This is a genomic window from Streptomyces sp. B5E4 (assembly GCF_039871555.1).
Taxonomy (GTDB): Bacteria; Actinomycetota; Actinomycetes; order Streptomycetales; family Streptomycetaceae; genus Streptomyces.
On sequence record NZ_JBDPMI010000020.1, the window covers coordinates 1 to 57,671 of the forward strand.

40 protein-coding genes, 3 tRNA genes and 1 pseudogene (1 of these 44 running past the window's edge) are annotated in these 57,671 nt (G+C 72.4%); 19 read left to right on the forward strand and 25 right to left on the reverse strand.

Going from position 1 to position 57,671, the window contains the following annotated elements:
• Positions 1–231 precede the first annotated feature (231 nt).
• Positions 232–582 (reverse strand): metallopeptidase family protein, encoded by a 351-nt coding sequence (locus ABGA99_RS23500; RefSeq protein WP_347575009.1) that lies wholly within the window; start codon positions 580–582, stop codon positions 232–234.
• A 60-nt stretch (positions 583–642) separates the two neighbouring features.
• Here ABGA99_RS23500 and ABGA99_RS23505 point away from each other — a divergent pair, with 60 nt between their 5' ends.
• A complete protein-coding gene (locus tag ABGA99_RS23505) occupies positions 643–2,292 on the forward strand; it encodes a metallophosphoesterase (RefSeq protein ID WP_347583379.1) in 1,650 nt (549 codons plus the stop codon).
• Positions 2,293–2,395: 103 nt separating this feature from the next.
• Positions 2,396–5,149 (forward strand): glycoside hydrolase family 97 catalytic domain-containing protein, encoded by a 2,754-nt coding sequence (locus tag ABGA99_RS23510; protein WP_347583380.1) that lies wholly within the window; start codon positions 2,396–2,398, stop codon positions 5,147–5,149.
• A 181-nt stretch (positions 5,150–5,330) separates the two neighbouring features.
• Here the strand turns inward: ABGA99_RS23510 and ABGA99_RS23515 are convergent, their stop codons facing one another.
• Positions 5,331–5,666 (reverse strand): AzlD domain-containing protein, encoded by a 336-nt coding sequence (locus ABGA99_RS23515; RefSeq protein WP_347575006.1) that lies wholly within the window; start codon positions 5,664–5,666, stop codon positions 5,331–5,333.
• Complete coding sequence (locus ABGA99_RS23520) at positions 5,659–6,357, reverse strand: AzlC family ABC transporter permease (protein ID WP_347583381.1); 699 nt, start codon at positions 6,355–6,357, stop codon at positions 5,659–5,661. The genes ABGA99_RS23515 and ABGA99_RS23520 overlap by 8 nt, the downstream gene beginning before the upstream one ends.
• Positions 6,358–6,419: 62 nt before the next feature.
• Between ABGA99_RS23520 and ABGA99_RS23525 the strand changes: the two genes are divergently transcribed.
• The 5 genes and pseudogenes from ABGA99_RS23525 to ABGA99_RS23545 all read left to right on the forward strand — a co-directional run bounded on the left by ABGA99_RS23525 (position 6,420) and on the right by ABGA99_RS23545 (position 14,847).
• Positions 6,420–6,878: an Lrp/AsnC family transcriptional regulator gene (locus tag ABGA99_RS23525; protein WP_347583382.1), complete on the forward strand. Its 459-nt coding sequence runs from the start codon at positions 6,420–6,422 to the stop codon at positions 6,876–6,878.
• A 193-nt stretch (positions 6,879–7,071) separates the two neighbouring features.
• The gene (locus ABGA99_RS23530; protein WP_347575003.1) at positions 7,072–8,355 is read left to right on the forward strand and encodes a glycoside hydrolase family 71/99-like protein; all 1,284 of its coding nucleotides are present in this window, start codon (positions 7,072–7,074) and stop codon (positions 8,353–8,355) included.
• Between the two features lie 181 nt (positions 8,356–8,536).
• Positions 8,537–9,671: pseudogene (locus tag ABGA99_RS23535) on the forward strand (glycoside hydrolase N-terminal domain-containing protein).
• A 230-nt stretch (positions 9,672–9,901) separates the two neighbouring features.
• Positions 9,902–12,307, forward strand: a complete 2,406-nt coding sequence (locus ABGA99_RS23540; protein WP_347583383.1) for an ROK family protein — start codon at positions 9,902–9,904, stop codon at positions 12,305–12,307.
• 107 nt (positions 12,308–12,414) lie between these two features.
• The gene (locus ABGA99_RS23545; protein WP_347583407.1) at positions 12,415–14,847 is read left to right on the forward strand and encodes a PQQ-dependent sugar dehydrogenase; all 2,433 of its coding nucleotides are present in this window, start codon (positions 12,415–12,417) and stop codon (positions 14,845–14,847) included.
• Between the two features lie 257 nt (positions 14,848–15,104).
• Here ABGA99_RS23545 and ABGA99_RS23550 read toward each other — a convergent pair whose 3' ends face one another.
• Complete coding sequence (locus tag ABGA99_RS23550; protein ID WP_347583384.1) at positions 15,105–16,115, reverse strand: NAD-dependent epimerase/dehydratase family protein; 1,011 nt, start codon at positions 16,113–16,115, stop codon at positions 15,105–15,107.
• Between the two features lie 176 nt (positions 16,116–16,291).
• On the opposite strand from ABGA99_RS23550, the gene ABGA99_RS23555 reads away from it, so the two are divergent.
• Positions 16,292–16,591 carry a hypothetical protein gene (locus ABGA99_RS23555; RefSeq protein WP_347575000.1) on the forward strand — a complete coding sequence of 100 codons (300 nt, stop codon included), beginning with the start codon at positions 16,292–16,294 and terminating at the stop codon, positions 16,589–16,591.
• Here the strand turns inward: ABGA99_RS23555 and ABGA99_RS23560 are convergent.
• Both ABGA99_RS23560 and ABGA99_RS23565 read right to left on the reverse strand, forming a co-directional pair.
• The gene (locus tag ABGA99_RS23560; RefSeq protein WP_347583385.1) at positions 16,570–17,403 is read right to left on the reverse strand and encodes an endo alpha-1,4 polygalactosaminidase; all 834 of its coding nucleotides are present in this window, start codon (positions 17,401–17,403) and stop codon (positions 16,570–16,572) included. The genes ABGA99_RS23555 and ABGA99_RS23560 overlap by 22 nt on opposite strands.
• Before the next feature lie 7 nt (positions 17,404–17,410).
• Positions 17,411–17,824, reverse strand: a complete 414-nt coding sequence (locus ABGA99_RS23565; protein WP_347583386.1) for a class I SAM-dependent methyltransferase — start codon at positions 17,822–17,824, stop codon at positions 17,411–17,413.
• Positions 17,825–17,952: 128 nt separating this feature from the next.
• Between ABGA99_RS23565 and ABGA99_RS23570 the strand changes: the two genes are divergently transcribed.
• On the forward strand, positions 17,953–18,987 hold the full coding sequence (locus ABGA99_RS23570; RefSeq protein WP_347574997.1) for a LacI family DNA-binding transcriptional regulator: 1,035 nt from the start codon (positions 17,953–17,955) through the stop codon (positions 18,985–18,987).
• Positions 18,988–19,051: 64 nt separating this feature from the next.
• Here the strand turns inward: ABGA99_RS23570 and ABGA99_RS23575 are convergent, their stop codons facing one another.
• Positions 19,052–19,438, reverse strand: a complete 387-nt coding sequence (locus ABGA99_RS23575; RefSeq protein WP_347574996.1) for a peptidase inhibitor family I36 protein — start codon at positions 19,436–19,438, stop codon at positions 19,052–19,054.
• A 115-nt stretch (positions 19,439–19,553) separates the two neighbouring features.
• Positions 19,554–20,468, reverse strand: coding sequence for an aromatic prenyltransferase (locus tag ABGA99_RS23580; protein WP_347574995.1), 915 nt, complete (start codon positions 20,466–20,468; stop codon positions 19,554–19,556).
• Positions 20,469–20,867: 399 nt separating this feature from the next.
• Between ABGA99_RS23580 and ABGA99_RS23585 the strand changes: the two genes are divergently transcribed.
• A complete protein-coding gene (locus tag ABGA99_RS23585) occupies positions 20,868–22,877 on the forward strand; it encodes a 4-hydroxy-3-methylbut-2-enyl diphosphate reductase (protein ID WP_347574994.1) in 2,010 nt (669 codons plus the stop codon).
• 83 nt (positions 22,878–22,960) lie between these two features.
• Here ABGA99_RS23585 and ABGA99_RS23590 read toward each other — a convergent pair whose 3' ends face one another.
• The 9 genes from ABGA99_RS23590 to ABGA99_RS23630 all read right to left on the reverse strand — a co-directional run bounded on the left by ABGA99_RS23590 (position 22,961) and on the right by ABGA99_RS23630 (position 29,993).
• Positions 22,961–23,542 (reverse strand): hypothetical protein, encoded by a 582-nt coding sequence (locus ABGA99_RS23590; RefSeq protein ID WP_347583387.1) that lies wholly within the window; start codon positions 23,540–23,542, stop codon positions 22,961–22,963.
• A gap of 126 nt (positions 23,543–23,668) precedes the next feature.
• A complete protein-coding gene (locus tag ABGA99_RS23595; RefSeq protein ID WP_347583388.1) occupies positions 23,669–24,394 on the reverse strand; it encodes a hypothetical protein in 726 nt (241 codons plus the stop codon).
• 27 nt (positions 24,395–24,421) lie between these two features.
• Positions 24,422–25,147, reverse strand: coding sequence for a hypothetical protein (locus ABGA99_RS23600; protein ID WP_347583389.1), 726 nt, complete (start codon positions 25,145–25,147; stop codon positions 24,422–24,424).
• A 118-nt stretch (positions 25,148–25,265) separates the two neighbouring features.
• Complete coding sequence (locus ABGA99_RS23605) at positions 25,266–25,784, reverse strand: DinB family protein (RefSeq protein WP_347574990.1); 519 nt, start codon at positions 25,782–25,784, stop codon at positions 25,266–25,268.
• A gap of 99 nt (positions 25,785–25,883) precedes the next feature.
• Positions 25,884–26,561, reverse strand: a complete 678-nt coding sequence (locus ABGA99_RS23610) for a class I SAM-dependent methyltransferase (RefSeq protein WP_347574989.1) — start codon at positions 26,559–26,561, stop codon at positions 25,884–25,886.
• 45 nt (positions 26,562–26,606) lie between these two features.
• Positions 26,607–27,401, reverse strand: a complete 795-nt coding sequence (locus ABGA99_RS23615) for an SAM-dependent methyltransferase (RefSeq protein WP_347583390.1) — start codon at positions 27,399–27,401, stop codon at positions 26,607–26,609.
• A 278-nt stretch (positions 27,402–27,679) separates the two neighbouring features.
• Positions 27,680–27,752, reverse strand: a tRNA-Glu gene (locus ABGA99_RS23620).
• 157 nt (positions 27,753–27,909) lie between these two features.
• Positions 27,910–29,316 carry a GntP family permease gene (locus ABGA99_RS23625; protein WP_347574987.1) on the reverse strand — a complete coding sequence of 469 codons (1,407 nt, stop codon included), beginning with the start codon at positions 29,314–29,316 and terminating at the stop codon, positions 27,910–27,912.
• A gap of 116 nt (positions 29,317–29,432) precedes the next feature.
• A complete protein-coding gene (locus ABGA99_RS23630; protein WP_347574986.1) occupies positions 29,433–29,993 on the reverse strand; it encodes a gluconokinase in 561 nt (186 codons plus the stop codon).
• 94 nt (positions 29,994–30,087) lie between these two features.
• Here ABGA99_RS23630 and ABGA99_RS23635 point away from each other — a divergent pair, with 94 nt between their 5' ends.
• A complete protein-coding gene (locus ABGA99_RS23635) occupies positions 30,088–30,867 on the forward strand; it encodes an FCD domain-containing protein (protein ID WP_347574985.1) in 780 nt (259 codons plus the stop codon).
• A gap of 162 nt (positions 30,868–31,029) precedes the next feature.
• Here the strand turns inward: ABGA99_RS23635 and ABGA99_RS23640 are convergent, their stop codons facing one another.
• Positions 31,030–33,204 (reverse strand): MMPL family transporter, encoded by a 2,175-nt coding sequence (locus ABGA99_RS23640; RefSeq protein ID WP_347574984.1) that lies wholly within the window; start codon positions 33,202–33,204, stop codon positions 31,030–31,032.
• 155 nt (positions 33,205–33,359) lie between these two features.
• On the opposite strand from ABGA99_RS23640, the gene sigJ reads away from it, so the two are divergent.
• Positions 33,360–34,295 carry an RNA polymerase sigma factor SigJ gene (gene sigJ, locus ABGA99_RS23645; protein WP_347574983.1) on the forward strand — a complete coding sequence of 312 codons (936 nt, stop codon included), beginning with the start codon at positions 33,360–33,362 and terminating at the stop codon, positions 34,293–34,295.
• A 43-nt stretch (positions 34,296–34,338) separates the two neighbouring features.
• On the opposite strand, the gene ABGA99_RS23650 is transcribed toward sigJ, so the two are convergent.
• A complete protein-coding gene (locus tag ABGA99_RS23650; RefSeq protein ID WP_347583391.1) occupies positions 34,339–35,769 on the reverse strand; it encodes a M20/M25/M40 family metallo-hydrolase in 1,431 nt (476 codons plus the stop codon).
• 196 nt (positions 35,770–35,965) lie between these two features.
• A complete protein-coding gene (locus tag ABGA99_RS23655; RefSeq protein ID WP_347575316.1) occupies positions 35,966–38,005 on the reverse strand; it encodes a glycoside hydrolase family 6 protein in 2,040 nt (679 codons plus the stop codon).
• A 555-nt stretch (positions 38,006–38,560) separates the two neighbouring features.
• On the opposite strand from ABGA99_RS23655, the gene ABGA99_RS23660 reads away from it, so the two are divergent.
• Positions 38,561–39,892 carry a sulfotransferase gene (locus tag ABGA99_RS23660; RefSeq protein WP_347574981.1) on the forward strand — a complete coding sequence of 444 codons (1,332 nt, stop codon included), beginning with the start codon at positions 38,561–38,563 and terminating at the stop codon, positions 39,890–39,892.
• The gene (locus ABGA99_RS23665) at positions 39,889–41,085 is read left to right on the forward strand and encodes a glycosyltransferase family 4 protein (protein WP_347574980.1); all 1,197 of its coding nucleotides are present in this window, start codon (positions 39,889–39,891) and stop codon (positions 41,083–41,085) included. Before ABGA99_RS23660 ends, ABGA99_RS23665 begins: the two co-directional genes overlap by 4 nt.
• Before the next feature lie 117 nt (positions 41,086–41,202).
• Here ABGA99_RS23665 and ABGA99_RS23670 read toward each other — a convergent pair whose 3' ends face one another.
• Entirely contained in the window at positions 41,203–44,556 is a 3,354-nt protein-coding gene (locus tag ABGA99_RS23670; RefSeq protein ID WP_347583392.1) for a S8 family serine peptidase, read from the reverse strand.
• Between the two features lie 226 nt (positions 44,557–44,782).
• Positions 44,783–46,864, reverse strand: a complete 2,082-nt coding sequence (locus ABGA99_RS23675) for a SpoIIE family protein phosphatase (protein WP_347574978.1) — start codon at positions 46,862–46,864, stop codon at positions 44,783–44,785.
• Between the two features lie 290 nt (positions 46,865–47,154).
• Here ABGA99_RS23675 and ABGA99_RS23680 point away from each other — a divergent pair, with 290 nt between their 5' ends.
• The 3 genes from ABGA99_RS23680 (at position 47,155) to ABGA99_RS23690 (ending at position 48,385) form a co-directional block, all read left to right on the forward strand.
• The gene (locus tag ABGA99_RS23680) at positions 47,155–48,060 is read left to right on the forward strand and encodes an amidohydrolase family protein (protein WP_347574977.1); all 906 of its coding nucleotides are present in this window, start codon (positions 47,155–47,157) and stop codon (positions 48,058–48,060) included.
• A 119-nt stretch (positions 48,061–48,179) separates the two neighbouring features.
• A tRNA-Asp gene (locus tag ABGA99_RS23685) sits at positions 48,180–48,257 on the forward strand.
• A gap of 54 nt (positions 48,258–48,311) precedes the next feature.
• A tRNA-Phe gene (locus ABGA99_RS23690) sits at positions 48,312–48,385 on the forward strand.
• 61 nt (positions 48,386–48,446) lie between these two features.
• On the opposite strand, the gene ABGA99_RS23695 is transcribed toward ABGA99_RS23690, so the two are convergent.
• Positions 48,447–49,703 (reverse strand): amidohydrolase, encoded by a 1,257-nt coding sequence (locus ABGA99_RS23695; RefSeq protein WP_347574976.1) that lies wholly within the window; start codon positions 49,701–49,703, stop codon positions 48,447–48,449.
• A 1,065-nt stretch (positions 49,704–50,768) separates the two neighbouring features.
• Here ABGA99_RS23695 and ABGA99_RS23700 point away from each other — a divergent pair.
• Positions 50,769–52,130 carry a serine/threonine-protein kinase gene (locus tag ABGA99_RS23700; RefSeq protein WP_347583393.1) on the forward strand — a complete coding sequence of 454 codons (1,362 nt, stop codon included), beginning with the start codon at positions 50,769–50,771 and terminating at the stop codon, positions 52,128–52,130.
• Positions 52,131–52,141: 11 nt separating this feature from the next.
• Here ABGA99_RS23700 and ABGA99_RS23705 read toward each other — a convergent pair whose 3' ends face one another.
• Complete coding sequence (locus ABGA99_RS23705) at positions 52,142–52,411, reverse strand: GNAT family N-acetyltransferase (protein ID WP_347574974.1); 270 nt, start codon at positions 52,409–52,411, stop codon at positions 52,142–52,144.
• An 85-nt stretch (positions 52,412–52,496) separates the two neighbouring features.
• Positions 52,497–53,504 (reverse strand): ABC transporter permease, encoded by a 1,008-nt coding sequence (locus ABGA99_RS23710; RefSeq protein ID WP_347575315.1) that lies wholly within the window; start codon positions 53,502–53,504, stop codon positions 52,497–52,499.
• A gap of 289 nt (positions 53,505–53,793) precedes the next feature.
• Here ABGA99_RS23710 and hrpA point away from each other — a divergent pair, with 289 nt between their 5' ends.
• Positions 53,794–57,671, forward strand: partial view of an ATP-dependent RNA helicase HrpA gene (gene hrpA / locus ABGA99_RS23715; RefSeq protein WP_347583394.1) — the 5' portion only. The gene runs 151 nt beyond the window's last position; 3,878 of the gene's 4,029 nt are visible here — the first part of the coding sequence; it begins with the start codon at positions 53,794–53,796; its stop codon lies off the right edge, out of view.

Genomic DNA, 57,671 nt, shown 5'->3' on the forward strand with positions numbered 1-57,671 from the left:
CGACCCCGGCCCCGACCACCCCGGCGCCCACCCCGACACCGACCCCCACGCCGACCCCGACCCCGACGCCCACGGACGACGACACGGGCGGCGGCACCACGGCCGGCGCAGGCGGCTCCTTCCCCCAACTCCCCTCCGCCTGACCCCGGATCAGCCCCGCACGCCCTCAGGGCCCGGCGGGAGGCCCGGCGGGAACCGGGCGGGTCCCCGGCCTGCGGAGGGGCGGGCGGCTCAGCCGTAGCCCATCGCGTGCAGCCGGTCGTCGTCGATCCCGAAGTGGTGCGCGATCTCGTGCACCACCGTGATCTCCGTCTCCGCCACCACGTCCTCCCGCGACTCGCACATCCGCAGCGTCGGCCCGCGGTAGATCGTGATGCGGTCCGGCAGCACGCCCGCGTACCACTCGCCGCGTTCCGTCAACGGCGTGCCCTCGTAGAGGCCGAGCAGGCCGGGGTCGTCCGGCGGCGGCTCGGGTTCGACGAAGACCGCGACGTTGTCCATCAGGCGGGTCAGTTCCGCCGGGATCCGGTCGAGCGCCTGCGCGACCAGTTCCTCGAACTCCTCGTTCGACATGTCCAGCACATGGCCCATTCTGCGTCAGGCCGCGGAATACCGACGGGTCACACCGGGCATACGTTGCGAATGGCCCGCGAAGTGCCTTTTGCGGTCTCGCCCGTCCGCGCCCTGTTCGAGCGGCTCCGCCGCGCGCCCGCCCGTGTCCGCCGCCTCTCCGCCGCCGTCCGCCGACTGGCCGACCGGGCGTGGCGGGCGGGGCGTGCGCGGCAGGCACGCCCCCCGCGCGCGCCCCGGCGCCGCCGGGTCGAGCCGTCTCTCGTCCACCGCCCCCACCCCTCCGCGCGCGCCCTCGGCCTCGCCTCCGTCACGGTCGTCGGGGCCGGGCTCGGACTGCTCGTCGTCGGCGGGGTCGAGACGTCGGTCGGGCCCATGGACACCCGGATGGCGCTCACGCCGTCCGTCACCGGCGACACCCGCATCAGCGTCTCGCCGCTCGGCGCCATCGACATGGACAGCCACGACGCCCTCCTCCGCCTCGACGTCGAGGTCGAGCGGCTCGACCCGGACCGCTCCCGCGCGCTCGTCGCGCACCCCGAGGAGTTCTCCGGGCTGGAGGACGAGGTGGCCGCCGACATCCGCAACAGCACGTTCGATCTGGGCGTACGTTCCGGCGGTGCGGCCCTCGTCGGGGCGACCGCGCTCGGGCTCACCGTCTACCGCACGCCCCGCCGCGCGCTGGCCGCCGGCGGGCTGGCGCTCGCGCTGCTGGCCGCCTCCGGCGCCGCCGCGTTCGCGACGTGGAACCCCAAGTCCGTGCTGGAGCCGAAGTACTCCGGGCTGCTGACCAGCGCGCCCAGCGTCATCGGCGACGCGCGCAGCATCGTCACCGAGTTCGACGTGTACCAGCAGGAGCTGGCCCGCCTGGTCACCAACGTCAGCAAGCTGTACGACGCCGCCTCCACCCTCCCCGCGTACCGGCCCGACCCCTCCACGGTCCGCTTCCTGCACGTCTCCGACATGCACCTCAACCCCGCCGCCTGGGGCATCATCCGCTCCCTGGTGGACCAGTACGAGCTGGACGCCGTCATCGACACCGGCGACACGATGGACCACGGCTCGGCCGCCGAGAACGTCTACCTCGACCCGATCGCCACGCTCGGCGTCCCGTACGTGTGGGTGCGCGGCAACCACGACTCGCTCACCACCCAGGCCGCCGTCGAGCGCCAGAAGAACGCGCGGGTCGTGGACGACGGCGAGTCGGTGGTGGTGGCGGGGGTGCGGATCGCGGGCATCGGCGATCCGCAGTTCACCCCGGACCGCTCCGTCGCCGCGGCCGGCGACCCCGCGGAGACGGCGGTCGGCGAGCGGCTGGCCGCGGCGCTCGCCGACCTGCGGGACCGGGGGCGGCCCGCGGACCTGGCCGTCGCGCACAACCCGGTGGCGCTGGAGCAGGTCGACGGCCTCGTGCCGCTGGCGCTGGCCGGCCACCGCCACCACCGCAAGCAGCACGACCTGCCCGACGGCACGCGGCTGATGGTCGAGGGCTCGGCGGGCGGCGGCGGGCTGCGTGCGGTGGAGGACGACGTACCGGAGAAGGTGAGCGCGTCCGTGCTCTATCTCGACCGGAGTACGCGCAGGCTGCAGGCGTGGGACGAGATCACGCTGGGCGGGCTGGGGCTGACGTCGGCGGAGGTCAGCCGCCATCTCGTCGAGGAGAACCGGCCCGGTGGCGCCGAAGGGGCGGACCCGTCGGGCGCCCCCGGCGAGGACTCTTGACAGCCCTCCCTCACAAGAATTAACTCAACCAGACGCGAACCAACAGAGTGCAACACGTCAGTTCATCGGTTCCTCCTGCTCATCCGATGTGTAAGGAGCACCCGTGCCCATCCTCGGCCCGCTGGGACGGCGGCCGGCCGGCACCATGCTGACCGCGTTCACTGTCCTGGCCACTGCCTGGCTGTCGCCCGCCGCGGCGACACCCCTATCCGACTCCCCGACCCGTACGGCAACGACCTCCGATGTCTGGAGCGTGGCCGCACCACAGACCAACAAAGATCAACTCACCGCCGACGTCGTACGCGACGACTCCACCGGCGCCCTCTCCCTGACCGTGCGGCGCGGCGAGGACGACGTCCTCCCCGACTCCCCACTCGGCCTGCGCACCGAGGACGCCGACCTGACCCGCGGGCTCGAACTCCTCGGCCGCGACGACCGCAACGTCCGCGAGCGGTACGAGATGACCTCCGGCAAGCAGCGCCGCGTGGACTCCCCGATGACGGAGTCCCGCTTCGCGCTGCGCGGCGACGGCGGCGTCCGCATGGACCTCGTCGTCCGCGTCGCCCGCGACGGCGTCGCGTTCCGCTACGAACTGCCCGACTCGAAGGGCACCGTCGTCACCGGCGAGGCGAGCGGCTACCGGCTGCCCGCCGACGCGCCCGCCTGGCTGCTGCCGCACACCTCCTGGTACGAGGAGGTACGCGGCGAGACCACCGCGGGCGGCGCCCCCGCCGACGACTACGGCTACCCCGCGCTCTTCGAGGTCGCCGCCGACTCCGCCGACGAGTACGTGCTGCTCACCGAGTCCGGCATGGACTCCACGTACCCCGGCAGCAAGCTCGCGCACGCCGCCGGCGGCGGCGCGTACGACGTCGCGCTCGCCGAGGCGGAGGTCGTCTCGCCCGGCGATCTGGTGACCCCGTGGCGTACGGCGATCATCGGGGACCTGGCGACCGTCACCGAGTCGACGCTCGTCAGCGACCTCGCACCGGACGCCGAGTTCTCCGACACCTCCTGGATCCGCCCCGGCACCGTCTCCTGGTCCTGGCTCGTCGAGCACGACAGCCCGCGGGACTTCGAGCGGCAGAAGGACTACGTCGACTACGCGGCCGCGCACGGCTGGGAGTACACGCTCGTCGACGAGGGCTGGAGCCGCGAGTGGGTGCCGGAGCTGGTGCGGTACGCGCGCACCAAGGGCGTCGACGTCCTGCTCTGGTTCCGCTGGTGGGAGGTCGACACTCCCGAGGAGATGGACACCGTCTTCGGCGAGCTGAACGACTGGGGCGTCAAGGGCGTCAAGGTCGACTTCATGAACTCCGGCGGGGGCGAGCCCGAGGGCGTCGGCAGGCACGCCTGGTACGAGGACGTGCTCGCCGCCACCGCCGAGCACAAGCTGATGGTCAACTTCCACGGCGCGACGCTGCCGAAGGGCCTCCAGCGCACCTGGCCGCACCTGATGACGTACGAGGCGGTGCGCGGGCACGAGTACTACTCCTTCAACCAGCCGCTGACGCCCACGTACAACACGATGCTGCCGTTCACCCGGAACGTCGTCGGCTCCGCCGACGTCACGCCTGCCACCTTCTCCATGACCAACAGGACGCACAGCGACGCGCACGAGCTGGCGCTGCCCGTCGTGTACGAGTCCGGGCTCCAGCACCCCGCGGACAGCCCGGAGACGTACGCCACGCTGCCCGAGGCCGAGCGGGTGCTCGACCAACTGCCCACGGTGTGGGACGAGACCCGCTACCTCGGCGGGCGGCCGGGCGACGACGCGGTGCTGGCGCGGCGCGCCGGCGACCGGTGGTTCGTCGGCGGCATCCACGCGGGCGCGGCCGGCACCGCCGAGGTGGACCTCGGCCGGCTCGGCGCCGACGACGGCGAGCGGCTGCTCGTGGAGCTGGTGACGGACGGCGCGGACGGGCTGGCCCGCGAGACCCGCAGGGTCGACGCCGACGCGCGGCTGACGGTGCCGGTGGCGGAGAACGGCGGGTTCGTGGCGCAGGTCTGCGCCGCCGAACGCGGCCGGACGACGTGCGACGAGCCGGTACGGACGACGCCGGCGACCGGGCTCGCGATCACCCCGGACACCTCGACCGTCGCGCCCGGCGACGAGATCGAGGTCACCGGCCGCTTCGCCGCCGCCGACGGGGAGTCCGCGACGCTGTGGAACGTCACCCTCGGCGCCCGGCCGCGGGCCGGCTGGACGGCGGCGGGCGAGGACGTGACGCGCCCGGCGCTGCGGCCGGGGCAGGCGCTGTCGGGGACCTGGACGGTGCGGGTGCCGGAGTCGGCGGAGCCGGGGTACGTGGACGTGCCCGTCGTCGCGCAGTACCGCGCGCCGGGGGCGGGTCCCGCGGAGCCCCGGGTGCACGTCGAGCAGGCCGTACGGGTGCTGGTCGCCCCGCCGGTGCCGCAGGGCGACGCGCACGTCGGCGACCTGCACCTGCTCACGGCGACGAACGGCTGGGGCCCGGTCGAGATCGACACCAGCGTCGGCGACGACGGCGCCGGCGACGGCGCGCCGCTGACCGTCGGCGGCACGACGTACGCCAAGGGACTCGGCGCGCACGCACCGTCCCGCGTGACGGTCTACCTCGGCGGCGCGTGCACCTCCTTCGCCGCGCAGGCCGGCGTGGACGACGAGGTCGGCGACCGCGGCTCGGTGAGCTTCCGGGTCCTCGGCGACGACACGGAGCTGACGGCGACCGGCACCCTGCGCGGCACGGACGCCGCACAGCCGGTGACGGCGGACGTGACCGGCGTGGACCTCCTCACCCTGGAGGTGGCGGACGGCGGCGACGGCATCAGCTACGACCACGCGGACTGGGCGGACGCGAAGGTCGCCTGCGGCTGAGTGGCACGACCCCCTCGCGGCCCGGCGGACCTGTCCGCCGGGCCGCTTCACGTGCCGGGAGGCGCCGGGAGGTGGACGGGCCCGCAAAGCCCGTTCCTTACCGGGGAGTCGAGAGCAATGCACTTTTCTCCTGGCGATTCCCCTTCCACCGGGGCAAGCCGGGCACAGACGTCGGAGGGCTTCAGAACACCGCACTGGCGAGCACCACATGGACCGCCGTGCCGCCGAGTATCGACAGCAGCACATTCCGCCGCCACAGATGGACGGCCACGGTGGCGGCCAGCGCGAGCACCGTCGGCCACGCCGCACCGGGGTCGCGCGGCGTGAGAGGGCGCAGGGTGTAGGCGGCGAGGATCACCATGACGCCCACGGGCATCGCCGCGTCGAGGTACGCCACGAGCGGGCTGGACCGCAGCGGCGCGAGCGCGGCGAACGGCAGGGCGCGCAGCGCCCAGGTGACGGCGACGGCGACCGCGACGGCCGCGAGCAGGTACCCGGCGGCGGGAGTGTCAGGCACGTGCGTCCTCCCGGCGCCGTTCGACGGCGTAGCGGGCGAGGAGCGCGGCGGCGAACAGCACGAACGCGGCGAAGAGTTGCCCGCCCGGCACGGCGAACCGCGCCGCCAGCGCGCAGCTCAGCGCCAGCGCCGGTACGGCGAGCCCGGGCCGGTCGCGCAGCGCGTCGAGGGCCAGCACGGTGAAGAGCGCGGTGACGGCGAAGTCCAGTCCCTCGACGCTGGCGGGGACGGCGGCGCCGAGCAGCGCGCCGGTCGTGGCGCCGCCGGCCCAGTAGAGGTGGATGAAGACCTGGAGCCACAGCACGCGGCGCCCCGGATAGGACTGCGCGGCGGGGTGCGCGGTGACGGCGTACGCCTCGTCGGAGAGCGCGAAGGTGCCGTACGCCCTGGCCGCGCGGCCGCGGAGGCGGTGCAGGGGGAAGGACAGGGCGTAGAAGACGTGCCGGAAGTTGACCGTGAACGCCGTCAGCGCGATCTGCCCGAGCGGCGCCGCGGCCAGCACGAGGCCGAGGAAGAGGAACTCCAGCGAACCGGCGTAGATCAGGCCCGAGAAGACGCTCGCCCACCACCAGTCCAGGCCCGAGTGGACGACGAGGACGCCGAACGCGACGCCCATGGGAAAGGCGCCGAGCCCGACGGACCCGGAGTCGGCGAGCGCCCGGGAGAGGTCGGCGCGTAGCTGGTGCGGCATGCGTCGATCCTAGAAACATATGCGGCTCATATGGTTGCGGATTGTGGCGCTAAAGTGAGGTTATGGGCAATGAAAGAAAACTTGACGAGCTTGACCGCGAAATTTTGCGCCAGCTCCAGCAGGACGGCCGGCTGACGAACGTCGAGCTGGCCCGCCGCGTCGGCCTCACGCCGCCGCCCTGCCTGCGGCGGGTGAAGCGGCTGGAAGAGGCCGGGATCATCACCGGCTACCGGGCACGGGTGAACGAGGAGGCGGCCGGGCGGGGGCTCGAAGTGATCGTCTCCATCGAGGTGTCGGTGAGCGACCTCGACACCCTCGCCGGGCTGGAGGCGACGATCCGCGCGTACGACGAGGTGGTGGAGTTCCGGCGGGTCTTCGGTACGCCGGACTACTTCCTGCGGGTGCTGGTCGCGGACTACGCGGCGTACGAGCAGTTCCAGACCGGGAAGATCATCGGGATCCCGGGCGTCGCCCGGGTCATCTCGCAGCCCACGATGAAGAAGATCAAGGTCGTGGATTGATTTCCCGGCGCGCCCGCTTTCGTCAAATAAATGGCCTGACAGGGAAATGAGCCGGGAAATCGAATTCCATTCGTCGGATCTCTTGCTCCCCGACTGACGCCCGACTACGTTACGGCTCGCGTCCCTTGGCGCGGCACCTTTCGCCGCCGCCGGGAATTCCCCCACCGCAGACCCGAACGTGAGGTAAGCCCTCGTGACGATCTCCAGACGCAAGCTCGTTCTCTCCGGCACCGCCGCCTCCGCCGCGGCCGCCGGCGGCGTGTTCTCCACCCGGCTCGCCGGCGCCGCCGAGGAGCCCGCGGCGGCCGCGAAGACGGGCGCGCGGCCCGCGGCGAGCCCCGTCGGCGACGTGGTCGGCAAGGTGACCGTCGGCTACCAGGGCTGGTTCGCCTGCCCCGGCGACGGCGCGCCGATCAACGGCTGGTGGCACTGGAGCCGCGACATGAGCCGGCCGCCGTCCCCGGACAACACGACCATCGCGTCCTGGCCGGACATGCGGGAGTACACGCGCACGTACCCCACCGCCTACGCGAACCTCAACGGCGGCGGCCCGGCCACCCTGTTCTCCTCCTGGGACGACCAGACGGTCGACACCCACTTCCGCTGGATGGCCGAGAACGGCTGCGACACCGCCGCCCTGCAGCGCTTCAACCCCTTCGGCGGCGAGGGCGCCACGCGCGACGGCATGGCCGCGAAGGTGCGTGCGGCGGCGGAGAAGCACGGCCGGAAGTTCTACATCATGTACGACGTCACCTCCTGGACGCAGATGCAGTCCCAGATCAAGGAGGACTGGACGACGAAGATGCGCGCGTACACCTCGTCGGGCGCGTACGCGAGGCAGAACGGCAAGCCGGTCGTGTGCATCTGGGGCTTCGGCTTCAACGACGACGGCCGCCCCTTCACGCCGGGACCCTGCCTGGACGTCGTCAACTGGTTCAAGAACCAGGGCTGTTACGTCATCGGCGGCGTACCCACGCACTGGCGCACCGGCCAGTCCGACTCGCGCCCCGGCTTCCTCGACGTCTACCACGCCTTCCACATGATCTCGCCGTGGATGGTCGGCCGGATCTCCGACGTCGGCGGGGCCGACCACTTCTCCCACAACGTCAACGGCCCCGACAAGGCCGACTGCGACGCCCACGGCATCGACTACCAGCCGTGCATCATCCCCGGCGACCTGCAGAGCGGGCATCGCGCCCACGGCGACCTGATGTGGCGGCAGTTCTACCACCAGTGCCGACTGGAGGTCGCCGGCTTCTACATCTCGATGTTCGACGAGTACAACGAGGCCAACCAGATCGCCAAGACCGCGGAGAACGCGGCCCAGGTGCCGTCCGGCTCCGGTATCCGGGCGCTCGACGAGGACGGCACGTCGTGCTCCTCGGACTACTACCTGCGGCTGACCGCGGACGGCGGCCGGATGCTCAAGGGCGAACTCGCCCTCACCCCGGACCGGCCCACGCCGCCCCGGCTCTGAGCGCGCCCCGCCGGACCCGCCGGTACCGCCCCCGCGGGCGGGTCCGGCGGGCGCCCCTGTCCGCGCGCCCGCGCCCGTGCGTCCTGGTGCCGGGCTCCGGCGCCGTGCCCCGGTGCCGCGGCCCGGCGCCCGCACCACCCGAGTCCCTTCGTCGCACGAACGACCTTCGAGGTGAGTGGACATGTCCGGAGGCGTCACCCGCAGGACCACCGTGAAATCCGCGCTCGCCGCCGCGGGCGCGCTGACCCTGGGCACCCCCGCCCTGGCGTACGCCGCCCGCCGCGCGGCGGCCGACCCCGGCGCCGCCTGGCGCCTCTGGTACGACAAGCCCGCCGCCGACTGGGAGCGCGAGTCACTGCCGCTGGGCAACGGGGCCTTGGGCGTCGGGGTGTTCGGCACGCTCGCCGGCGAACGGCTGACGCTCAACGAGAAGACGCTGTGGACGGGCGGCCCCGGCTCCGGCGGCGGCTACGACTTCGGCAACTGGCGCGATCCGCGGCCCGGCGCGTTGAAGGCCGTGCAGGACCGGCTCGACGCCGAGGGGCAGCTCAGCCCCGAGACCGTCGCGCAGCAGCTCGGCCAGTCCAAGCACGGCTTCGGCGCGTACCAGATCCTCGGCGAGCTGCTGCTCGACCACCCGTCGGCGCCCGGCGGTCCCGACGGCTCGTACTGGCGCGACCTCGACATCGCCGAGGGCGTGGCCGCCGTCGCGTACGCGCACCAGGGGGCGGACCACCGCCGGGAGTACTTCGTCTCCCAGCCGGACTCGGTGGCGGTGGGCCGGCTGACGGCGAGCCAGCCGGGGCGGGTCACCGCGGGCTGCTCCATGTCGCAGCAGATCGTGTACGACCTGCTGACCAACACCCTGGAGGCGGCGCAGACCCTCGGCGACAGCCCCGACTTCCGTACCCGCTTGGAGCAGTCCCTCGCCGCCCTCGACCCGGGGCTGCGGATCGGGTCGTGGGGCCAGTTGCAGGAGTGGAAGGCGGACCTGGACGACCAGAACAACGACCACCGCCACGTCTCCCACCTCTTCGCCCTGCACCCGGGGCGGCATCGCGGAAATGCTGCTGCAAAGCCAGCACGGCCCCATCGAGGTCCTGCCCGCCCTCCCCGGCGCCTGGCCCTCGGGTTCGGTACGCGGCCTGCGCGCCCGCGGCGGCGCCACGCTCGACATCACCTGGGCCGAAGGGCGGGCCACCCGCATCGCCCTGCACGCAAGCCGCACGCGCCCACTCACCCTGCGCAGCGACCTGCTCCCCGGCGGAGAACAGGTCATCGACGCGGTGGCGGGCCAGACGTACACCTTCGGCTGAACCGGCCGCGTGCCGCCCGGGCCCGCGATGTGCGCCGCGGGTCCGGGCCCCGGGGGGGGGCGGTTGTCAGGCCGTTTCTTTCCAGCATTGCGCCCGGCGTCTTTTCATTCCCCTGACAATTCACCAGGGCCTTTTACAGGCACGCAACCAAGAGAAGGAAACGGGGCGTTGACTTAATAACACACCTGGTTTTACATGTGCGGCACCGAGCTGGACAGGAAGGCCACGCCATGCACCCCCACAAGCAGGCGACCGTCACCGCTGCCCCCTTGCCTTCCGCCGCGCTACCCGCCACCCGGCCCTCCGCCGAGGAGACCGGGCTGCTGCGGCAGTGGGCGGCCGAGGGCGGGGCGCTCGAACTGCGGGCCAGGATCGTGCTGCTGGCCGGGCAGGGCATGCGGGACACCGACATCGCCCGGCGGCTCGGCGTCTCCCGCCAGACCGTCGGCGCCTGGCGACACAAGTGGGCGGACGAGGGCATCGCCGGGCTGCGGCACCGCGCCCGCCCCGGGCGGCCGGCCACCGTCGACGAGGCGGAGGTCATCGCCCGTACGCTCCTCGCCAGCGACGGCGCCGCCGCCTCCCGGGCCGTGGGCCGCGAACTGGGCCTGTCCCACGCCACCGTCGCCGCCATCCGGCGCCGCTGGTCGGACCACCCGCCCGCAGAACCGCCGCTGCCCGGCTCCGATGTCTGGGTCGTCGGCCTGTACGCGGACGCCCACGGCGCCGTGCTCCTCGCCGGCGCCCGCCCCGGCTCCGCGGCGCAGCCGCGGCCCGCTGCCAGCGCCGTCGGCGCCGACGTGCTCGCCCGGCTCGACCGCGCCTGCGACGCGCTGCCCGGCACCGTCGCCTCCAGCCGCCCGCCGGCGCCGCACCGCGCGCTCGCCGCGTTCCTCACGAAGGCCCGCAGTCGGCATCCGCGTATCGAGCTGCACGCGCTGACGCTCTGGACCGCGGGCCCCGCGGACGACCACCCGCACCCCTTCCCGCCCGCCGCACCCGCGCACGCCGCCTCCCGTGCATCCGGCCCGGCGACCGCCCCACCGGCCGCCCCGCCCGCGGCCCTTCGCCCAGCCGGCCCGGCGACCGCCCGCGCGGCCTCCCCCGAACCCCCGCAGCCGCCCCCCGTCATCCGCCCCGAAGCCTCGCCCCCCGCCACCCTCCACCGCATCCCCGCCACCTGCACCTGGCGCAGCTACCTCCGCGCCCTCGTCGCCCTCGACAGCTCCCGCCACCCCGAGTCCTCCCGCCGCGTCTACCTCGATCTCGCCGGCGCCGTCGAGGCGTACGCCCGGCGCCCCGCCGGCGAGCCACTGCAGTGGCTGCGCGAGTCCATCGCCAGCCACGCCGCCCGGCCCCGCCCCCGAAGCCGCTCCGGGGGCGGGGCGGGGGCGGGGCGGCGGGAGGCCGCCGGGGGCGCGAACCACATCGACCTCGGCTCGTTCAACGAGTGCGTCGTCATCGAGGCCGTCCGCCTCGCCGGCACCGTGACCCGCGGCGAGATCGCCCACCGCACCGGGCTGACCCAGCAGTCCGTGTCCCGGATCGCCCGCTCGCTGCTGGCCCGCGGCATCCTCGTCGAGGAGAACCGCCGCCAGGCGACCTCCGGCAAGCCGCGCACGCCCGTGCGGCTGCGCGGCGAGGCGGCGCACGCCGTGGGCATCCACATCGACCCGGAGGTCTTCACCGCCGTCGTCATCGACCTGGACGGCGCCATCGTCGCCGAGCGCACCCGGCCCGTACAGCCGACCGCCGACCCGGACGTGCTGGTCAGGCAGGTGGCCCAACTCGGCCGCGGCGTACTGGCCGACGCCCGCGGCGCGGTACGGCCCGGGGGCTTCCTCGGCATCGGCGTGGCCGTCCCCGGCCCCGTGGACACCGACTCCGGCACCGTGCTCGACCCGCCGCTGATGTCGGTGTGGACGGACCTGCCGCTGCTCTACCTCCTCAAGGACCACTTCCAGTGCCCGCTGATCATGGAGAAGGACGCGGCCGCCGCGGCGGCGGGCGAGCGGTGGATCGGCCGCGACCGGCGCGCCCGCGACTTCGCGTACGTCTACCTCGGTACGGGCGTGGGCTCCGGCCTCTACCTCAACGGCGACCTGCACCGCGGCACCAGCGCCAACGCCGGCGAGTTCGGCCAGTTGTGCGCCGTCGCGCTCGGCCGCACCGAGCCCGGCGGCCGGCCCGAGGTGCTGCCCGAGTGCAACCCCCCGCTGGGGCTCTCCCGGCTCGCCGCCCGGCACGGCTTCCCCCTCGACGCCGCGCTGGCCGGCACCACCGCCGGCTACCGCGCCGTCACCGAGGCCGCCGCGGCCGGCGACCCGGCCGCCACCGCCGCCGTACGGGACCTGGCGCGGGCCGTCGGGCAGGGCACCACGAGCCTGGTGGACCTGCTCGACATCGACCTCGTCGTCCTCGGCGGGCCGTTCTTCACCGACCCGGCCGCCCCGCTGTACCTGTCCCACATCGGCGAGATGGTCAACGACTTCCCCACCGCCCGCCGGCTGCGCCACGTCGACGTCGAGCGGTCGGTGCTCGGTCCCGAGGCCGCCGCGGTGGGTGCCGCCTCCACGATCTTCCACGCCGCGTTCACGCCGAGGCTGCGCGGCGGGACGGCCCTCAGGGCCCTGTGAACCGTACGACCGGGGGCCCCTGTGCCCTCGTACGAACCGTCACCGCTCACGTACCGGGAAGGAACCCGATGAGACGCACCCCCCACCGCCGGTCCCGGCCGAGACGGGTGGACAGACCCGGCCGTGCCCCGCGGCTGCTGGCCGTCCTCGCGCTCGTGCTCGGCGGCGGCGCGGTCGCCGCCGGCAGCCCGGCCGCGGGCGACGCGGCCGCCATACCCCCCGGCGACTACCAGCACGTCCAACTCGCCTCAGGACCGGCCGAGATGGGCGAGCCGATGTCGCTGGCCGTGCTGCCGGACCGCTCGGTCGTGCACACCGCCCGCGACGGCACGGTCCGGGTCACCGACGCGGCCGGCAACACCAAGGTCGCCGGGAAACTCGACGTCTACAGCCACGACGAAGAGGGCCTTCAGGGCGTCGCCGCGGATCCCGGTTTCGCCACCAACCGGCAGATCTACCTGTACTACTCGCCCACGCTCGACACCCCGCCCGGCGACGCGCCCGTCACCGGCACCCCCGCCGACTTCGAGCGCTGGAAGGGTCACCTGAACCTCTCCCGGTTCACGCTCAGGGCGGACAACACCCTGGACCCGGGCAGCGAGAAGGTCATCCTCGAAGTGCCCAACGACCGCGGCCAGTGCTGCCACGTCGGCGGCGACATCGACTTCGACGCCCAGGGCAACCTGTACCTGACCACGGGCGACGACACCAACCCCTTCGCCTCCAGCGGCTACTCCCCCATCGACGAGCGGGCCGGCACCAACCCGCAGTTCGACGCCCAGCGCTCCTCCGGCAGCACCGACGACCTGCGCGGCAAGGTGTTGCGGATCAAGCCCACGGCCGACGGCTACACGGTCCCGTCCGGGAACCTCTTCGCACCCGGCACGCCCGGGACCCGTCCCGAGATCTACGCGATGGGCTTCCGCAACCCGTTCCGGATGTCCGTCGACCGCGAGACCGGCGTCGTCTACCTCGGCGACTACGGCCCGGACGCCGGCGGCAGCGACCCGAACCGCGGGCCGAGCGGCCAGGTCGAGTTCAACCGCATCACGGGCCCCGGCAACTTCGGCTGGCCGTACTGCACCGGCACGAACACCGCGGCGGAGACGTACAACGAGTTCACGTTCCCCAACGGCCCCTCGGGCGCGAAGTACGACTGCGCCGGCGGCCCGGTGAACAACTCCCCGCACAACACCGGGCAGGACAGGCTCCCCGCGGCCAAGCCCGCCTGGATCCGCTACGGCGGCGACGCCGGCAGCCCGCCGGAGTTCGGCGGCGGCTCGGAGTCCCCGATGGGCGGCGAGGTCTACCGCTACGACCCGGCCCTGGACTCGGACGTGAAGTTCCCCGAGTCCCTGGACGGCCGGTACTTCGCGGGCGAGCTGGGCCGGCAGTGGATCAAGGCCATCGAGGTCGGCCAGGACGGGTCCCCCGGGCTGATCGAGGACTTCCCCTGGGACGGCACGCAGGTCATGGACACCGATTTCGGCCCGGACGGTGCGCTCTACGTCCTCGACTACGGCTCCGGCAGCGGCAACCAGGCGCTGTACCGCATCGAGTACCTCGCGGGGTCCCACCGCAACCCGGTCGCCCGGGCGGCCGCCGACCGCACCTCGGGCGGCACGCCGCTGACCGTGCAGTTCAGCTCCGCGGGCAGCGCGGATCCGGAGGGCGGGGCGCTCACCTACCGCTGGGACTTCGGCGACGGCGCCACCTCGGACCAGGCGAACCCCTCGCACACGTACACCTCCGCCGGCACCTTCACCCCGACGCTCACCGTCACCGACCCCGAGGGCCTGACGGGCACGGCGAGCCTGGTGGTGACCGCGGGCAACACGGCGCCGACGGTGACGCTGCAGACGCCGGGTGACGGGCGGCTGTTCTCCTTCGGCGACGACGTGCCGTTCACCGTGGCGGCGAGCGACCCGGAGGACGGGGCGGTCGACTGCGCCAAGGTGCGGGTCGCGTACGCGCTCGGGCACGACAGCCACACCCACGAGATCACCGCGTCGAACGGCTGCAGCGGCACCATCGGCGTCCCGGAGGACGGCGAGCACGACACCGCGGCGAACCTGTACGGCGTCTTCAAGGCCGAGTACACCGACTCCGGCGGGCTGACGGGCACCAGCACCCGCACCCTCCAGCCGCGGCACCGGCAGGCCGAGCACTTCGGCGCGATGTCCGGCATCCAGATCGCCGGGCACGGCGGCGCGGAGGGCGGCGCGACGGTCGGGTTCACGGACAACGGCGACTGGGTGTCGTTCGAGCCGTACGCGCTGAACGACGTGACCGGCATCAGCGCGCGGGTCGCCTCCGGCGGTCCGGGCGGCACGATCGAGGTCCGCACGGGCTCGCCGACCGGCGGTCTGCTCGGGACCCTGACGGTCCCGCCGACCGGCGGCTGGGAGAACTACCAGGACGTCAGCGCCCCGCTGAGCGCGGCGCCGCCGGGGGCGACGACGCTCTACCTGCGGTTCGCGGGACCGACCGGGCAGGGGAACCTGCTCGACATCGACGCCTTCACCTTCAGGACGGGGTAGGCGGAGAGGACGGGCCGATGACCGGCCGGCACGGTGCGCCCGGCTGGGCGGAGCGCACCGTGCCGGTCTCCCCGGCCGGACGCCCCCCGGGCCGGCCCGCAAGGGCAGCCCGCTTGCCGAGCCGACGCGGTCCGTTGATCCCGTTCAGCTACGTCTCCCGCGCATACGTCCCCCGCGCACCCGCCCCAGGGTAGGCCGCCCCACCGACAACGGACTCTCCGTACGACAGGGGACGCACCCCGCCGCTCGCGCAGCCCCTACGCTTCCGCCGCCGCCAGCGCCGCCAATAGCTCGCGCTCCCGCTCCGGGCTCAACCCCGCCCGGCGCGGCCGGTGAAGACCCTGCTCCCGCTCCCACGCCAGCGTGTCCGCCAGCAGCTCCGCCCGCGGCCTGTGCGTCAGCCCCGCCGCCACCGCCGCCGCGCCGCTGCGGGCCGTGAAGCCCTCCCAGCCCGGCTCGTCCAGCCACATCGCCAGCGACTCGGCGCCCATGAACTGCTCCACGCCCTGCCCCCGCAGCCACGCCGAACCGGCCGCAGCCACCGGACCGGTGTGCCCGCCGACCTCCCGGGAGAGCCGGATCCAGTCGGCGAGCGGGACGACCGGGCCGACCGTGTCGTACGTGCCGGTGGCGCCGGACTCCGCGTTGTCGAGCAGCCAGGCGACCAGGTCGCGGACGTCCACGACCTGCGTCGACAGGTGGGGCCCCGTAGGGACGAGCAGGGGGGCCTCGGGGTCGCGGGCGGCGCGGGCGACCCAGTAGCCCGTACGGCCCGTGTGGTCGCCGGGGCCGCCGATGAGGCCGGCGCGGGCGATGACGAGCCGGTCGCCGACCGCCGCCCGGGTGGCCCGCTCGCAGGCCGACTTGGCCTCGCCGTACAGCTCGCGGTCGACCTCGTCGAGGTCGGTGGGCTCCATCAGCGGCTCGGACTCGTCGGCGCCCGTCCGGTGGTGGGTGGCGTAGACGTTGCCGGAGGAGACATAGGTCCAGTGCCGGGCGACGCCCGCGAGCGCGTCGAGGGCGCCGCGGACGAAGCCGGGCTGCCACGAGACCTCGACCACGGCGTCCCAGGGGCGGTCCGCGGTACGGGCCGGCAGGGCGTCGTACGCGTCGGGCTCCCGCCGGTCGGCGGCCACCAGCTCCGCACCGTCCGCCACCCCGCCGCTCTCGCCGCGCGCGAGGCACGTCACCCGGTGCCCCCGCGCGAGCGCCAGCCGCGCCACCTCCCGGCCCACCCAGGCCGTACCGCCCAGCACGAGAATGTCCATCCCCGCACCCAAGCACCGATCCCGCCCCGGCACAGCATCGCTACGCCGAGAGCAGAGCCCGGTCACCGCGGACGCGCTTCCCCCGGCGCTACCCTCCGCGCCGCACCGACGTCCGCGCGAGCCGCGCCTCCAGGCCGTCGAGGATGAAGCCCGGCCCGGCCGCGAAGGTGCCGTTCATGAGCTACTACACGCAGACGGTCCTCGGCTACTCGCCCGTGGAGTCGGGGCTCACGCTCATCGTCAACGCCGCCGCCGCACACCTCACGTCGGCGGCCGGCACCACGGCGACGGCGGCCACGGTGCACGGGTACACGACGGCACTGACGGTGGGGGCGGCGGTGCTGCTGGGCGCGGCGTGCCTGACGTCGCTGCTCGCCACGCCGCGCCCGGAGCGCGAGCCGGAGCCCGAGCAGGAGCCCGAACACGCCGCGGCGGAGCCGAAGTCGGTCGTCGCTCAGCAGGTCTCGCGGACGTAGTCCGCGGCGCCCTCCGGGGAGACCGCGCGGTCGCGGCGGACGATGCTCAGGCGGTCGGCCCACTGCCCGCAGGCCGTCGCGAGGCCGCCGGGCGTGTACTCCACGACCAGCACCCGGTCGTCGAACGCCGCGGCATAGACGGCGCACTCGTCGTACTCGCCGCACTCCTCCGCGACCGCGAAGTCCAGCCCGGTACGCGCCCGGTCGGGGGCCAGCTCCGCGGTGTTCTTCTGTGCGACGGCCAGCCCGCGGCCGTGCGCGCGGTCGGCGAGGAGCGCGGCGTACGAGCGCGCGTGATCGGCGGTCAGCAGGCGCGGGAAGCGGGTGTACGTGTCCAGGTTGTCGGGCTCGACGGCCTGGTAGCCCCGCGCGGCGCAGCCGTCGATCCAGCGGCCGACCTTCGCGGCGATGCGCTCGCGCTTGCCGGCGGTGCGCAGGTCGAGCACGGCCTCGCCCCAGTCCTCGTCGTAGACGACCTCGCCGGCCGCGTCGCGCAGCAGCAGGTCGGGGTCCCACTCGTCCTCGGCGCCCGACTGGGCCTGGAAGGCGTTGACGTAGCAGACGTTGTACGCACCGGGGGCGGGGGCGTCGCCGCGGTCGCGGACGACGACCTCCACACCGGGAGGGGGGTCGTACGCGCCGCCGATCTGGTAGTCGAGCCCGGCGCCCGGCGGGGGCAGCGCGGGCTCCCGCGCCGCGCCGCCGTCCCCGCCCCCGTCCCCGTCCCGCCACGGGGCGAGAAACAGGACCGCGGCCACGGCGGCTGCGCCGGCGAGGAACGCGAGGGCCCGGCGTGCTCGTGCGCGATTCACCCCCTCACTATCGCCTCCGCAGGAAGGCGCTCGTCGAGGCGACCCCCATCAGCTCGAACGCGGTGCCGCCGGCGAGGTACTCGTCCGCCGCCTCCTTCACCCCCGGCCACGTGCGGTCCCCGTAGTCGTCCACGACCACCAGACCGCCCGGCGCGACGATCTCCTCGACCCACTCCAGGTCCGCGCGCACCCCCTCCGCAAAATGGTCGCCGTCCACGATCACCGTCCCGTAGGGGCGGTCGGACACGGCGCGGCGGATGTCCGGGTCGCCGGAGAACCCGCGGTACAGCCGGATCCGTTCGGACGGCACACCGGCCAGCTCCAGGTTCGTCCGCACCACGGCCTCGCTGACCGGCGCCCCCGAGGGGTCCGCGGTGTTGGCCGTGCCCGGCTGGAGCTGCACGTCGGCCGGCGGGTCCACGATCGGCCGACGGCGTGTCCCGGCAGACCGCGTGGTGTCCGTGCACACCCGGGACGAACCTAGAATTGGCGCGTCTGCGGCCCCGAACGCCCGCGGACACCGGGGTGGAGCGGGCGGAGGGAACGGGCATGTCCCAGCAGCGACCGGGCGACGCCGGGGCGCCGACGATGCGTGACGTCGCCCACCGCGCCGGGGTCAGCACCATGACGGTCTCGCGCGTGCTGAAGCGCGACGCGCGGGTCAGCGAGGACACCCGCAGCCGCGTCCTGGCCGCCGTCGACGCCCTCGGCTACCGGCTCAACGCGACCGCGCGCAGCCTGCGCCTGGGCGGCAGCGGCATGATCGGGCTGATCGTCACCAACCTCGCCAACCCCTTCTACTCGCGGCTCGCGCTCGGCGTCCAGGAAGTCGCCTCGCAGCACGGGCTGAGCATGCTGCTCAGCAACACCGGCGAGGAACTGGACCGCGAGCGCGGGCTGGTGGAGGATCTGGCGTCGCGGCAGGTCGCAGGCATGATCGTGGTCCCGGCGGGCGGCAGCCACAGCCATCTGACGCCCGCGGCGCTGCGGGACATGCCGGTGGTGCTGGCCTCCCGGCCGCCGTCCGGCATGGAGGCGGACTGCGTCCTCGTCGACGACTTCGGCGGCGCCCGGGACGCCACCGCCCGGCTCCTCGCCGCGGGCCACCGCCGGATCGGCTTCCTCGGCAACCCGCCGGCCATCCACACCGGCGCCGAGCGCTACCGCGGCTACCGCGCCGCCCACGAGGCGGCCGGCCTCGATCCGGACGACGGGCTCGTACGGCGCGGGCTGACGGACGTGGCGACGGCGGAGAGGGCGGCACGCGGGCTGCTGGCCCCGGGCGGCGCACCGGGATCCGGCGCCGCGCCCACGGCGCTCTTCTGCACCAACAACCGCCTCACCCAGGGCGCCATCCGCGCGGTCCGCGCCCTCGAACTGCCGGTCGCGCTCGCCGGGTTCGACGACTTCGACCTCGCCGACGTCCTCGGGATGCCGCTGACCATCGTGTCGTACGACGCGGACGAGATGGGCCGGCAGGCCGCGCGGCTCCTCGTCGACCGCATCAACGGCGGGCCCGCCGCCTCCTGGCCGCCGCGGCGCACCGTCCTGCCCACACATGTCATCCGCTACGGGCCCGAGTGAGCCGGCCGCGTCACCGCGCCGGGACGGTTCCCGGCGCGGGGCGTGCGGGCGCGTACGGGCGTCGTCAGCAGGACATGCCGTTGGGCTCGTCGATCTCGACCGAGCTGAAGAAGTCCTGGAACGAGGAGAAGAAGTTGCCCTTGCCGCCGGGGCTGGTGACCGCCATGCAACCGGTGTAGTCGGCGTCGGACCACAGGTTGATCCAGTGACCCGTCCGGTTCCAGTCCGACTTGGCGCGGTCGTCCATGCCGACCGCGGCCAGGTTCGGGGTGTCGTCCTGGAGGGCGACCATGTCGCCGGTGCCGTCCAGGCCGGAGAAGAGACAGTAGTGGTCGGCCGGGCAGCGGTCGTAGCCGTCGGCCACCGCCTGGGCGGACGCGCCCGGGGCGGCCAGCAGGGCGGCGGCGGCCGCGGCGGCGGTGACGAGGGCGGCGTGGAGCTTCTTGGTCATCTCTCTCCTCGGTGGGGGGCAGAACCCGAACACCCCGCCGTCCACGGGCGACCCGGGGCGGCGGGGGAGCAAGCGGGAGCGGCGGCATGCGCCGCCGCTCGGTTCTCTCAGTGTGTCAGTCCAGGGCCTCGAAGGCCTTGACCAACTTCCGCTGGTAGTCCGTGATCTGGTAGTACGACCCGAGCTTGTAGTACTCCTCCTTGGACGTCAGCGTGAGCCCGTAGACGAGGGTGCGGTTCTCACCGGCGTACGCGTACGGGGCGTTGTTCGCGTACGCCGAGAACTGCGTGACCTCCGGCTCCGACTTCGTCGGGGCCAGGGTCGGGTCGGAGCTGATGACGGCATAGCAGAGGCGGTCGCTGACGTCGGAGTCGTACCCCAGCGTCGGGTACACCGCAAACGATCCCTTGGCGAACTCCAGCCCCATCTCGGACGGCTCGACCAGGCCCATCTCGGCGGCCAGCGCCTTCACCTCGGCCGGCTGCAGGTATTCGGCGTTCAACTCGCTGAAGTACAGGTTCACCTGCTTCTTCGGGTAGTCCACCGAAATCATCTGAACCTTGTCGAGACCGTATTGGGCGAAGAGCTTGGCGTTCGCCTTCGCACTCGCCGGCATCGACGGCACGTCGAGCAGATCGGCCAGCGGCTGCGGCTCGTTGGTCGGGAAGGAGGCGTACGTCTTCTTGAATCCGGTGGTGACCATGCCGTCGATGGCGTACATACCGAGCGGGAACCCCTCGCGCAGTTCTGCGAGGAGATTGTCGACGGGGTGGCCGGTCTTCTCAGCGAGGCCGCGCTCCAGCGCCGTGGTGAACGGGTCACCGTGGTCCGTGGGTACGGAGATGCTGAAGTCGAGTTCCGTCGCCCGGCGGCCGCCCGCCATCGAGAAGACGACGACGGCGTCCGCGAGTGCGTCCTGATACGCGGTCAGGACCGGCCGGATCTTTTCCCGTGCGACGGGCACACCAAGGAGCCCGGCCGCTTCCTCCATGGCGGAATAGACACGTTCGACGTCGTTAGCCCCGGACATGGGAATCCTCCGCTTGTCGATCACGAGTGACAATGTGGGGGGCCAGGTCGGACTGGGTGGAGCCGGGTCGGCACGTCAGCAGTCACCGGGGGGTGTCCCCAGACCGTGGCCGCCGCCCTGCTGCTCCACTCCCCCGAGTTTCGCCGAGCCTACGGGCATCGAACGTGAATCCGCTTGGCGTCCGCTTGGCGTCCGCCCCACCGGCCGGTTGCTGACGCTCCGTACCGGTGGCACCACGTTCGGAGAAGCCCAAGTCGGCGCCAATTCAATCCCCAGTGCCGCACAAGGCGTCTGCTCGATGCTGACCGCACCATGGCCGGAACGGGGGAATTTCCCGGCGACGGACGGGACCGATCCGCGTCGACCTCGAAGATGTACGAAGAATACTGAGAGGCGAACATGCCAACTCTCCGAGGCAGGGTCCTCCTGGCCGAGCCCCGAGGCTTCTGCGCCGGTGTCGACAGGGCGATCGAGATTGTGGAGCGTGCGCTGGAGATTCACGGCGCACCTGTGTACGTGCGCAAACAGATCGTGCACAACGAGCATGTGGTACGTGAACTTGAGGAGCGCGGCGCGGTCTTCGTCGACTCCGAGACGGAGGTGCCGGAGGGCGCGGTGTGCATCTTCTCCGCGCACGGTGTCTCCCCGCAGGTACGCAGCAACGCGGCGGACCGGCAGTTGAACGTGATCGACGCGACCTGCCCGCTGGTGTCGAAGGTGCACCAGGAGGCGCGGCGGTTCGCGCGGGACGAGCGGACGCTGCTGCTGATCGGGCACGCGGACCACGAGGAGATCGAGGGTACGTACGGCGAGGCGCCGGACCGTACGCTGATCGTGGAGGACGCGGATCAGGCGCGGCGGATCGAGCTGCCGGAGGGCACCCGGTCGGCGTTCCTCACCCAGACGACGCTGTCGGTGGACGACACGTCGGAGATCGTCGCCATCCTGCGGGAGCGCTTCCCGGGGATCGTGGGCGCGGGCAGCGAGGACATCTGCTACGCGAGTCAGAACCGGCAGAACGCCGTCAAGGCCATCGCGGCGGAGAGCGACTTCGTGCTGGTCATCGGCTCGGAGAACTCCAGCAACAGCGTACGGATGGTCGAGGTCGCCGAGACCGCGGGCACCCCCGCGAGGCTGCTTCCGTCCGTCGACTCGCTCGATCCGGCCTGGCTGGAGGGCGCGGAGACGGTCGGCGTCAGCTCGGGCGCCAGCGCGCCGGAGGTGCTGGTGGAGCAGGTGGTGGCACGGCTGGCGGAACTGGGGTACGGGCAGGTCGATGCGGTCGTGACCGCGCAGGAGAACGTGGTGTTCCGCCCGCCCGCGGGCCTGGGGCGCCCGAAGGGCGAGAAGGACCCGGCGGCGGTCGCCGCGGACCTGGGCGTGGCCACGGAGGGACTCCTCACCCGGGTCACGGCCCGGATCGGGGACCTGCTGGCCTCGGAGCGCAAGACCTGGGGCGACGTCGACGCCCGGATGACGCGGCCGATCGACGCGATCGCGCACCTGGTCGCGGCGGGTGGCAAGCGGCTGCGCCCGACGTTCTGCATCAGCGGCTACCTCGCCGCCGGCGGCGCACTCGACGGCTCGCAGACGGAGGACGCGGTCGTCTCGGCGGGCGCCGCGCTGGAACTGCTGCACGCCTTCGCCCTGATCCACGACGACGTGATGGACAACGCCCCGACCCGCCGCGGCCGGCCGACCGTCCATATGAAGCACGCCGCCATCCACGCCGACCACGGCTGGGCGGGCGAACCCCGCCGCTACGGCGACGGCGCGGCGATCATCGCCGGCGATCTGGCCTACGGCTACGCCCACGAGGTCGCGGAGGCCCTGGCGGGGCCGGCGCGGCGGGTGTGGAACCACCTCGGCACCGAGATGATCTTCGGCCAGCAGCTCGACATGTCACTGGCCGCCGAACTCGCCCCGGACCCGGCCCTGGCGCGCTACGTCGCCGTCTGCAAGTCGGGCCAGTACACGATCCACCGCCCCCTGGCCCTGGGCGCGATCATCGCGGGGCGCGACGACCTGGACGACGCCTTCGAGGCGTACGGCGTGGCGGCGGGCGAGGCGTTCCAGCTCCGCGACGACCTCCTCGACGCCTTCGGCGACCCGGAGGTCACGGGCAAGCCCGCGGGCCTCGACATCCGCCAGCACAAGATGAACCTGCTGCTCGCCCTGGCGGCGACGAAGGACGCCGAGGTGGCGCGCCTGGTCGCCGACGGCCAGAACTGGGACGCGGACCGCCTGCACGAGGCGCTGCTGGCGTCGGGGATGCGGGAGGAAGTGGAACAGCGCATCGACGACCTGGTGGCAACGGCCCACAAGGCCCTGGAGAACGCCCCGCTGGCACCCGGGTGGCAGGAGCGGCTGAAGGAGATGGCCGTGCAGGTCGCCTACCGCGACCGCTGACCGCCGTCCGCCACGGACGCCGCGCCCTCGCCCCCGGGTCGTACGGGGACGAGGGCGCGGAGGCGTGCGGGGCGGGGCCCCGCTTACGGGAGGTGGCCCGTGAAGGCGGTCTGGAAGAACGCGTTCTTCTTGAAGTGCTCCAGATAGCGGGGATCGCTCACTTCGAGGGTGAAGAAGGCGGACGTCCCCTCGGGTTCGTCGGCATCGGCAGGATCGTCCTCGTCCTCCTCGATCGTCCAGGAGACGATGATCTCTTCGGTACGGCGGGCGAACGCGCCCGGCTCCGGAGTGAGATCGATGTAGTGGACGCCGTCCGAGAAGCCCCGCCCGCCGTAGGGGTCGATACGCCCCTTGTAGAACTCCTCCGCCTTCACGCGCGGTATCCGCACCTGGGTGGAGCCGTCCGCGAGCAGATAGCCGTCCTTGTCCACCCGCGCCTTCGGGCCGAAGTACAGCTCGTAGAGCTCTTCGAACTCGGCTTCCGTCTCGGCCGACACGGACCCGGCACCGAAGTCGCCGCGCTCGCTCCAGGCGTCCATGATGAGCTGCAGTCCGAACGCGGGCCCCTGGTCGAAGCCGTAGTTGTCGGGGTCGCGGTACTGCACGGTGCCGGAGAGGGTCGTCCCCCTGGTCGCCTCGGTGAAGACGTCGAAGATCATGGTCATGCGGCAGGAGCCTAGCGACGGGGACTGACATCGGCTCAGATACGCCGGAAGACGTAGGTCGACGGACCGGTGACGTCCTCCTGCACCGGTCGCGAACGACGGCGGACAACCGCAGCCCGACGGCCGTCATCGTGCCCATTGCGGGCAGAACTCCACGTGAAGTTGCTCCCACTGCCGCATGTTCTGCGGGTCCAGGCCCCAGTCGTAGACGGGCCGGCAGACGTGGTAGTTGCAGGCACCGGAAATGTAGAGCCCGGTGGCGGCCGCGGGCGGCCCGTACTTCGTGACGGCGAATATCTCCTTGGCCCCCTCCCGGAAGGCCGCGGCCCCGCCGGTCAGCAACAGCGTCTCGGCGTGGATCTCCTTGCGGAGGAGGAACGTGCCCGCCGCCTTCGGGTCGTCCGGAATGCCGTAGTCGGCATCGAGGTCGGGAAGGTCCCGCGCCGGCACGCCGGCGGTGTGCAACTCCCGGGCGGCACGGCCCGTGCGGAGTTGCGCCCGTATGCGCTTCCAGCGCGACGGGCGAAGCTGCGCCGTGCGGGGTACCAGCACCAGGTCGAGGGGCCGCTCACCGTCCTCGCCGATACCGGGTACGACCCGGGTGGTACGCATCGGCAGATAGACCAGCGATCGCGGCGACCGCGCCGCAAGCAGCCACAGGGTGCCGATGCGTCTGCCGTACGTGCGGTCCACGTACATCTCGTCATGGCTGTGGGTCTTGTACAGCGCCCCGTTCTTCAGCGCTCCGGCCGGCCGGATCACGCGGTACTCCGTACCCGCCACCCGTACCTTCTGCACGACGATCCGCACCCGCAGACCGTCCCGGGTCAGAGGAGCCCGTGACGCCGCCACGCCGCCCCCTCCCGGCTGCCGCCCCGGTCAGCAGACATGCCCGGTCATGGTCGTCTCCCAGCGCATGCCGGCCGCCATGTGCTCCAGATAGCCCGCGTCGCCGACAGTCACCACGATCTCCGCGTACGGAAGTTCGGCGAGGGTGTGGTCCCCGAACAGATCCCACACGTCGTAGTCGTCCAGATCGGCGGGGCCGTCCGGCTTCCCGGGGTCCCAGGGCTCGTCCGGGTCCTGCGCCGCAGCCACCTCGCTCAGCAGCGGGACGTTCCGGTACGGGCTGATGTCGTAGGAGGTCACGATGGCGGCGGCGCGCCGCGAGAACTCCTCGGCGTCGCCGGAGGTGAACACCGAATATCCGGGGCGGCTGCCCCCGCTCAGCTTGTACACCTCTTCCGCTTTGCGCCTGGGTTCGAGGACGGTCTTGCCGTCGTCCGCGAGCAGGTAACCGTCCTTGGTCACCCGTATCTCCTTGCCGAGGATGAGGTCGAAGAGAGTCGGGAACTCGTCCTTCAGCCGCATGCCCGCGGTGATGTCCTTGCCCTGCTCCCCGGTGAAGGGGTACCGCTCCCCGTCCTCGTCGTCCTCGTTGCGCAGATACCCCTGGTCCAGCCTCCACCAGGCGTCGGCCAGGAGGGACAGCGGAAAGACACTCTCGTCCGGGACATGGGGGACGTCGGGATTGACGATGTGCACCCTCCCGCGGAGGGTGCGGTCTTCGACGGAGTCGACGGACACGGTGAAGATCGTGGTCACGTGGGGGCGCCCTTCAGACGGAAGCGGTGGGCACATTTTGATCACCGGTCGGCGGGACACGGTTCCACGAGTGCGGCTTGCCCGGGTTCGTCATCCCGGTGACGTGCCCGCGCACCGCTCAGTAGTAGCCCTTGGTTCCGTCGATGAGTTCCCGGACGATGTCCGCGTGCCCCGCATGCCGCCCGGTCTCCTCGATGAGGTGGATGAGGATCCAGCGGAGGTTGGCATGGTTCCGGGGGAAGTCGGGGTGGCGGGCGACGTCCTCCAGGGAGGCCGCGGCGATGATCTCGTCGCTGCGGACGCACTGGGCCTCGTAGTCCGCGATGACCTGGGCGAGGGTGACGCCGTCGGTGAACCAGTCGGCGTCCTCCTCCAGGGATTCGTCGAAAGCCGGGTTCTGCGAGCTGTCCCCGCCCAGGAACAGGACGTCGAGCCAGGTGTGCTCGGTCCAGCGCATATGGGCGATGAGCCCGGCCATCGTCATGAGCGGCGAGGTCGGGATGACGGAGCGGTGCGCGTCCGCCTCGCTCAGACCGTCGCACTTCCACCGCAGGATCTTGCGCTGGAGTTCGAGCCAGCCGGTGAGAGAGGTGCGCTCGTCGGCGAGAAGAGGAGGGCGTGGGAAGATATGCGACATGGTCGCGTACGCTATCGCGCGCGGTCGCGGGGGGTCGCCGGTTTTCGACGGGCGCGGGCGGGCCCGGACCGGCCGGACCGGCGCCCGCGCCCTCCCGCCCTACGCCTCCGGCTTCTTCGCCATGACCACCACCCCGGGCCCGGTCTGCTCGTCACCCGGCAGCCGCAGTTCGGCGACCGGCCGCAGCCCCGCCCGTTCGATCACGGCCACGAACTCCTCCGGCCGCCACTTGTGCGTCGTCCAGCGGACGCCCTGTCTGCCGTACGCCTCCGTCCGGACGAAGTCCCCCTCCCCCACGTGCGTCGCGGTGAGGAAGTGCCCGCCCGGCTTCAGCGCACGCGCGAACAGCCCCAGCACCTGCGGCAGGACCTCCCGCGGCAGGTTGAACAGCGACCACCACCCGAGCACGCCGCCCAGCGACCCGTCGGCGAGTTCGAGATCGGTCGCGGAGGAGACGCTGAAACGGCACTGCGGGTGCAGCCGGCGGGCGTTCTCGATCATGCCGGGCGAGAGGTCCACACCGGAGACGTCCAGGCCGCGTTCGGCGAGATACGCGGTCACCTGGCCCGGTCCGCAGCCGACGTCGAGCACGGGGCCGAAGTCGCCCACGGTGTCGGCGAAGGCGTCGACCGGCGCCTTGAGCCAGGGGTACCGGCGGATGTCGCCCATTCCGGTCGTCTGCAGCAAGTGGACGTAGCCGTCGGCCACCTGGTCATAGGACGTGCGGACGACGTCGAGGTCCGCCGGGCGGTCGATGCGGTGTGTGTCTGCGTGCATCCCGCCAAGGTAGGGCAGCGGTCTGACAGCGGCGCGGGACGCCCGTCAGTCCTTGCGGCCCACGCCCGCGTAGATGCCGACCTCCCGGTACCGCGCGGGCGGCGGCGTGTCCGGGCGCCAGAACGGGACCTGCACCAGGCCGGGTTCGACCAGGCCGAAGCCGTCGAAGAACGGCTCGATCTCCGCGTACGGGCGCAGGTTCAGCCCCGCGGTGGCCTTGTTGTAGACGGCTTGGGCGTCGGTGCGGTCGGCGAAGTCGCCGGTGGCGTGCGAGAGCACCAGGAAGCTGCCGGACGGCAGCGCGTCGCGCAGGGTGGCGACGACCTCCCGGGGCCGGTCCGCCTCGGTGAGGAAGTGGAGCACGGCCACCAGGAACACCGCGACCGGCTCGTCGAAGTCGAGGATCCGGCGGACGTCGGGGTGGTCCAGGAGGGACCGGGGGTCGCGGACGTCGCCCTGCACGATGCTCGTCGCGCCGGCCTCGCTGAGCAGCGCGTCGGCGTGGGCGCGGACGATGGGGTCGTTGTCGACGTAGACCACGCGCGTCTCCGGCGCGGTCTCCTGGGCCGTCTCGTGCACGTTCGGGGCGGTGGGCAGGCCCGTACCGATGTCGAGGATCTGGCGGACGCCGTCGGCGACGACGTGGCGGACGGCACGCTGGAGGAAGGCGCGGTTGGCACGCAGGCCGATCCGCGCCTCGGGGGCGGCGGCGACGAGTTGTTCGCCGGCCTGGCGGTCCACCTCGTAGTTGTCCTTGCCGCCCAGCAGGTAGTCATAGATCCGCGCGGGATGCGGCCTGCTGACGTCGATCTCCTCGAAACGGAAGCCCTCCGTTGCCACACTGCGCTCCTCTCGACGACCGCCACATTAGTACGGCCCCGAGAGAACCTCCTGCCCCGTGCCCGGGTACGCGGAACCATGTGCGGACCGACGAGGGGGAGTGCCATGCCGCACCACGGCATCGACCGGATTCCCGGCCTCACGCCCGTCGAACGCTTCGTGCCGTGGGCCGCCGAGGACATCCGCAGGGACCTCACGCCGCGCTGATCGTCGCACGGGCGCAGGAAAAAGGGCTCTGGCCGCGCGTTGACGCAGGTCAGAGCCCTTGGAAAGAAGGGTGCCCCCAACGGGATTCGAACCCGTGCTACCGCCTTGAAAGGGCGGCGTCCTGGGCCACTAGACGATGAGGGCCGACGGCCCGCCGGGGCACTGGCTGAGCTGCGCTCGGGGGCTCCAGCAGGATATGGGATGGCGGGGGAGATCGCCAAAACGATTCCTGCCGATGCCCTCGCGCGCACCCGGCGGGCCGGGGGGACGGGGGCCACGGGGATCCCCGGGCCCCCGGGGGTCAGGCGATGACGAAGAGGAGTGAGGAGAGGCCGAAGGCCGAGAGGCCGATCGTCGTCTCCATCACCGTCCAGGTCTTCAGCGTCGTCTTCACGTCCATGTTGAAGAACCGGCCCACCAGCCAGAACCCCGAGTCGTTCACATGGCTGGCCGTGACCGACCCCGCCGCCGTGGCCAGCACGATCGCCGCGAGCTGCACCGCGTTGTAGTCCGCGGCCAGGACGACCGGCTGGATCAGCCCCGCGGCCGTCGTCAGGGCGACGGTGGCGGAGCCCTGGGCGATACGCAGTGCGGTGGCGACGACGTACGCGACGACGATGACCGGCAGGCCCAGGTCGCTCATCGCGTCGGCGAGGGCGTCGCCGATGCCGCTGGCGCGCAGGACGCCGCCGAACATGCCGCCGGCGCCGGTGATGAGGATGATCGCGCAGACCGGGCCGAGCGCGGAGTCGACGAGCTTCTCGATCATCTCCAGGCCCTTGCCGCGCCGGGTGCCCAGGACGTACGACGCGACGAAGACCGTCAGCAGCAGCGCCACCGGCGTCGAGCCGAGGGCGCGGGCGACGTTGTACCAGGACTCGGTGTCCTCCACCCAGCCCGCCGCACGGGCGGTGTCCAGGCCGGTGTTGGCGAAGATCATCACCAGCGGGAGCACGAGCAGCGCGATGACGGTGGCCGCGCTCGGCGGGTCGGTGTCCTTCTCCTCCTGCGGGCCGCCGGTGAGGATGTCCGGGACCTGGAGGACGATCTTCTCGCCGATCCACAGGCCGTAGAGGTAGCTGGTGACGTACCAGATCGGAATGGCCATGACCACGCCGATCGCCACGACGAGACCCACGTCCGCGCCCAGCAGTTCGGTGGCGGCGACGGGGCCGGGATGCGGCGGCACGAAGACGTGCATGACGGAGAACGCGCCGGCGGCGGGGAGCCCGTAGCGCAGGACGCCGCCGCCGAGGCGGCGGGCGACGGTGAAGACGATGGGCAGCATCACGACGAGGCCGGCGTCGAAGAAGATGGGGAAGCCGAAGATCAGCGACGCGACGCCGAGCGCGAACGGAGCGCGGTCCTCACCGAACTTCCGGATCATGGAGTCCGCGAGGCTCTGCGCGCCGCCGCTGACCTCCACCAGCCGCCCCAGCATCGCGCCGAGGCCGACGAGCAGCGCGACGCTGCCGAGCGTCGTGCCGAAGCCGTCGGTCGCCACCGGGATCACCTGGGCGGCGGGGATACCGGCGGCGAAGGCGGTGAGGATGCTGATGGTGACCAGCGCGAGGAAGGCGTGCACGCGCAGGTAGATCACCATGAACAGGAGCACGGCCACGGCCGCGCCGGCTATCGCGAGCAGCGGGCCCGCGGACATCGTCTGGGTCCAGTCTTCGACCTCTTGGGCCAGAGGCACCGTCGTCATCGGAAAAGCTCCATCGCTTCTCGGGTACGGGGACGGGGTTGCGGTGGGGGACGAGGGGGGCAGGTGGGTCGGCGGAGTCGGGTGGGTCGGTGCGTTGCGGGGCGGGGAGTGAGGGGTTACCGGTCGGGTGGGATCAGGCCCGGGCCCAGGCGGCGCAGCGCCTCCTCGGCCACCTCCTCCGGCGTCCCCCCGATGTCCACCGCCAGCCCGTCCTCGTCCGCCTCCAGCGGCTCCAGGTCCGCCAGTTGCGAGTCGAGGAGCGCCGGCGGCATGAAGTGGCCGGACCTGGCCTCCAGTCGGCGGGCGACGGTGTCGTGGTCGCCGTTCAGGTGGACGAAGCGGACGCGGGGGCCGGCGTCGCGCAGGACGTCGCGGTAGGCGCGCTTGAGGGCGGAGCAGGTGACGATCGCGTTCTCGCCGGCGTCGGCCCACGCGGCCAGCCACGCGGCGATGGCCCGCAGCCAGGGCCGGCGGTCGGCGTCGGTGAGGGGGGTGCCGGCGCGCATCTTCTCGATGTTCGCCGGGGGGTGGAAGTCGTCGGCCTCGGCGAGCGCCCAGCCGAGCCGGTCGGCGAGAAGCCGGGCGACGGTGCTCTTGCCGGCGCCCGAGACGCCCATGACCACGAGCCCGGTGTGGGTGCCCGGGGTGATCAACCGGTGCGTAGAAGGAGGGGACATGAAGACCTCCCTAGAATGGTGTTACCAATCGGTCGGAAAGGTAGCACCAATGCGCGAGACCGGGGAAGGCCCCCGCCCGGGATACTCTTCAGCGGTGGAGCTACGCCGCGTCGGCCAGGAGAAGCGGGAGAACACGGCGTCCCCGCCGCCCCCCGCCACCGACGCCGCCGTCCTGCACAGCTCCGTCCTCGACACCATCGGCGAGGAGATCACCGGCGGCACCCTCCCCGAGGGCCACGTGCTCACGCTGGAGCGGATCCGCGAGCGCTTCGGCGTCTCCCGCACCGTCGCCCGCGAGACCATGCGGATCCTGGAGTCGATGGGCCTGGTCCGCTCCCGCCGCCGCGTCGGCATCACCGTCCAGCCCCGCGCCTCGTGGAACGTCTACGACCCCCGCGTCATCTGGTGGCGCCTCTCCGGGCCCGGCCGCAACGCCCAGCTCCGCTCGCTGACCGAACTCCGCATCGCCGTCGAGCCGCTCGCCGCCGGTGCCGCCGCCCGCAGCGCCTCCGCCGCCGAGCGCGAACGGGCCACCGAGATCGCCGCCACCCTCCGCGCGCTCGGCGAGGCCGGCGACCTCGACCGCTTCCTGGAGGCGGACATCGCCTTCCACACCCTGCTGCTCCAGGCCAGCGGCAACGAGATGTTCGGCGCGCTCGCCGACGTCGTGGCCGTCGTGCTCCAGGGCCGCACCCAACTCGGCCTCATGCCCCACCACCCCGAGCCTGCGGCCCTCGACCTGCACGAGGCCGTCGCCGACGCGGTCGCGGGCGGCCGGCCGCGGGACGCGGAGACCGGGATGCGGGAGCTGCTGGCGGAGGTGCGGCACGCGATGCTGCCGCTGTGGGAGCAGCCGCGTACCCGCAAGGGGTGAGGGGACGCGGGCCGCGTACGCGTGACGCACACCGCTGACGCCCGCGTACGTTCCGTACGCCCCCGTCCCCGTCCCCGTCCCCCACAGCAAAGAGCCCCGCCGGCCGTCCTTCGACGACCGGCGGGGCCCCTCGGCTGTCCGGCTCCTCCGAGCCGGAAGCCGTCAGTGCTTCTCCAGCTCCACCTTCGGCAGGATCTTCGCCAGCGGCGCCGGCAGCCACCAGGCGCGCTTGCCCATCAGCTCCATCGCCGCGGGCACGATCATGCATCGGATGATGACCGCGTCGACGAAGATCGCCACCGCGAAGGCCAGGCCCGACTGTTGCAGCATCCGTGTCGGGCTGAGGACGAAGGCCGCGAAGATCACGATCATGATCGAGCCCGCCGCCGTGATCACCGAGCCGGTGTGGGCCAGGCCCTCCCGTACGGCGCGCGAGGGATCACCGTCCTTGGAGTTGACCCATTCCTCGTGCATCCGGGAGATCAGGAAGATCTCGTAGTCCATCGAGAGGCCGAAGACGATCGCGAAGATCATCACCGGCACGTACGCCTCGATCGGTCCGCCCTCGAAGCCGAACCGCCCGTCCTGGAAGACCAGCTTCATCACGCCCATCGCGGCGCCGATGCTGAGGAGGTTCAGGAACGCGGCCTTCAGCGGGATGAGAATCGACCGGAAGACCGCCATCAGCAGGACGATCGCGAGTCCCACGACGATGATCATGAACAGGGGCATCCGGTCGGCGAGCTTGCCGGCGTAGTCCTCGGACGCGGCCGTGGCCCCGCCGACGAGATACTCCGCGCCGTTGTCCGCCGTCAGCCCCGGCAGCACGTCGTCGCGCAGGGTGCCGACGAGCTCCGTGGTCTTCTCGTCCTGCGGCGAGGTGACGGGGTAGACGAGGACCGTCGCGGCCTCGCCGTCCGGCGTGGGCATCGGGGGCGCGGTGGCCGCGACGCCCTCGGTCTCGCCCAGCGTCTGCGCCGCCGCGGTGGCGGCCTCCTCGGCGTTGCCGTCGCCGCCGTCGGTCACGACCAGCAGCGGGCCGTTGAACCCGGGGCCGAAGCCGTCGGAGAGCAGGTCGTACGCCTGGCGGCTGGTGGAGTCGCTCGGGTCGTTGCCCGCGTCGTTGAAGCCGAGGCGGATGTTCAGCGCCGGGAAGGCGAGGGCGCCGAGGATCACCGCCGCCGTCAGCAGGGCGGCGAGCGGGCGCTTCTGCACCGCCGTCGCGAGCTTCCGCCATTTCTCGCCGTCCTCGGCCTTGCCCTTGGCCTTGCGCTTCTCCGCCCGCGCGAGGAACTGGCGGGCGAAGCGCTTGCCGAAGATGCTGAGCAGCGCGGGCAGCAGCGTCAGCGAGGCGATCATCGTCATCAGCACGGTCAGCGCCACGGACAGCGCCATGCCCTGGATCGAGCCGAGCCCGAGGGCGGTGAGGCCGAGCAGCGCCAGGAGGACGGTGCAGCCGGCGAAGAACACCGACCGGCCGGCGGAGTCCATGGCCGTGATGGTGGCCCGTTCCGGCTCCACGCCCTTCACGAGCTCGGTTCGGTAGCGCGCGAAGATCAGCAGCGCGTAGTCGATGCCGACGCCGAGGCCGACGAGGAACATGACCGGTGGCGTCCAGGACGCGATGGTGAAGAGGTGCGACGCCAGGATGATGACGCCGACCGTCGAGCCGACCGCGAAGAGGGCGATCAGGATGGGCAGGCCGGCCGCGATGAAGGTGCCGAACATCACCACCAGGATGATCAGCGCGGCAACGATGCCCACCATCTCACCGACGCCGGTCTCGCCCCCCGCCAGCAGCCGGACGGCTTCACCGCCCAGCTCGACTTGCAGTCCCTCGCCCTCGATCTCCTGCGCGGCGTCGAGGATGCGCTCGGTGTCCTCCACCGGCATGTCCACCGACGGCACCTCGAGCTGCACGGTGGCGTAGCCGATCGTGCCGTCCTCGGAGATGGCGTTCGGGGTCTCGTAGACGCTCTGGACGCCGCCGACGTTGGGCAGCTCCGCGACCTCCGCGAGCATCGGGTCGACGCGCTGCTGCACCTGGGCGAGCCCGCCCTTGTCGTGCAGGACGATCTCGATGGTGTCCCCGGCGCGCTCCGCACCGTGATCTTTCAGCAGGTCGGAGGCGGCCTGCGCCTCGGTGCCGGGGAGCGAGGTGTCGTCCTTGTAGGTGTCGCCCACGGCGGTGGCAATGCCGTACACGCCGAACAGGACCGCCACCCACAGGATCACGGCCAGCCATTTACGTCGGTAGGCGAAACCCCCGACCCGGACGAACACCCCCTTTTGCAGGGGCGGTTCCGCGGTTTCTTCTCGATTATCGGTAATCGTCATGGTCTCTTCCCCGGAGGGTCGTCAAACGTCCCCGGGGCAGCCCCGGGCTTCCGTAGCCTGTTGACGACGTAGCCCTTCGAGGTGTGACATGGACACTCGTTGGAACCGGGCCGTGTCATTGTGTGACCGACCCTTCGGCTGAACGGGACAGGGGAATGACGAATCGGGACGCGCGGGACGCCGCACCGGACACCGGACGAGCCGCCCAGCGCAGCGCGGAGGACCAGCTCGCACGCTCCTTCGAGGCCAGCAGACCGCGGCTGCTGCGCGTGGCGTACACGATGACCGGCTCCCTGGTGGAGGCCGAGGACTGCGTGCAGGAGGCGTGGCTGCGCCTGCGGCGCCTCGACGACCCCGGCTCGGTACGCGACCTCGGCGCCTGGCTGACGACGACGGTCAGCCGGCTGGCGCTGGACGCCCTGAGCAGCGCGCGGGCGCGGCGCGAGCAGTACGTGGGCACGTGGCTGCCGGAGCCGCTGGTCGCGGACCGCTCGGACGACCCGGCCGACCGGGTGACGCTGGACGAGTCGGTGAGCATGGCGCTGCTGGTGGTGCTGGAGCGGCTGTCGCCCGCCGAGCGCACCGCCTTCGTGCTGCACGACGTCTTCGGCGTGCCGTTCCCCGAGATCGCCGAGGTCGTCGGCCGCTCCCCGGCGGCCGTACGGCAGCTTGCATCGCGGGCGCGGCGGCAGGTGGAGGACGGCAGGCCGCGGACGCCGGCGACGGTCGCGGAGCAGCGGGAGCTGGTGGAGGCGTTCACCGCGGCGTGCCAGGACGGCGACCTGCCGGGACTGATCGCGCTGCTCGACCCGGACGTGGTGATGCGCGGCGACGGCGGCGGCAAGGCCGTCACGCTGCAGCACACGGAGCGCGAGTCGAGCCGGGTCGCCCAGCTGATCGTCGCGTACGGGGGCACCGTGGGGCCGCTGGACATCCGCCCCGTCGAGGTCAACGGCACGGCGGGGCTGGCGATCCGGGACGGGGACGGGCACCTGTCGGTGCTGTCGTTCACGGTCGACGCGGGGCGGATCACGGCGATCGACATCGTGCGCAACCCCGACAAGCTGGCGAAGGTCCCGGACCTGACCTGAGCGGGGGCCACCGCCGCGGCGGCCCCCGGGCACCCGGCGGCACTCAGCTCCGGGGGGCCGGGAAGGCCACCGGGCTGCGCTGCCCCGCGCGGTTCACGGCCCGTACGCCGAAGAAGAGGTTGTCCTTCGACGCCCGCACGGTGTGCCGCGTCACGTCGCCGACCGGCTCCACCTGCGTCCACTCCGGTGCCGTCGTCTCCCGCCGCACCACCTCGTACCCGGCGAGGTCCGGCTCCGTGCCGCGGTCCCACACCAGCTCGGTGTCGTTGGTCAGCGCGGAGGTGACGATGCCCACGCCCGTGGGGGTGCCCGGGGCCTGGGCGAGGGTCCAGACGGCGGCGAGGTTGACCCGCGCGACGCGCGCGATGTAGTCGAAGTCGCAGAACTCGGGCAGGTCGCCGTACTGCTTGCCGTCCTCCACGCGGACGTCCTGGTGCTGGTGCGCGTAGTCCTCGGCGGGCTCGGTGAAACGGGCGGCGGGGAAGCGGCGTTCGAGGAACGGGATGTGGTCGCCACCGCGCAGATAGCGGTCGCGGCGGTAGATCACGCGGACGTCCATGCCGGTGGCGTCGTTGTCCGCGACGTCGCGGACGAAGCGGGCGAGCTGGCGTGCCGGGGAGTCGTTCTCGCCGCCGACGGAGCGGCGGGTGTTGGCCTCGGCGGGGGTCTCGGCGGTGGGGACGCCCTCGGCGAAGAGCCGTACGGTACGCGGGTCGCGGGTGCCGTCGTCGGCGGTGGAGCTGCCCACGATGTCGTTGGTGAACATGCCCTGGACCCGGGTGCCCCTGACCTGGAACTGCTCCGCCATGTGCGCGGCCCCGTACAGCCCCTGCTCCTCCCCCGCCACGGCGGCCAGCACGATCGTCGCGGCGGTGCGGCGGGTGGCCAGCACGCGGGCCAGCTCCATGGCGACGGCGACGCCGGAGGCGTCGTCGTCGGCGCCGGGGGCGTCGGAGGTGGCGTCCATGACGTCGCCGGCGCGCGAGTCGTAGTGGCCGGAGACGACGTAGACGCGGTCGGGGTCGGTGTCGCCGCGCAGGGTGGCCAGGACGTTGGTGATGCGGGTGGGGACGGGGATGCGGTTGGCGGGCTGCTGGACGTACGACTGCAGCTCGACGGTCATCCGGCCGCCGGAGGCGGCGGCGTGCTGACGCATCCGGCGGTGGATCCAGTCCCGAGCGGCGCCGATGCCGCGGTCGGGGTCGTCCTGGGTGGAGAGGGTGTGCCGGGTGCCGAAGGCGGCGAGCCGGCGCACGTCTGCCTCGATCCGGTCGGCGTCCACCTCGGCGAGCAGGGCCCGCAGCTCCCGCGCGGGTCGCTGGGCGGTGGCGGGCGGCCGGTCGGAGCCCTGGTCCGCCGGCGCGGCCGGGCCGCGCGCGGCGGCCGGCCCGGCCGCGACCCCGGCGGCGGCGGTGGCGGCGGCACCGGCCGCCAGGACGGTCCTCCGGTTCGTACCTCGCGGTTGCGGTGACACGGGGTCTCCCCTCCACACGAACTGGCAGTGGCCATGACAATTACACCGGCCGCCATGCTCGTCGACCCCCACGCCCCTGACAACCCCGCCTCCCGGCGCACCCGCAGGACGCCCCCACGCCGGGCGGACCGGGTGGGGGCGTCGGGCCCGGACGGATGGTCCGGGGTGGCCGGGCGGGGGAGGGGCCGCCCGGCCGTCAGGGGGCGGTGCCCCAGGTGAGCGTGCCGGAGGTGTAGACGCCGACGCGCGGGTTGTCCGCGTAGGCGGTGTTCGCGGCGCGGCTGTAGTCGTCCGACTCGTTGAAGTTCGACCAGTCGCTCTTCGCCAGCCGCACCTGGATCTCGCCCGTCGACGCGCCCGGCGCGAGCGTGCCGGAGCCGAAGCCCACCTCCAGGTACCGGTCCGCGCCGGGTGCGGAGGAGCCGGACGCGCTCACGCCGTGCGTGACGCTCCCGCAGCCGACGACGGCCCAGTCGCACCACGTGGAAAACGACGTGGCGCCGGAGTCGCCGCTGAACCAGTAGCGGACCTTGACCGTCGCCAGGTTCACCGGCGTGCTGCCGGTGTTGACGACCTGCAGGCCCATCCGGATCTGGTTGTCGGTCGCGGCCGCGTCGGTGTTCTTGTACTGCACCTTCACCGCGCCGCTCCCGCCGCCGTCGGTGCCGGTGGTGGCGGTCACCGGGGACGTACGCGCCGAGGCGTTGCCCGCCGCGTCGCGGGCGCGGACCGCGTAGGCGTACGACGTGCCCGCCCGCAGCCCGCCGTCCGTGAAGGTGGTGCCGGCCGTCGAGCCGACCTGCGTGCCGTCGCGGAAGACGTCGTACGCGGTGACGCCGACGTTGTCGCTCGACGCCGTCCAGGACAGGGAGGCGCTGGCGCCCGTCGTCCCGGTCACCCGCAGCCCGGTGGGCACGGTCGGCGCCTGGGTGTCGTCGCCGGGGCCGCCGCCGCCGTCGACCGGCGGGTAGGCGTTGGCGACGAGCTGGCGGAACTGCGCGGAGAACCAGTGGCCGGCCAGCGGCGAGTCGGCCAGGGCGCCGGAGGGGTTGTTGCCGTTGCGCTCGTTGCCCTCGTACGTGGGGTCGCACATCCGGTCGAAGCCCTTGCCCTCGTCGTTGTCGATCTCCTCGCTGGCGCCGTCCGACTCGCCCGGCGGCTTGGCCCATACGTAGGCGTCGATGCCCGACTCGGGCGCGGCGACGGGCCGTTCGCCCAGTCCTGCGCCGGACTGGTTGCACCAGTTGCCGGGGTGGATGCGCCGGTCGACGCGGCCGCCGTTGACGAAGTCGTCGACGGAGGTGGTGGGCCCGGGGCCGGTGGGCCGGTCGGCGCCGCCCCAGCCGTTGCGGGAGGTGTCGATCAGCATGCCGAGGCCGGAGTCGAAGCCGCCGCGGGAGACGAGCAGACTGCGCAGCGCCTGGGCGTAGGACAGTTCGTCGACGTACTGGTTCCAGTCGACCCACTTCGCCTGCCGCACGGGTGTGCCGCCCACGTTGCCGCCGACCTCGAAGTACGGCTCCTTCAGGGCGGAGTAGTTGGCGGTGTTGACGATGAAGCCGTGCACGTCCCCGACGGTGGCGCCCTCGGAGGTGGCGGCCTTCTTGAACTCGTCCACGGACGGGGCGAGGTTGGAGTCCCAGCCGAGCCAGCCGTGGTGGGCGGCGTCGACGTAGTTGTAGACGTTGGGGATGTCGGCCAGCGTGTTCAGCGCGTAGCCGACGCCCTTCTCGTAGTTGCCGAGCTGCTTCATCTGTACGCAGGCGTCGGTGGAGCCGGCGGTGCCGCCCGCGTTGGTGACCATGTTGGGCAGCGAGTCGGGCTCGATGAGTGTGACGATGCGCAGGCTCGCGTACTTGGGGTCGGCCAGGATGTCGGCGATCGGGTCGATGTACTGGGACTTGTAGACGTCGAGTTCCTCGGGCTCCAGCTCGCCGTTGGAGGCGAGCGCGGCGCAGTCGCGGCCCGGCAGGTTGTAGATGACGACCTGGAAGAGGTCGGCACCCTGGTCGAGCGCCTCGTCCAGGTGCCGCTCCAGACCCCAGGCCTCGCCGATTCCGCCGATCGCAGCGCGGCGGTCCATCCACACGAACGTGGGCTGGTCGGCGATCGCCTCGCCGCCGTCGGCGGTGGCCCTCGCGGACCACTGGGGGTTCACGTACGGGGTGGCGCCGGCGTAGGGGTTGTCCACGCGGGCGGCCGCGCCGGCGGTGGGCGCCGCGGTGCCGGTGAGCACCAGGGCGGCGCCGACGGCGAGTGCGGCGAGGATCGCCGCGGGACGCCAGGGTCTGCGTCGACTACCGGCACGGGTGCTGGTGCGTGGCCCACTGCCGCTTCGGCCGGGGCTGCTTCCACTGCTGCTTCTTCGCACTGTCATCGCGGCTCTCGTGCTCCTCTCGGATAGCGGGACCGGTGGCGGGACGCAGCGGGAGGGCTTCCCCGCCACCGGGGCTTTGCGTGCGTGCGCGGCACGTGGGGGAGTGCCCTCGGATCGACGTGCAGAGCACATGCGCGCGCATGGCCTGCGACGTACGTGCAACGTGCGTACTGCGTGCAAGGCTTGAAGCTATGGGAGCGCTCCCACCGTCGGGCAAGCCCGCGGGACTGTCAACCCCCCGCGCACGAGGCGTTCCCGCGCCCCCCGCCTCACCGGCACGTTCCTCCGTACGGAGATCTGAAGAATCCGCCGGAGCGCAACCCTTTGCCCGCCGCGTCGTTTTCCGGGTCCGGAAACACCTCTCGCACGGACGGGTGGACAATGCTGCGGCAACTGAACAGAGCACTCGGCCGATTGACCGGCCTCCATATCCGGCGCGCGCCCCGGCCGCACCCCAAGAAGGCCAAGGCCGCCACCCCAGCCGTGCGCCCCGGCCGTCGGCCCGACTACCGCCCGCCCGCGAACCCGCAGGTCGACCGGCTGATCCGGCAGCCCGTCTTCCTCATCACCCCGGTACGCTCCGGCGCCACCCTGCTGCGCATGCTGCTCGGCGGCCACTCCCGCCTGCACGCGCCGCACGAGCTGCACGTGCGCCGGCTGGAGGTCACCGCCGGCACCGAGCTGGCCGTCGAGGCGATGAACGAGCTGGACCTCCAGCGCACCGACCTGGAGCATCTGCTCTGGGACCGCGTGCTCCACCGCGAGCTGGTCCGCTCCGGCAAGGACATCCTGGTCGAGAAGACGCCGAACAACGCCTTCGCGTACCAGCGCATCGCCGCCTGCTGGCCCGACGCGCGCTTCGTCTTCCTGCTGCGCCACCCGGCCTCCATCGCGCAGTCCTGGTACGAGGCAGACCCGTCCGGGCGCACCCCCGACCAGGCCGCGCTCCAGGCCCTGCACTACACGCGCGCCACCGAGCGCGCCCGCCGGGAGCTGCCCGGACACGTCGTGCGCTACGAGGATCTGACCACCGACCCCGAGAGCGTGCTCCGCAGCATCTGCGACTTCCTCGGCATCGCCTACGAGCCGGAGATGCTCGACTACGGCGCCCGTGAGGAGGGCGAGCTGCCGAAGGGGCTCGGCGACTGGAAGGAGAAGATCCGCAGCGGCCGCGTACAGCAGGGGCGCGCGCTGCCCGAGTCCACCGAGGTGCCCGAGGCGCTGCGCGAGATCAGCACCGCGTGGGGCTACCTCACGGACACCGCCCCGCCGGATGCGGCGGCCGAGGACCCCTGCGCCGAGGTCACCGAGGTCTGGCCGCGCGACGGCCTCATCCGCGTCGTCGGCCGCCTCCACGGCGTCCCCGCGGCCGAGGACCCCGCCCCGCGCTGGCGGCTGGCCGTCACGCTGACCGGCTCGCCGGAGCGCCGCCTCGACTACCCCGCGACGCTGCACGGCGAGACGTTCGAGGCCAGCGTGCCCGTCGCCGACCTGGCGCCCTCCGGGATCGCGCTGCCCGCGAAGTGGGACCTCCACCTCACTGCCGGCGCGGGCACCCGGGAGGTCCGGCTGCGGGCCCCCCGGATCCTCGACGACATCGAGCAGAAGAAGAACATCATGGTGTTCCCCGCGCAGTCCGTGTCGTCCGACGCCGACACGATCCAGGTGAAGCCCTACTACACCGTCCGCGACAACCTCTCCATCGCGTGCCAGCTCCGCGACGACCTCTCCCGGACGCTCTCGTGAAGATCCGCTATCTGCTCCTCAACGCCTACGGCAAGGGCGGCACCATCCGCACGGTGTTCAACCAGGCCGGCTCCATGGCCGCCGCGGGCCACGACGTCGAGGTGATCAGCGTCCTGCGCCGCCGCGAGTCGCCGTGGTTCCCGCTGGACCGGCGGGTGCGGGTGACCGCGATCGTCGACTCCTACGGCGCCCCCGCCCTCCCCGAGACGCGCGCGTGGACCGCCCGGTTCAGCAACCGCGACCGGCCCTCCCGGTTCGTACCGCACGGCGAGGTCTCGCGCGAGCACTTCACCCGGGACGTGGAGACGCGGGTGATCCGCTGGATGGCGCGGCTGCGCGGCGGGGTGCTCGTCACCACCCGCCCGTCGCTGAACATCCTCGCCGCGCAGCACGCCAGCACCGACGTGATCCGGGTCGGCCAGGAGCACATGAACCTGGCCACCCACCACCCCGACGTGCGCGCCGCCATCACCCGCCTGTACGCGCGCTTCGACGCGGTCGCGGTGCTCACCGAGCGGGACCGCGACGAGTACGCGCGGCTGCTGCCCGGCACCCGCGTCGTGTGCATCCCCAACGCCGTCCACACGGGCGCGAAGCGGCAGTCGACGTACGCCAACCGCATCGTGATCGCCGCCGGACGGCTGAAGAACCAGAAGGGCTTCGACTACCTCATCCCGGCGTTCGCGCAGGCCGTCGCCACCCGCCCGGACTGGCAGTTGCGGATCTTCGGCACCGGCGACAAGGAACCGCAGCTTCGCCGGCTCATCGAGCGGCACCACGTGTACAACCACGCCTTCCTCATGGGCTTCACGCCGCGGCTCGACGACGAGCTGGCCAAGGCGTCGATGTTCGTGCTGAGCTCGCGCTTCGAGGGCCTGCCGATGGTGATGATCGAGTCGATGACGCACGGCCTGCCGGTGGTCAGCTACGACTGCCCGACGGGACCCGCGGACGTCCTCACCGACGGCCGCGAGGGTCTGCTCGTGCCGCCGAAGAACGTCAAGGCGCTCGCGGTGGCCATGGGGCAGATGATGGACGACGAGGGCATGCGCGCGGACATGGGCACGGCAGCGCTCGCCAAGTCGCGGAGGTACGCGCCGGAGGCGGTGCATCCGCGGTGGGAGGAACTGTTCGGATCGCTGGCCGCGGAGCGGGCGGCGCCGCGGCGGAAGCTCGTACGGACGGCGGCCTGAGGGCACGTACGACGAACGGCCCTTGATCCGTCGCCGGACCAGGGGCCGTTCTCCCGTACGGGCCGCTCGGCGAGCGGTCAGGTACGGTCGTTCACCTACGGTACGGACCGCTCGCGGTCACCGCGCCCGGTAGGCGTCGAAGATCCGCTGCTGGACGCTGTTGCCCTGCTCGTCCACGGCCTTCGCCTTGAACGACACGGTCTTGCCCGCGGCCGGGTTGACCACGGTCACCTTGCCGTCCCGCACCGGCAGTTCCTTCCAGGTCGAGCCGCCGTCGGTGGAGGACCACACGGTCAGCGACTTGAGGTTGCTGCCCGCCGCCGAGCCCAGCACCTTGACCGGGACCGTCTTCGTCGCCCCCGCGTTGGAGCTGCTCGCCGCCGACAGCGTCGGCGAGAAGCGCACCACGGAGATCGGCAGCTTCTTCGGGCTGTCGGTCCTGGCGGAGGAGAAGGTCCAGGTGGCGGTCACCTTCGTGGACGTCCGCGCGACCGTGGCCGGGCGGGTCGAGGAGGTGGTGAGCTTGTAGTCGGCGCTGCCCGCCGGCACCGTGAACTGCGCGCCGATCGGGAGGTCGGCCACCGACCCCAGCTTCGTGCCGTTGCGGTACAGGGTGGTGTCGGCGTTCTCGTACAGCGAGTAGCCGAAGTGGGCGGGGTCGTCGAGATAGATCGGGATCAGGGCGTCGATCGTGTTGCCGTCGCGGTGGACGCCGGTGTCCTTGGTGAGGATCGGGCCGACCACGGCGGCGTTGAAGGACGCCTTGTACGTGCTGCCGCCGGCGTAGGTGCGCGCCTCCTTGATGTAGGCGATGTCCTCCCACGCGTCACCGAGCTGCCAGTACTCCAGCTCCCAGTTGATGCGGTCGCCGCCGCGCACGTACAGCGTGCCCTCGTACGGCAGGGCCCGCTGGTTGGCCGTGGCGCCGGTGCTGCCGGCGATGTACGGCACCGCCCACACGAAGCCCTGCCGGCCTTCCGCCGAGGAGCCGAGCGTGAGGTCGAGCCTGGCCAGCTCGCTCTGCGGGGTGGCCCGCGTGATGCCGGTCCAGGCGGTGGTGCGGTTGGCGTCGCTGTAGACGGTCTGGTACTCGGTGCGCGCACCGCTCGCGAAGTTCGCCTGGACCTGCTGGTACAGCTCGCCGGCGGCGGTCGCCGGGCCGAGGTGCGCGCTGCGGGTGTCGGCGTCGCCCGGGACGGAGGTGCCCAGTCCCGCGCCCATGCCGTCCGCGGAGACGTCCACGCCCATGTCGAGGTTCGTCCGCACGGCGGCGGCGTCCGGCACGGTGAGGTCGACCGGCTTCGCGGTCCTGGCATCGAGGGTGACGGTCGCGTTCCCGGTGACGTCCAGGCGCGGCTGGTTGATCCAGTCGTACTCGGTCAGCTCGTCGCCGTCGAACGTCGCGACGTCACCGCTGACCAGGTAACGGCCCTTCGGCACCCGCACGGTGACGCTTTCCCGGCCCTCGACGTTCTCCCAGATCTCCCAGTTGCTCTCCTCCATGCCGGTCAGGAACCCGGCGCCGTCCGTGGTCGGCTGCCCGTCGCGGCCGAGGAACTTCAGGGTGACGTCGTACGACTCGCCCTCGCGCTCCACGCCGCCCGGGGTGACGACGCGCTGGCCGTCGCCGGTCGCCGTGACGTACACCGAGTACGCGCCGTCGACGTCCCCGCCGCGGCGGGTGTCGACGGTCACCGGCAACTCGGCGGTGCCACCGGCCGGAACCGTGATCACGTCGGTGCCCATGCTGAACATCCCCGAGGGCGCGGCCGCGCCGCCGGGCTGCACGGTGGACGCGGTCAGCGACAGCGTGACGTCCTCGGTGCCCAGGTTCCGGTACGTGATCGACTTCGTCACCGGCTCGTCGTCCTGGTGCGGCCACTCCTGCTTGCCGAAGCTCAGCGACGCCGGCTCGCTCACCACCGACTGCCCCACCGCCTGGTCCGAGGCGATGAGCCCGGCGCCCTGGCCGAACGCGCCGCGCTTGGCGGCGGGCTTGGCGGACGCGGAGAGCGCGGCCTTGAGCTGCTGGCCCGTCCAGTCCGGGTGCTGCTCCGCGAGCAGCGCGGCGGCACCCGCGACGTGCGGGGTCGCCATGGACGTACCGTCGATCGTCAGATACCCCTCGGGGTTCTGCCCGACCTCCTGGTCGATGACACTGCCGGGCGCGGCGGCCGCCGTGATCGCCACGCCGGGGGCGGTGACGTCGGGCTTGACCGCGCTGTCGCCGATCCGCGGACCGCGGGACGAGAAGCCCGCCAGCCCGCCGTTCGCACCGACCGCGCCCACGGTGAGTGCGGCGTCGGCGGAGCCGGGCGAGGAGATGGTGTGGCTGCCCGAGCCCTCGTTGCCCGCGGCCACCGCGAACAGCACGCCCTCGTCGGCGGAGATCCGGTTGACGGCCTCCTCCAGCGGGTCGATCTCGGGGGTGTCGCCGCCGCCGAGGCTGAGGTTGACGATGTCGGCGTCCTGGGCGACGGCCCACTCGAAGCCGGCGAGGATGCCGGAGTCGTCGCCGTAGCCGTCGTCGTCGAGCACCTTGCCCGCGAGCAGCTTCGCGTCCGGCGCGACGCCGCTGAACTTGCCGCCCGACTTCGCGCCCGTACCGGCCGCGATGGACGCGACGTGGGTGCCGTGGCCGTAGCGGTCCTCGGCGTCGGCGGCGGGCGTGAAGTTCTCGCTGGCGACGACCTGTCCGGCGAGGTCCGGGTGGGTCTCGTCGACGCCGGTGTCGAGCACGGCGATCTTCACGCCGTCGCCCTTGTAGCCGGCGTCCCAGGCGGCCGGGGCGCCGATCTGCGGCACGCTGACGTCCAGGCTGGCGCGGCGCACGCCGTCCAGCCAGACGCGCTTGACGCCGGACTCGGCGGCCAGCGGCTCGGCGGCGCTCTCGCCGCCCTCGGCGCGGGTCAGCGCCTTCCAGGCCGCGGCGGCCTGGCCCTTGGCGGTGGTGACGGCCTCGGCGTTGAGCCGCGGGAAGCGGTGCTCGACGTCGGTGCCGTCGGCGGCGTGCAGCCGGTTCTGCGCCGCGGGGCTCTCGCCGCGGTAGTCGACGATGAGCTTCAGACCCGCCCGCTGCTGGCGTACGTACTCGGGGCGGGCCTGGAGCGTGACGTCGAACAGCCGGCGGTCCAGCGTGCCGTCGGCGACGAGCGCGGTGGCGTCCCGCGGGACGACATAGGTGTGTCCGGCCCGCTCGAAGGTGCTTATGGGTATTCCCGCGCGGCCCGGCCCGCGGTCGATCGCGACGGCCTTGCCGTCGGCGACCCGTACCCGGTCACCGGTGATCAGCGTCACCCAGGTGCCGTCCTGCTTCGCGTACGGCGCCTGGCCGTTCCCCCCGGCCGACCCGGCCGATCCGGCGGCCGGCGAGGCGGACGCCGCGGGCGCGGCCATGAGGCCCGCCGTGAGCGCCGTCGCCGCGGCGGCCGCTAAAGCGGCGGACCCCGCCCTCGTGAAATGTCTGCGCACTTAACCCCTCCCGGTGTCTCAAGGGGTCAGGAGTCACTGGCGCCCCCACCCCTCCTCGAACAATGATCCGCCAAACGGCGCGGAGTGGTTCCCTCCGCTTTGGGGTTTCGCCGGGCGGGTCGGCAAGGGCGCAGGTCAGGGGGCGGCGAGGGGAGTTGTTCAGCAGGCGATTTTGTTCAGCGGTGACAAGTACTGCCGTTCGCACGGGTGTTGCCCGCCGTACGGCTCACTCCTGCTCGTGCTCGCGGATCTCCGCCCAGATCGCCTTGCCGTCCCCCTGCGGCTCCACGCCCCAGTTGTCGCACAGCGCCTGCAACAGCAGCACCCCGCGGCCGGACGAGGCCATCTCGCCCGGGTGCCGGCGGTGCGGAAGGTTGCCGTCCGCGTCGGCGATCGTCATCCGCAGCACGCGCCGTCCCGGCGGTCCCGTGAGGTCGGCGAGGACGTTGGCGGTGCTGTCCGTGTGCGTCATGACGTTCGCGATCATCTCGGAGAGCGCCAGCTCCGCCGCGTCGATCTGGTCCGCCGTCGCCCAGTCGTAGAGCAGGCCGCGCAGTTGGTGCCGGGCGTCGGAGATGCGCTGCTGCTCGGACTGCGGCACGGCCAGGTACATGTGCCGCTCCGACTCCGGGTGCGCCATCCGCGTCGCGCCCGCGGTGCGGAGCAGGACGAACGCGATGTCGTCCTGGGTGCGCCCGGAGTGCGGCCCGCGGGTGGCGTACGAACCGGGCCCCGTGACCGTGTCCACGATCGCGTCCGCCACCGTCTCCAGACCCGCGCCGAGCGTCGCCGCGAACGCGGCGCCGAGCCGGGCCTGCCCGCTGTACAGGTCGTGGCCGCCGGTCTCCACCAGGCCGTCGGTGCACAGGAGCATGGTCTCGTCCGGGTCGATCTTGTGCTCGGAGAGCGGGTACACCGGGTCGGCCTCGATGCCGAGCGGCACGCCGCCGTCGCTGGGGTGGATGATCATCGTGCCGTCGGGCAGCGCGACCGCCGGGTCGAGGTGCCCGGCGCGGGCCACGGTCAGCGTGCCGGTCGCCGGGTCGGCCTGGAGATAGAGGCAGGTGGCGAAGCGGGCGTCGGCGGGGTCGTCGACCTGCCGCTCGTTGAGCCGGGTGAGGAAGGCGGAGGCGCGGGTCAGCACGGCGTCCGGGCGGTGGCCCTCGGAGGCGTACGCGCGGATGGCGATACGGAGCTGGCTCATCAGCCCCGCGGCCCGTACGTCGTGCCCCTGGACGTCCCCGATGACCAGGGCCGTCTGCCCGGAGGGCAGCGCGAAGACGTCGTACCAGTCGCCGCCGATCTGCAGCCCGCCCCCGGAGGGGACGTACCGCGCCGCCACGTCGAAGCCGGGAACACGCGCGACCGCCGGCATCATGCTGCGCTGCAGCCCCTCCGCCAGTTCCCGCTCCGACTCGTGCACGTACGCGTCCGACAGCGCCTGCCCCAGCATCCGCGCCACCGTCGTCAGCACCGACCGCTCGTCCGGCGTGAACGGCACCACCTCCGCGAACGCCGCCATCCACGCACCGACCGTCCGCCCCTCCGCGATCAGCGGCAGGAACGCCCACGACCCGCGCGGCAGGGCCCGGGCGTACCGCCACGCCTCGGGGAAGCGGCGCGCGTAGTCCTTGCGGCCGGCGATGTACACGGCGCGGGAGGTGCGCGCCGCCTCCGCGGAGGGGAAAGGGGAGTCCATGGGGACGGTGCGGAAGGGCTCGATGTCGTCGGCCCGGTAGCCGTGGTGCCCGATGAGGACCAGGTCGTCGCCCTCGACCGCGAAGACCGCCATGGCGTCCGGCGAGAAGCCCGGCATCGACAGCGACGCCGCCACCCGCATCACCTGGTCGGTGGACCGCGCCTCGGCCAGCGCCCGGCCGGCGGAGAGCAGGAACGCCTCGCGCGACAGCCGCCAGTCGCTGGTTCCCCGCGGCCCGTCGCCGGGCCCGGCGGGTACGTCGATGACCTCCTGGACGGTGCCGACGATGTCGGTCTGCTCCCCCGGCGACGACTCCAGCGCCCGCATCCGGCAGCGCACCACCCGGACGACGTCGCCGCGGGTGTCGATGACGCGCAGCCGGCCCTCGGCGAGGGTGCCCTCGGCGAGGGCGAGGTCGAGGATGCCGTTGAGCTCGATGAAGTCGACGCCGTGCAGCCGGGCGCGGACCGCGGGGGCGTGTACGGTGCCCGGCTCGGGCGGCAGCCCGAGCAGCCGGGCGGCCTGCGGATCCAGCACCACCCGGTCGGTGTGCGCCGCCCAGCGCCAGACGCCCGTACCCAGACCGGACAGGACCTCGTCGGTGCGCATTGTCCACATTTTATGCTTCGGCGAGCAAAGTGGGCTGTTTTACGACATTCTCCCCACCCGGGCGAGGCGCGGCGGGCAGCGGAGCCGACGGCACGGGAGGTGACGCGACGGCTGCCGGCCGGGACGTACGAGGAGGGAGTCCGTACGGTACGACCCGGCTCGCCGGCCACGACGGCGCTGAGTCGTTGGTCTCTCCTCACGGCCACGGCTTACGGACGGCCTCCCGGCCGGTGGACGATCGACGCAGGCACGATGTCGACCCTACGTGAGCCGAACGGGAGATCACACCTGTGACCTGCGCCGATACCGAACAGGACCGGGTGGCGGCGTTCCGCCGCGCGCTCGGTCTCAAGCAGCTGATCGACGTGCACACCCACTTCATGCCGCAGAGCGTGCTGGCGAAGGTGTGGGCGTACTTCGACGCCGCCGGCCCGCTGGTCGGGCGCCCCTGGCCGATCATGTACCGGCAGGAGGAGGCCGAGCGGGTGGCGCTGCTGCGCGGCTTCGGGGTGCGCGCGTTCACGTCGATGCTGTACCCGCACAAACCGGGCATGGCGCGGTGGCTCAACGACTGGTCCGCCGACTTCGCCACCCGTACGCCGGACTGCCTGCACACGGCGACGTTCTTCGCGGAGCCGGGCGCGGCGGACGACGTACGGCGGGCGGTGGGGCAGGGGGCGCGGGTGTTCAAATGCCACCTCCAGGTCGGCGCGTACGACCCGAACGACCCCGTGCTCGACGAGGTCTGGTCCCTCCTCGCCGACGCCGCCCTCCCGGTCGTCACCCACTGCGGCTCCGGCCCGGTCCCCGGCCCCTACACGGGCCCGGCGCCGATCGCAGCGCTGCTGAAGCGGCACCCGCGGCTGCGGCTGGTCGTGGCGCACCTGGGGATGCCGGAGTACGAGGACTTCCTGACGCTGGCGGAGCGGCACGAGGACGTCATGCTCGACACGACGATGGCGTTCACCACCTTCTCCGAATCCGCCGCCCCCTTCCCACCCCACGCCCGCCCCCGCCTGTCCGCCCTGCGCGACCGCATCCTGCTGGGCACGGACTTCCCGAACACCCCGTACCCCTACGCGGACGCCCTGGACGCGCTGACCACCCAGGACCAGGACGACGACTGGCTCCGCGCCGTCTGCCACGACAACGCGGCCCGCCTCTTCGGGCTGGAGGGCGCCCCCCGCTTCGTTTAGGGGACCAGGCTGGGGTTCTGCTACGCTGATCCAGCGACGTCACGGCCCGTAGCCGACGACGGAGAATCCCGGTAGGGAACACGCATCACACTGTGCGAGACTAGGGCTCGCACAAGCCTGGTCCTGTGGAGCAGTTTGGAGTGCTCGCCACCCTGTCAAGGTGGAGGCCGCGGGTTCAAATCCCGTCAGGACCGCCACCCTCAGGCACGCCTGAGGGCCACCCGACTGGGGACCCCGGTCCCCAGCCATCGGGCTGGGTAGCTCAGTTGGTACGAGCGTCCGCCTGAAAAGCGGAAGGTCGCCGGTTCGACCCCGGCCCCAGCCACATAGCGTGACCAGCAAAAATGCCCCCTCCGGGATCATGGAGGGGGCATTCTCGTGCCCGTCTACGCCAACCCGGCGCGTTCCGCCAGCCAGCCCGCCATCGCTCGTACGCCGGTGCCGATGGCGCGTTCGTCCGGGGTGAAGTCGGGGTAGTGCGGGTAGCCCGCTGTGATGGGGGTGCCGGGGGTGTGGACGCCGAGGAAGGTGTACGTGCCCGGGATCCGGTCCAGGAAGAGGGCGAAGTCCTCGCCGTTGAAGGGGAAGACGGCGTGCAGCCGGGTGACCGCGTCTCGGCCGAGGGCGCGGTGGAGGTGGCGGGCCAGCCGGTGGGCGTCGGGTTCCGGGCAGACCATGGCGGGGAACGGGCCGGGCTCGAAGCTCACCTCGGCCCCCGGGTAAGACGCGGCCAGCCGGCGGATGTCCGCCCGTACCTCCACGTACCGTTCCTCCGGCCAGCAGCGCGACGCGAAGCCCACGGTGGCCCCCTCGACCCGGGCCCGGGCGGCGACGAACCGGGCCAGCGGACCGTTCGGCGTCTGGAGGTCGACGACCTGCTGCGCCACGTCCGCCGTCGTCTGCGGCGGCGTCACGGTGGCGAGCGCGCCGATCTCCACGGCCAGCCGCTGCGCGGCACCGGTCGCGTCCGGCCCCGACAGCGTCACCTGGCCGCGGTCCTGCCCCGGCAGCCCGTACCCCGGTGTCACCGCCAATGTGCCCACCGGGAACGGCCCGCAGTGCAGGGCGTGGATCTCCTCGACCCGGGGACTGTCCAGCACGCCCGCCTCGATCATCGCGCTCGCCCCCGCCAGCCTCTCTTCTGCGGGCTGGAAGACGAAGACCACCGTGCCGCGCAGGTGCCGCCGCCGCCGGGCCAGAACCTGTGCGACGCCGATGCCCACCGTGGTGTGCAGGTCGTGCCCGCACAGGTGGGCCGTCGCCGTGCCGCCACCGACGACGCCGCCGGGCGGCACCGCGTCCATGTCCGCGCGGTACGCCACGGTCCGCCCCGGGCGCGAGCCGCGCAGCACCCCGACCACGCCGTGGCCGCCGACCCCGGTCGCCACCGCAAGCCCGGCCGATCGCAGCTCCCGCGCCACCACGCCGGCGGTACGCTCCTCCTCGCCCGGACCCTCGGGATGCCGGTGGATGTCCCGCCGCAGTGCGATCAGCTCCCGCTCCAGCCGCCCCACCTCGGCGTCCACCGCCTGCCGCGACACCGGCCGCGCCCTCCCGTCCGCGGTGGCGCTCCCCGCGGCCCCCCACACCAGCCCCGCACCGGCCGCCGTCGCACCGACCAGCACCGTACGGCGCGTCAGCACGTGCCTCTCCTCAAGACGACACACAAATTCTTCCTTCCGCGATTCACCGTCACGGAATGGTCGCCGCCCCTGTAGGCGACGGGCCATCCGGCGAACCACCGGTTGCGGGGTGTTGCTGACTACACCCCACACGCTGCCCCCTCCTCGGAGGGGGCATTTTTCTGCCCGCGTCCGGCCGACGGGCCGTCAGCCGGCCGCCGAGACGCCGCAGCGCCTTCCCCGCACAGAGAAACTCCCGCCGACCTGGCGGCGGGAGTTTCCAGAGGGCGACCGTACCTACTAGACGAACCACCCACTGTCGATCTTGTTGTTCCAGGTACCGTCACAACCGATTCGATCGACGCTACCCAGGTTCCGGCGCCTTCTCGCCCGGGTCTGTGCGAAGTACGACCTTGCAGGATACGTCCGCCAGGAGGGCAATACGCGCTGTGCGGTTCCAGACGCTGTTCGTACGGTTTACGGAAGCGCTGGTCAGGCTCCAGGGTTCGGGGGCGTGAGGGCAGCGAGGCGCAGACCGCCTCCCTGCCGGTTGTCCCAGAGACAGAGACGGCCCTGGGCGCAGTCACTGAATGCGTTCACTCCGATGTCGGTTCCGGAAGCGCCGAAGCGTTGACCTGCTGATGTCTGGGAGGCGGTCCTGGTGTCCCCCTTCGGGTAACTGTCGGCGATTGCGGGTGCAGCGCCCGCCACGAGGGTCGCCGGGAGTGCGCCGACCGTGAGGATACGTCGCATGCCCTTCATGCGTTCCCCCTGAATTCGGTGGAATTGCGGTCGTCCGGCTTGGATGGATGCCGTCGTTACCCCGCAAAACTGATGAACCGACCCTAGGAAGCGCTGCGCCTCGGGCCCATATCCACGGCGCCCAATTCCGTGTACCGATTGTGCACGGTGCTCACTGATCTTTTACTCGTGGTGTTCCACGGCTGGGCGGCCCCTCCTCGGAGGGGGCATTCTCGTGCTCTCGTACGGCGACGGGCGTACTGGGTGGGAGGGCGTGTCGGGGTCGGTAGGCTCGATCGCGTGGTGGCAGCCGGCCGAGGGGAGGGGCAGTTGTCCGGTCTCGACGTGGGCGACCCGCGCGAGGTGGGGGGCTACCTGATCGAGGGGAAGTTGGGTGCCGGCGGCATGGGGCGGGTCTACCGCGGGCGGTCCCCCGGGGGGCGCGTCGTCGCCGTGAAGGTCGCCCGCGCGGACCTGGCCGCCGACCCCGGTTTCCGGGCGCGCTTCCGCAGTGAGGTCGAGGCGGCCCGCCGGGTGGGCGGGTTCCATACGGCGCAGGTCGTGGACGCCGATCCGGACGCGGAACCGCCGTGGATGGTCACGGCGTACATCCCCGGACGTCCGCTGGATCAGGTGATCGCCGAGGACGGCCCTTTGGACACGGGCGCGTTGCAGGCACTGGGCGCGGCGCTGGCGGAGGCCCTGCAGGCCGTCCACGCCTGCGGTCTGGTCCATCGCGACCTGAAGCCGTCCAACATCATCATGAGTGAAGACGGGCCGCGGGTACTGGACTTCGGCATCGCCCGCGCCCTGGAGGAAACCCGGCTGACGGCAACCGATCAGGTGATCGGCACCCCGGGATACCTTGCCCCCGAGCAGGTCACGGGGGAAGAGGTGGGTCCCGCCTGTGATCTGTTCGCACTGGGCGCGGTGTTGGTGTACGCGGCCGGCGGCCGGGCCTTCGGCAGGGGCGCGCCCATGTCGCTGATGTACCGGGTCGCTCATCACGACGCGGACGTATCCGCGCTCCCCGAGTCGATGCGAGCCATCGTCGCGCGCTGCCTCCACCGCGATGCGCAGGCCCGGATCACCACGGGCGAACTCCTGGCCGCACTCAACACCACGACCAGGAGCCACCCCACGCCCACCGCGCACGGCGGAACGGCACCGCCGCCTCCTGCACACGGTGCGGGCGATCCCGTACATGCACCCACGGAACTCGATACCGCAGCCGGGCACCAGCCGCCCGCTCCGGATGAGGAGAAGGCTGTCGCGTCAGCGGGCTTCCAGCCGTTCTGGTTCGCCGTCCCGGAACGTCGCGCACTGGCCGGCGAGGATGGCGAAACGCTGTCACCGGCCGAGGAACTGCCACCGGGCGCCTGGTACCTCGCCATCGGGAAAGCAGGCGACGCACTCCTCCTGCTGACGGCCACCGGCCACCGCCGACTCCTCACCAACCCGGCGGACATCGAGATCGGAATCAGCACCGGACAAACCCCAGACCCCGACTTCAAGCCCTTCTGGTTCGCCGTCCCAGAACATCGCGCACTCGCCGGCGAGGATGGCGAAACGCTGTCACCGGCAGAAGAACTGCCACCGGGCGCCTGGTACCTCGCCACCGGAAAAGCAGGCGACGCACTCCTCGTACGCACCTCCGACGGCCACCGTCGACTCCTCCTCGACGCAAGGGGCATCCAGCGCGGCTGACCCCGCAAGCCCTACGAGGAGTGACTCACCGTCCACACCCAGCCCAGCGGAGTCAGGTTCAGGGTGCGGGCCACCGCTCGGGAGGCGGTGTTCGTGGCCGTGGTGCTGGAGAAGAGGGCTTCCGTGCGGTGGCGTTGGAGCTTCGCCCAGGCCGTGACCGTGTGCGGCGCCAGGCCGCGGCCGCGGTACCCGGGGTGGGTCCAGGCGCCGGCTTCGGCGGAGTTCGGGGTCGATGCCGGGGTGTGGCAGATCGAGACCGGGGTGTCGTCGTGGACGGCCATCGCCCACGCGGGGACGGGGCAGCGCGGGGAGGGCCGGGGGGATGACGTAGCTGGGGCCGCCCTCCAGGGTCCCGCTCCATCCCGCCTACGCTACGGCGGCCCGCTCCCGCCCGCCCGGGTGCCGGTGGCGCCAGGTCCAGAACACCGCCGTCCCCGCGATCGCCCACCCCGCCAGCACCAGGTACGGGAACGGATGCTGGTGCCCCGCGAAGTACACCGCCGTGTGCTGGGCGTTGACCGACGCACCCGGCGGCAGCCAGCGGCCGATCTCGCCCAGCGGCGACGGCAGCAGCGGCCACGAGACCGCCCCGCCCGACGACGGGTTGCCGACCAGCACCATCACCACCCACGTCGGCAGGATCGCCCACCGCCCCATCAGGGTGTTGAACATCGTGAAGACCATCCCCGACGCGAACATCGTCAGCGCCAGCGTCAGCCACGACTGCGGGAACGGCAGCCGTACCACCCCCAGCAGCAGGTCCACGACCGCGTAGATCGCGAAGCCGCCGAGCAGCGCGTACGCCGCCGTGAAGGCGATCCGCTCCACCGGGTTAAGCGAGCCGGCGTGCACGCTCAACTGGATTGCGCCCATGAAGCCGACGATCACGGCCGCGAGCGAGATGTAGAAGAGCGCGAGCCCTTGCGGGTCGCCGGACTGCAGCGGCTTGATGTCACGTACCGTGACCGGCACCCCCACCCGCTTCGCCACCCGCGGCGCCTCCTCGGTCAGCAGCCGGGCCACCGACGCGCCCGCCGCGCCCGACAGGTCCACCCGCATCCGGTCCTCCCCCACCCGCAGGATCACGAACACCCGCTGCTCCTCCACCGCCTCCCTGGCCTGCGCGTACGTGGCGTAGGGGCGCAGCTCCACCGACGCGTCCAGCACCTCCTCCAGCCCTTTGACGAACGCCCGCGCGTCCGGCTCGGCGGCCACGTCGCCGACGACCGCGACCGGCAGGTTGTGCGGCGTCGGGTTCGCCATCGCCGCGGTGTACGAACCGGCGAAGAGCCCCGCCACGGCGGCCAGGAGCAGCACCAGCACCACCGGCGCCAGGAACGGCCCGGCGCGGAAGGCGCGGATCTGCTCGGGCAGCGGCCGCGGGAGGGGCCGCGGAAAGGGCGGGAAGGGCCGCCCGGCCGGCCGCCGGCGGACGTCACGGGAGCGGCGCGGCCGGGGCCGCGGACGTACGTGCGCCGGCAGCAACCGCCGCCGGGAACGCGACCACGGAACCGGGCGCGACCGCCGCGCACCGCCCCCTCGCGGCCCCTCGTCCTCCGTCACAGACGACCAGCTTAGTGTGATTTACGTCTTTTGCCCGACCCGAACCACCCGCCGAAATAGTTCGCCGACGCCCCCGCCCGGGTGAGATCCTTGACTCCGTATGTCCACTTCCGCCACCCCCAGCCTCGCCGACCTCGGCGCCCGCCTGTCCGCCCTCACGCTCCGCGACGAGCAGCGGCTCGGCCGCCGCCTCGACGGCGCCCGCCGCGTCCGCAAGCCGGAGGCGCGGGCCACCGTGCTCGCCGAGATCGCCGCCGCGGTCGAGGCAGCGGAGCTGACCGCCGAGCGCCGCCGCGCCGCGGTGCCCCCCGTGTCGTATCCGCAGGAGCTGCCGGTCAGCCAGAAGAAGGACGACATCCTCGCGGCCATACGCGACCACCAGGTCGTGATCGTCGCGGGCGAGACCGGGTCCGGCAAGACGACCCAGATCCCCAAGATCTGCCTGGAGCTGGGCCGCGGCGTCCGGGGCCTCATCGGCCACACGCAGCCCCGGCGCATCGCCGCCCGCACGGTGGCCGAGCGCGTCGCCGAGGAGCTGCGCACCCCGCTCGGCGAGGCCGTCGGGTGGAAGGTCCGCTTCACCGACCAGGTCGGCGGCGACACGCTCGTCAAGCTCATGACCGACGGCATCCTGCTCGCCGAGATCCAGACGGACCGCGAGCTGCGCCAGTACGACACGATCATCATCGACGAGGCGCACGAGCGCAGCCTGAACATCGACTTCCTGCTGGGCTACCTCGCCCGTCTCCTCCCCCGCCGCCCCGACCTCAAGGTCGTCATCACCTCCGCGACCATCGACCCGGAGCGCTTCTCCCGGCACTTCGGCGACGCCCCGATCGTCGAGGTCAGCGGGCGTACGTACCCGGTCGAGGTGCGCTACCGCCCGCTCCTCGACGAGGGCGCGGACGACGCGGACCGGGACCAGATCACCGCCATCTGCGACGCCGTCGACGAGCTGCAGGCCGAGGGCGACGGCTCCGGCGACATCCTCGTCTTCCTCTCCGGCGAACGCGAGATCCGCGACACCGCGGACGCACTCGGGAAGCAGAAGCTCCGCGACACCGAGGTCCTGCCCCTCTACGCCCGCCTCTCGCACGCCGAGCAGCACCGGGTCTTCCAGCGGCACAGCGGAAGGCGCGTCGTACTGGCCACGAACGTCGCCGAGACCTCGCTGACCGTCCCCGGCATCCGGTACGTCATCGACACCGGCTTCGCCCGCATCTCCCGCTACAGCCACCGCACCAAGGTCCAGCGCCTGCCCATCGAGCCCATCTCGCAGGCCAGCGCCAACCAGCGCAAGGGCCGCTGCGGCCGGCTCGCCGACGGCATCTGCGTCCGGCTGTACGCGGAGGACGACTTCCTCGCCCGCCCCGAGTTCACCGACGCGGAGATCCTCCGTACGAACCTGGCGTCCGTCATCCTCCAGATGACCGCCGCCGGCCTCGGCGACATCGAGAAGTTCCCCTTCATCGACCCGCCGGACAGCCGCAACATCAAGGCGGGCGTCCAGCTCCTCGAAGAGCTGCACGCGCTCGACACCAAGGAGAAGGACCCGAAGAAGCGGCTCACCCAGACCGGCCGCAAGCTCGCCCAGTTGCCCGTCGACCCGCGGCTGGCCCGCATGGTGCTGGAGGCCGAGCGCAACGGCTGCGTACGCGAGGTCATGGTCATCGCCTCCGCGCTGTCCATCCAGGACCCGCGCGAGCGCCCCGCCGACAAGCAGCAGCAGGCCGACCAGCACCACGCCCGCTTCCGCGACGAGTCCAGCGACTTCGTGACGTTCCTCAACCTGTGGACGTACGTGCGCGAGCAGCAGAAGGCGCTGTCCTCGTCCGCGTTCCGGCGCATGTGCAAGCGCGAGTTCCTCAACTACCTGCGCATACGCGAGTGGCAGGACATCTACTCCCAACTGCGCACGATCGCCCGCGGCATGGGCATCCACCCCGCCGACCAGGACGCCGCGCCCGACCTGGTCCACCAGTCGCTGCTCGCGGGGCTCCTCAGCCACATCGGGCTGAAGGACACCGACGCGAAGAACGAGTATCTGGGCGCGCGCAGCGCGAAGTTCGCCGTCTTCCCCGGCTCCGCGCTCTTCAAGAAGCCGCCGCGCTGGATCATGTCGGCCGAGCTGGTCGAGACCTCCCGGCTGTGGGCGCGGGTCAACGCGAAGATCGAGCCCGACTGGGTCGAACCGCTGGCGCAGCACCTGGTCAAGCGCACGTACAGCGAGCCGCACTGGGAGAAGGACCAGGCCGCGGTCATGGCGTACGAGCGCGTCACCCTCTACGGCGTGCCGCTGGTGGCCCGCCGGTCGGTCAACTACGGCCGTATCGACCCCGAGACCTGCCGCGACCTGTTCATCAGGCACGCGCTGGTCGAGGGCGACTGGCGTACGCACCACAAGTTCTTCGCCGCCAACCGCCGCCTGCTCACCGAGGTCGAGGAGCTGGAGCACCGGGCCCGCCGCCGCGACATCCTCGTGGACGACGAGACGCTCTTCGACTTCTACGACCAGCGCGTCCCCGCGGACGTCGTGTCGGGGGCGCACTTCGACTCCTGGTGGAAGAAGAAGCAGCGCGAAGAGCCGGAGCTGCTCAACTTCGAGAAGTCGATGCTCATCAACGAGCGGGCGGAGGGCGTCACCAAGGACGACTACCCCGACTCCTGGCGGCAGGGCAGGCTCAAGCTGCGGGTGACGTACCAGTTCGAGCCGGGCACGGACGCGGACGGCGTCACCGTGCACGTACCGCTACAGATCCTCAACCAGGTGGTCCCGGACGGCTTCGACTGGCAGATCCCGGGGCTGCGCGAGGACGTGGTCACCGAGCTGATCCGCTCGCTGCCGAAGCCGATCCGGCGCAACTACGTGCCGGCGCCGAACTACGCCAAGGCGTTCCTGGAGCGGGCCGTGCCCGTGCAGGAGCCGCTGGCGACGGTGCTGGCGCGGGAGTTGCAGCGGATGGTGGGGGTGCCGGTCGCGGCGGAGGACTTCGACTGGGGCAAGGTGCCGGACCATCTGAAGGTCACGTTCCGCGTGACCGACGAACGGCGGCGGAAACTCGCGGAGTCGAAGGACCTGGAGGAGCTGCGGCTGAAGCTGAAGCCCAAGACGCAGGCGGCGATCACCCGGGCGTTCGACGAGGCGGCGGGCGGCGGGAAGGGCGCGCGCCGCGCCGAGGCGGAGAGCGGTTCCGGCGGGCCCGCGCCGGACCGGCGCACCGGCCTCACCTCCTGGACCGTCGGCACCCTCCCCCGCACCTTCGAGACCCTTCCCCAAGCTCTCGGCTCCGGTCGAGCAGGGGATACCCCATTCGGCGGCAACACCGTCAAGGCGTACCCGGCGCTGGTGGACGAGGGCGAGACGGTGGCCGTGCGGCTGTACGACACGGAGGCGGAGCAGGCCGCCGCCATGTGGACCGGCACCCGCCGGCTGATCCTGCTCCAACTCCCCTCCAACCCCGCGAAGTTCGCCAACAGCACGCTGTCCAACCAGGCGAAGCTCGCCCTCTCCCGGACCCCGCACGGCGGCGTACAGGCCCTCTTCGAGGACTGCGTGACGGCCGCCGCGGACCGGCTCATCGCCGCCCGCGGCGGGCCCGCGTGGGACGAGGAGGGCTTCCGCAAGCTCTTCGACTCCGTACGGGCCGACATCGTCGACACGACGATGCAGACCATCCGGCAGGTGCAGGAGGTGCTGGCGGCCTGGCACGCCTGCGAGGGGCGGCTACGGGACGTCAAGAGCCCCGTGCTGGCCGAGTCCGCGGCGGACGTACGCGAGCAGTTGGCGTGGCTGATCAAGCCGGGCTTCGTCACCGAACACGGCGCCGGCCGGCTGCCGGACCTGCTGCGTTACCTCGTCGCGGCGGACCGCCGACTCCAGCAGCTTCCCACGCACGCGGAGCGGGACCGGGCGCGGATGGCGAAGGTCAAGGAGATGCAGGACGAGTACGCGTGGCTGCTGGAACAGCAGCCGCGGGG

Excerpts from the sequence above, each read along its gene's own strand:
- ABGA99_RS23705 (WP_347574974.1), bottom strand. The coding sequence starts at position 52,411 with ATGGCCGTCCACGACGACACCCCGGTCTCGATCTGCCACACCCCGGCA.
- ABGA99_RS23580 (WP_347574995.1), bottom strand. The coding sequence starts at position 20,468 with ATGTCCGGGGCTAACGACGTCGAACGTGTCTATTCCGCCATGGAGGAA.
- ABGA99_RS23640 (WP_347574984.1), bottom strand. The coding sequence starts at position 33,204 with ATGACGATTACCGATAATCGAGAAGAAACCGCGGAACCGCCCCTGCAA.
- ABGA99_RS23540 (WP_347583383.1), top strand. The coding sequence starts at position 9,902 with ATGCACCCCCACAAGCAGGCGACCGTCACCGCTGCCCCCTTGCCTTCC.
- ABGA99_RS23590 (WP_347583387.1), bottom strand. The coding sequence starts at position 23,542 with ATGACCATGATCTTCGACGTCTTCACCGAGGCGACCAGGGGGACGACC.
- sigJ (WP_347574983.1), top strand. The coding sequence starts at position 33,360 with ATGACGAATCGGGACGCGCGGGACGCCGCACCGGACACCGGACGAGCC.
- ABGA99_RS23525 (WP_347583382.1), top strand. The coding sequence starts at position 6,420 with ATGGGCAATGAAAGAAAACTTGACGAGCTTGACCGCGAAATTTTGCGC.
- ABGA99_RS23555 (WP_347575000.1), top strand. The coding sequence starts at position 16,292 with ATGAGCTACTACACGCAGACGGTCCTCGGCTACTCGCCCGTGGAGTCG.
- ABGA99_RS23505 (WP_347583379.1), top strand. The coding sequence starts at position 643 with ATGGCCCGCGAAGTGCCTTTTGCGGTCTCGCCCGTCCGCGCCCTGTTC.
- ABGA99_RS23605 (WP_347574990.1), bottom strand. The coding sequence starts at position 25,784 with ATGTCGCATATCTTCCCACGCCCTCCTCTTCTCGCCGACGAGCGCACC.
- ABGA99_RS23610 (WP_347574989.1), bottom strand. The coding sequence starts at position 26,561 with ATGCACGCAGACACACACCGCATCGACCGCCCGGCGGACCTCGACGTC.
- ABGA99_RS23570 (WP_347574997.1), top strand. The coding sequence starts at position 17,953 with ATGTCCCAGCAGCGACCGGGCGACGCCGGGGCGCCGACGATGCGTGAC.
- ABGA99_RS23585 (WP_347574994.1), top strand. The coding sequence starts at position 20,868 with ATGCCAACTCTCCGAGGCAGGGTCCTCCTGGCCGAGCCCCGAGGCTTC.
- ABGA99_RS23575 (WP_347574996.1), bottom strand. The coding sequence starts at position 19,438 with ATGACCAAGAAGCTCCACGCCGCCCTCGTCACCGCCGCCGCGGCCGCC.
- ABGA99_RS23625 (WP_347574987.1), bottom strand. The coding sequence starts at position 29,316 with ATGACGACGGTGCCTCTGGCCCAAGAGGTCGAAGACTGGACCCAGACG.
- ABGA99_RS23630 (WP_347574986.1), bottom strand. The coding sequence starts at position 29,993 with ATGTCCCCTCCTTCTACGCACCGGTTGATCACCCCGGGCACCCACACC.
- ABGA99_RS23675 (WP_347574978.1), bottom strand. The coding sequence starts at position 46,864 with ATGCGCACCGACGAGGTCCTGTCCGGTCTGGGTACGGGCGTCTGGCGC.
- ABGA99_RS23520 (WP_347583381.1), bottom strand. The coding sequence starts at position 6,357 with ATGCCGCACCAGCTACGCGCCGACCTCTCCCGGGCGCTCGCCGACTCC.
- ABGA99_RS23550 (WP_347583384.1), bottom strand. The coding sequence starts at position 16,115 with ATGGACATTCTCGTGCTGGGCGGTACGGCCTGGGTGGGCCGGGAGGTG.